Genomic DNA, 57,671 nt, shown 5'->3' with positions numbered 1-57,671 from the left:
AAAATCCTGGGTAATGGCGTTGTTGCGGCCCTTCTCAAAATCTTCAAGGCTCACTGTTTTAGGTAGTTCGCCTTCTTTGTGGGTAACCACCACCTGCTGCTTTTCGGCAACCGAATGGTTAAAGTAATGTGCCAGAAATTCCTGCTTGTACTTTTCGGGTATCTTAGTCATTTTACTGTCAAAGTAAATAAGGTCGGGCGAATAGTTGTCTATCAGCTCTTTAAGTTCGCCAAGCCAGTTTTGGTAAAATTTCTCTTTCGGGATGTTACCATACATAACGCTAAGCAACGGATCGTTAGACGATGTTGCCATTTTAGGGTTGTATGGGAAGTACGAAATATCATCGCCCCACTTATCGGGGTTGTCTTTGTTTATTTGCAGGTTACGGTCTTTATGGAACGACGTTACCAGCTTTAACCCACGCCCGTGTATGGCTTTGCTTAGTTCGCCCACCAAGTCGCGGTGCGGCCCCATAGCCATACTGTTCCAGGGGTTTATCTTACTATCCCAGTTGCTCCAGCCGTCGTGGTGCTCTGCCACTACGCCGCCAAATTTAGCGCCGGCCTTTACAAACAGGTCGGCCCAGGCATTGGCATCAAAATTCTCGGCCTTAAACATGGGCACAAAATCGTGGTAGCCAAATTTATCCAGCGGCCCGTAGGTTGCCACCTGGTGCTTGTTCTCGTCAGACCCTTCCACGTGCATGTTGCGCGGGTACCAGTCGTTAGCATAGGCCGGAACCGACAGCACGCCCCAGTGGGCATAAATACCAAACTTGGCATCTTTAAACCACTCGGCAGTTTCATCATATTGCGCTAACGATTGCCACGTAGGTTCGTAGTGGCGTTGTGCCGGTACATCTTTATGCGATGCACAACCCGTTAAAGCCATAGCCGCAAGTAAGGGGAGTATGTTTTTTTTCATATCGTATTTACAGCTCCTTAGGAGCGCCATATTTATAGTAAATAAGGTTGTTTTTTTTGATAGAGCTCCGGAGGAGCGGCATATTAAAATCTGGATGATAGTAATATTCATGCCGCTCTTCCGGAGCTCAGGTAAATGTTTTATAGGCACTGTGCCAGTTTCGGCTACAACCTATTTAATAGTAACTGTAACTTCCTGTGTAATATTTCTTGAAGAGTTACCCAGTTTAAACGTGTATTTACCTGGCTCTACCACCCATTTTTTAGAAGCTACTTCGTAGTAAGCAAGCTCTTTAACCGGTACAGTAATAGTAACTGTTTCGGTATTGCCTGCTTTTACAAGCACTTTATTAAAGCCTTTAAGCTCTTTAGCGGCACGTGTAACTTTAGAATCTGCTTTGGCAGAATATAGCTGCACCACCTCTTTACCATCGGCTTTACCGGTATTTTTAACGTCTACTGTAACTTTAATGGTATCATAGGTACCGTATGATGCTTTATCGGCCTTAGCCTCAGAGAATGCGAATTTAGTGTACGATAAACCGTAACCAAATGGATATAGCGGCTCCACATTTTTAGTATCAAACCAACGGTAGCCTACTAATAAGCCTTCTTTATACTCCTCTGTAGCACCACCGGGGAAACTGTTGGTAGCATGTGCAGGCGAATCAGCAATTTTTTTAGGCATTGTCCAAGGCAGTTTACCCGATGGGTTTACTTTACCAAGAAGTATATCGGCCAGGGCGTTACCACCTTCAGATCCGTTATACCAGCTCCAAACAATTGTTGAGTTTTGTTTTTCGATGTTATTGATGTCGAACGGAGAACCCGCTACAAATACAACAATAGTTTTAGGGTTAGCAGCCTTAACAGCTGTTATAAGGGCTTCCTGGCCAAACGGCAGGCTCATGTCTATACGGTCAGACGCTTCTGTCTCATAGTTACGGTTAGCACCTACAAACAATATGGCAATGTCTGATTTTTTAGCAGCAGCAACCGCCTCGGCAACCATTTTAGGGTCAAGGTCGTTTACGGTTTCTTTAGCTTCCTGGGTTACTTCGCCAAATTTCATTTCCTTTTTAGGTTTGAATTCTGTTTTGTAACCTTCGGCATAATTAATAGTAACCGATTTAGGAAGTTTAGCCGTAAGTGCTTCAAGAGGGGTAACCTCGCGCTTGGTTTTTACACCGGCACCAAAACCACCCTGTGCATGTTTAGCCGTGGCATTTGCACCAATAACAGCTACACTTTTAAGCGCATCTGCATTTAGCGGAAGCAAATTCTCGTTGTTTTTTAATAGTACAACCGACTCTGATGCAATATTATAAGCATCTTTAAAGTGCGCCTCTGTAGCAATGCTGCCTTTAGCACGGTCTGTAGCAGTACCCATTGCTTTAAGGTTAAAATACAGTTTAAGCATCCTTTTAACGTGCTTGTCTACTTCAGCTTCGGTAACCGTACCGGCTTTTACCTCGGCTAAAAGTGGTTTTGCGAAGTAAAACTCATCAAACGATGGTTTGTTAGTACCCATCTCAAGGTCGGTACCGGCCTCAAGGGCTTTTTTAGTACTGTGTACCGCATCCCAGTCAGAAATTACGATACCTTTAAAACCCCACTCATCTCTAAGAATGTCCTGCAGCATGTATTTGTTTTCGCACAGGTAATCGCCACGAAATTTGTTGTAAGCACCCATAACGCTATATGCTTTGGCTTTAGTTACAGCAGCCTCAAAAGCAGGCAGGTAAATTTCGCGAAGCGTACGCTCATCAATCTGTACATCTACAGTACCACGGTTAGTTTCCTGGTTGTTGGCAGCATAGTGCTTAATACACGCAGCCACATCCTGATCCTGAACACCTACTACGTAAGGTACAATAAGGGTTTTGTTAAGGAATGGGTCTTCGGTCATGTACTCATACGTACGGCCACCAAGGGGAGTACGGATAATATTAAACGCCGGTGCTAACAAAATGTCTTTACCACGGGCACGGGCTTCTTCGCCTATAGATTTACCAAAAGTACTTGCCATCTCCGGGCTCCATGTAGCCGAAAGGCCTGCACCGGCAGGGTAGTACGTAGCAAAGTCGTCGGTACGGCCGGCAGGTGCCCAGCTCATACGCTCAATCTCTTCACGCACACCAAGCGGGCCGTCGGCCATGTGTGCTTCCGGAATGCCAAGGCGTTCTACGCCCTCGTTAGTAAACATGCTGTAACCGTGCAGCATGCCAATTTTTTCTTCAAGGGTCATTTTGCTCACGATCTCGTCGATCTTCGCATCAAACTCATCGCTTAGCTCTTTACCTTGGTAAGCAGCGGTTTCACCGTTTTTAGCAGTGTCGTTAATCACAGTCTCTTCCTTACATGCAGTGGCCAGCAGGAGCATGGCAATAGCCGAAAGGCATACAATCTTATTCTTCATAAATATTTTGGGTTAATTTATATTAATGTTCTTTTTTAGGATGATGGCGTTTGAGGCGCCACCGGCCTGTAATTCGATACTGCCTTTTTCGAGTTCGAATTTCTGGGATTTAACGTTCCAGTACTCCAGGTCTTTTGCCCGAAGGGTTAGCGCTACCGTTTTGGTTTCGCCGGCTTTCAGGGCCACCCTTTTAAAGGCTTTAAGCTCTTTTTCGGGACGTTCTACTTTAGAGTTGGTGTGCTTTACATAAAGCTGAACCACCTCTTCGCCATCGCGGCTGCCGGTATTGGTTACCGTTACGTTTACGGTAAGGCTGCCATCTTTAGATAACGATGGTTTGTTGGTCTCTAATGTTTTATAGGCAAAAGTAGTGTAGCTTAAGCCATAGCCAAAGGCATACAACGGCGTGCCTTTAAAATACATATAGGTACGGCCATTGCGAATGTTGTAGTCTAAAAACGGAGGCAGATCGGTAATATCTTTAACCCATGTTTGGGTTAGCCTGCCTGCGGGGTTGTAATCGCCAAAAAGCACATCGGCCAGGGCATTGCCGGTTTCCTGGCTGTTCTGGGTCATGTGTACAATGGCGGGCACATGCTCCTGCGTCCAGTTAATAGCATACGGAAAGCTGCTTATTAAAACCGCAACCGTATTAGGGTTGGCCTGGTAGGCGACTTTAATTAAATCTTCGTGCTCTGATGTTATCGACTGCCGGTCTACGGCCTCTTTGCCGTTGCTTGGCACGGGGCAGTCTGCCCAACCGGCATCGCACCACGGGTGGTTGCCCACAAGTACAATAACCAGGTCGGCATTTTTAGCAAGCATTGCCGCTTTACCGTCTATGTTATTAAGTGAATACGTAATCTCGATATTCTCGCCTGCTTTGGCTTTAATACCGGCAAGCGGGGTAACGGTGTAGGGTGGGGTGCCACTGTACCAGTCCAGCAATACTTCGTCGGCTCGGGGGCCGATAACCGCAATGCGCTTTACCCTGGTGCGATCTATGGGCAGCAGGTTCTTGGCCGGGTCGTTCTTTAAAAGCACGATCGACTTTTGAGTAGCCTCCAGCGCCAGTTTTTTATGCGATTCAGATAACCATGGGTCGGTAGCATCGGTAGCAGTGCCAATAGCAGCGTAGGGGTTGCCCTCAGCCGGGTCAAGCATGCCGAGTTGTATCATAACGCGGTAATCGCCACGCAACACATCGTCAATATCTTTTTCTTTAAGGTAGCCGTTGGCAACGGCACCGTAAACACCATCTATATAATCGTCTAAAAACTGGTTGATGCCCGCTTTAACCGCTGCGGCAGCCCCAAGGTATTTATCGGCATAATATTTATGGTCGGACAGCAATAGTTTGAACGCCCCACCATCGGTACAGATGATGCCGTTCTGGCCCCATTCTTTAACCGTAATGTCTTTAAGCATGGGGTGCACCATTGCCGGTACGCCGTTTACTTTGTTGTACGCCGCCATGTAGGCACGGCTTCCGCCCTCAACAACGCCCATATGGAAAGGCACCGAATAATATTCCCTCCACAAACGCTCATCAAAATCGGATGATGTGTACGTACGGCCATCTTCGTTACTGTTGGCTAAAAAGTGTTTCATTAACGCGGCTGTTTGCCAGTAATTGGGGTTATCACCCTGAAGCCCTTTTACAAAAGCCACTGTAAGCGTGCCGTTAAAAAAGGCATCTTCGCCATAGCTTTCTTCGGTACGGCCCCAACGGGGGTCGCGAGCCAAATCGGCATTTGGGGCACGTACTACCAGTCCGCCACGGTTGTAGTGCTGGTAGGCATAACGTGTTTCTAACGCCTCAACACCGGCAACTTTCTTAAGCATTTCGGTATCCCACATTTCGCCAAGGCCATACGCCTGCGGAAAAGTTGTGGTAGGCAGCGGTGTTTTATTTTTGCCACCCCATTCTCCGGGGCCGCCAAGTGCCAGGCCGTGAAGCCCTTCTACATGACTGGTGCCTTTTACACCAAGCCTTGGTACCGATGGGTTGGTGCTTAGCGCCGCTATTTTTTCATCAAGCGTCATCAGCGACAGTAAATTATCAATACGCTTTTCGGTGTCCAGCTTAGGGTTCTGAAAAGGGTATTTTTGCTGCGATACAGCGGGTAATGCAAATAATAATAGTAGATATAGTGCAAATTTGCCCATACAATTGTTTTGATGCTGATTATTAAGGTTTATTATAAAACCGGGACTTTGAAAGTGCACAAAGCCCCGGTTAATAAGTAACTAACCCAAATAATTAACTTATTTTATCCATTCTGTTTTAAATGTAGTTTTTGTGCCAAGCGGGTTTTGGCTTACCTCAAAGGCAGTGCCTTTTTTAGCGGTGGTTACCGTTTGTACGGTATCGCCGCCCGGTAAAAATACCTTGCCTATAGCAGTGGCAGTACCCTCTGCAGCATATACCTTAAGGGTAAGCTTGCTCCAGTCCATATCCTGTGTTGATTGTGCCAGTTGTATGTGGGGTATAACCGCACCGTTTTTAACCAGTACTACAATAGGTATGTCTCCGGCTTTAATTTTGTGCCATCCGCCCTGGTATACCTGTTTGGTCTGGTAGTCTATCCATTGGCCCGGTGGCAGGTAAACGTCTCTCTCGGTAACTTCTTCCAATAGCGGGGCAACCAAAATATCCGACCCAAAAAGGTACTGGTTGTCTATTAACCACGACCCCGGATCGTTGGGGAACTCTACAAACAATGCACGCATCATCGGCAGGCCTTTTTCTGAACTATCTTTAGCCTGTGCGTAGATATATGGCATAAGCTCGTAACGCATGTTATCGGCGTTCCTGTAGCCTTTTAAAAAGTCTTCGCTATATAACCACGGCTCCCTTGGCGGCTCGCCGTGGCTGCGCACGTGCGATGTTAGCATGCCAAACGGTGTCCACCTCCTGTATAAATTTTCCGGCGACTTGGTAGCAAAACCACCCAAATCGTGGCTCCAGAAACTAAACCCGGATAACCCTAACGATAAACCACCACGAAGTGTAGCAGCTATAGCGCCGTTGTTGGTTTCGGCGTCGCCACCCCAATGTAACGGGTAACGCTGGCTGCCGGCCCAGGTGCTACGCGCCCAGATAAGGGTATAGCCTTTTTCTTTTTGTGTAATTTCAGCTACAGCCTTATTATAACGCAATGGGTAAAGGTTGTGCTCGTAAAAACCGGTACGGCCCGAGTGGTAAAGGCCATCGGCTGGGGCGGCTTCGCCAAAGTCTACTTTAAACACGCCAACCCCCTGGTCGAACAAATGCTTTAGTTTTGCCTGATACCATTTAACGGCTTCCGGATTAGAGAAATCCAGTACGGCATCCTCATACGGCAGGTTGCCTTTTTTATCTTTTACGGCAAGGCCCTGGCTTACAATTTCGTTAAACAGGGTGTTTTTTGGCGTAAAATACGGCAGCTGCCAAAGGCATACGTTAAAGCCGTCTTTTTTCATGTCGGCCATCATCTTAACGGGATCGTCAAAACGTTTAGAGGCAAATTGGTAGTTGTTTCTCCAATCTACATCAAACCAGCCGGTATCAAAGTGAATAACATCGCTTGGTATTTTATATTTACGAAGGTTTTTGGCTACTTCGCGGCCTTCTTTTTCAGAAAAATAAGTAATACGGCTCATCCATAAACCAAAAGACCATAGTGGCGGCATTGCTGCTTTACCGGTCAAATCGGTATACTCATCTAATATATCTTTCGGCTCGCCGATAAAAATAAACAGGTCGGCCACATCATCGCCCAGCATCATTTTGTTGGCGGTGGTGTAGTATTTACCAAAGTCTACCGTAATAGGGGCAGAGGTATGCATAAACACACCATAGCCACGGCTGCTCATGTAAAACGGAATAGGCTTGTACATGGTCTCATTCTGTACGCCATTGGCATCATCGGTATACAAAACCATTTTTTGCCCACGCTTGTTAAAGTTGGTGAACGATTCTCCGCAGCCAAATATCTTTTCATCAGGCTCCAGGCTAAATACCGGTGCCATACTTGTAGAATAATCGCTGTTGCGGCGCACATAAGCAAACGGAAGCGTAGGGGTATAAGTGTTTTGCAAATCGTCGTTATGCAGTGTAGAGGTAAGCAGTTTGCCTGCTGCATCGTACACTTTTACGTGCCACGGCTTAGCAATAATCTCTACTTTACCATATTTGCTTGTGTAAACATGGCCTGTAGCTGTTTTGGCATACTTCCAGCTTTCCGGATGGTTGGGCGCCGTGCCGTTAACCAGCATAAGCGATTCTTCAGCCTGGCCAAACTGCGGGCGCGAGCTCATTTTTATCCTTACCGTACGGTCTGACACAAACTTGATCTCGAATGGCTGAACGGGTGCTGCCTCATATTCCGTTGCCGGAAATTCGTTGGGCACCGCCACGTCCGGCTTCATCATCATGTTATTAAAGGCCTGGCGTGTTTTATAATTATAGCGAATGTATTTAACGGTTCCTTTTCCGGTGGCAGGGTCAAAAGAGGCCAGCTCATCGGCAAAATAAAAGGTGTTTAAATAATTTTCAAAATCTTTGCTTACATCAATAGGGGCATTCAATACGTCGGCATTCTGGATCTGTGCCGAGGCCACACCGCTAAAAAGCAGCAGGGCAGGCAGTGCCAAAAGACATTTTAAACTGTTATTCTTATTCATGTTTACTACTGTTGGTTTGGTTATTGGTTTAAGGATGGCGGGTTAGGCCATCCTTTTTTGTAAACAGGTATTATTTTGATGTTGTAATGCTAACCGTAGCCTTTTTTAGGCCGGCAGCGCTAGCGGTTAGCTCAAGGTTATCGGCTTTATCGCCTGCCTGAACAATTACAAGGCATTTGCCGCTAAGGGCTGTGTGCTTATTGCCTTTGTATGACTCGTGGCTAACCGGGTCGCCACTGCAAACACCTACAATTTTACCGTTGCCTTTAAGGCTAAACGTAATCTCGTTATTGGCCGTTGCAGCAAACACGCCGTTAGCATCGGTAATGTCTACAGTAATGTAACTAAGGTCGGCGCCATCTGCGGTTATTTTAGCGCGATCGGCAGTTGCTTTTAGCGCAGCAGGAGCACCGGCAGTTTTAACTTCTTTTTCTAAAACAGTTTTGCCGTTTTTACGCGAAATTGCTTTTAGCGTACCCGGCTGATACGGCACCCTCCACATAATGTGCAGGTCGTCTCCCTGTTTGCTTTTTTTGCCTAACGATTTTCCGTTAAGGTAAAGCTCTACTTCGTCGGCATTATTGTAGTATGCCCAAACATCTACATCCTGGCCGGTTTTCCAGTTCCAGTGTGGTAAAATGTGCAGTACATCTTTAGTGGTCCATTCGCTCTGGTACATGTAATATACATCTTTAGGGAAACCCGCAAGGTCTACAATACCAAAGTACGAACTTACCGATGGCCACTCATACGGGGTAGGCTCGCCTATATAATCAAAACCGGTCCATACAAACATACCGGCAAGGTAATCGTGTTTTTTAATTACTTTCCAGGTAGCTTCGTGGGTTGATCCCCAGGGCGCCTGGATCTGGTCGTACGCCGAAACAGTGTTGCCCGGGTTACCATCGTGGAAAGGGATATCCCAACGTTTTGGCCACATTTTTACGGTATCCGACTTTGCATCATAATAACCACGGGTGGCTAATGCCGATGTAGTCTCGGTAGCTATAAAGGCTGTTTTTGGGAAGTTGATCTTGTGTTTAGCATACGTTTGGTGCGCATAATTGTAACCAATAATATCTAACGCGCCCGATGCTGCCAGTGCATTTGGTTTATCGGCTGTGTTTACAAACTGTATGTTAGCCTCTGTAGGATTTACCGCTATTGGCGGATTCATGGCCGCAGTTACGGGGCGGGTAGGGTCGATAGATTTTACAATAGCCGAAAGCTCTTTGCCTATGGCTGCGCCCTGCTCGTTCCATTGTTCGGGTATTTCGTTACCAATGCTCCACATAAACACACTTGGGTGGTTACGATCTCTAAACAGTTGGTCTTTAAGGTCGGTTACGTGCCATTTATCCCAGTCGTTGCTGTAGTCAAACGGTGTTTTTTGTTGTTTCCACATATCGTAAGCCTCATCCATAACAATAAAGCCCATTTTATCGCAAAGGTCTAAAAGCTCTGGCGCAGGTGGGTTGTGCGATGTACGGATACCGTTAACACCCATATCTTTCATTATCTGAAGCTCGCGCTCCATAGCACGGGTGTTAAAAGCCGAACCAAGCGGACCCAAATCGTGGTGAAGGCAAACGCCTTTTATCTTAACCTGTTTACCGTTTAGGATAAAACCTTTATTAAGATCGAAGGTAAACGTCCTGATGCCAAAAGGGGTAGCGTAGGTATCCAGTACTTCGTCATCGGCTTTAACCTCGGTAACGGCGGTGTATAGTTCAGGGTGTTCTATATCCCATAAAACAGGGTTATCTATAGTAGCTTCCTGTTGCAGGGTTTGTTCGGCATTCGCCGATAATTTTACCTCTTTAGAAACCTCGGTAACTTTACTGTCGCCTTTAAAGATGGTAGTGGTAATGGTGGCTGCTTTTTCGGCAGCATATTCGTTTTTAAGTATTGTTTGCAGTTTAATGGTTGCTTTGCCGTTAGCAACAACGGGGGTGGTTATGTACGTACCCTCGGCAGCTACGTGTACCTTGCCGGTGGTTTCCATCCATACGTTACGGTAAATTCCTGAACCGGAATACCAACGTGAGTTAGGCTGTTTAGAATTGTCTGCCTTTACAATTATTTCGTTTTGTTTATCGCCGTAGTTAAGATAAGGGGTTAGGTTGTACCTAAAGCCTATGTAACCGTTAGGGCGTTTGCCAAGATAATGGCCGTTAATCCAAACCTGGCTGTTGCGGTATACACCATCAAACACAACCGAGGTAATTTTAGTACTGTCTTCTGCCTTTACAGTAAATGTTTTTTTATACCAGCCAAGGCCACCGGTAAGCGATCCTCCGCCATATCCGGCAGGGCTCTTTTCATCAAAAGCACCTTCTATGCTCCAGTCGTGCGGCAGGTTAAGCGCGCGCCATTGGGTAGTGGTGGTAATAGTATCGTTATCTGTTGGGGTATTTAAATGAAATTGCCAGCCGGTATTAAAGGCCACTTTTCTATCAGATACCGCTTTGTTATCGCTGCTGCTGCAGGCTGCAATGGTTAGTAGCCCAAGTACCGCGAAAGATTTAATAATTGTGTTGGTGTACGTTTTAATCATTGGTTTGTTTTAAAAAAGCCGGTAAACTATGTAATAGCTTACCGGCATTTATATGCTTATTCTTTTGGTTTAAAGTGGAAAACGATTTGGCACGGGCCATCGGCAGGGTTTCTTGCCTGATCGCGCACTACCGAAAGGCGTAGCGAAGAATCTGATAACTCTACAACCTGTAAGCTCGACCAGTTGCTAACATCCGGATAGTAGTCGCCACCAAAAAGCATTTCTACACCGCCGTTAAGCATCATGGTATGTTTTGCTATATCGTAGCTAAAGTTTGCTGCTTTGGTAGTCTGGTCGTTAGTGTTAAGAGCAGTTTGTGTAACGCTAATGTTATATCCACCATCAAGGTCAAAAGTCATTTCTCCCCAGTTTTTGTTTGGCATTACCCACTCGTTACCTGCATAATCAGGAAACCAGTTCCAGTAATCGGCACCTGCCGGATTGTAAGGATAATCAAACCCTGCCCATCCAATAGGGCTGGCCATATCTAACACCCATGTTTTACCTTCAACACCATTAGTTAGCATATCCCACTCAGGAGCGCTAAAGTATTCGGCATTGTTCTCTGCAATAACTACCGGCCTTGAAGCCGCTACTACTGCACCACCGCGTGTGTAAGCTGTAAAATCTACACTATACGTACCTGCAAATGGAAAAATAGTAACCACCTGTTGCTGGTTGCTGTGGCCTAACTCGTTACCGGCAGCATCTTTATAACTCCAGTACGGTATAATATCGGGCGTGGCGTTGGTCATAGTAACCTCGTTACCAACGTTTGTAACCGATATGTTTATTTCAGAGGGATCCAACGTAATTGCAGGAAGGCTCTCACGGTCTTCTTGTGGCTCGCAGGAAAACATCAATCCCAGCACCATTGCGGCAGCGAGCATTTTAGTCATAATCTGTTTCATAATCACTCAATTTTTATATTTATATTACCAACCCGGGTTTTGGGTAATGGCACCATTAGAAAGCAATATTTGCGATTGTGGCAGTGGCAACCAGCCCTGCGTTTCTGTCCTGAAGTTTTGTATAAATTCTCCACCCATATCAGTAGCGTCTATAGCTGCTTTAGTAGTGTTCATGTCTTGTCTTATAAGGTCAAAATAACGTTGTCCTTCAAGGGCAAGCTCAAATCTGCGCTCTGCCATAATGTTCTCTTTTGTAACTGCTACACTGTGTGTATCATCGCCAAAAGCACGTGCACGAACCCTGTCTAAAGATGTTTGGGCAAGGCCTGCGTTGCTATCCATATTAAGTTCGGCAGCCATTAGTAAAACATCTGCAAAACGAATTACAGGATAATCTTCGTAGTTATCGATCTGGAAATCGCCACCGCCGCCTGCAACTACATCGGCTATTGGGCAGAATTTTTTCCAGGCATAACCTGTGTACTGGCGCTGGCCACGTGTATCGGCATCAAAAGCAAGGTTTTCTCCTGCAAAATCAATAATAGTTGCATCTCTGCGCGTATCGCCCGGTGCGTATGCTCCAAAAAGTGCCGGTGTTACCGGTGCGCCACCCCAACCCTGGTTGTATGGGCCTATGTTACCGCCCCTTATGGCTATGTTAACCTGAAAACGGTTACCCTCGTTTAAATTCCAGTTAGCGTTACCAGAGCTGTTGTAACGAATTGCAAATACATTTTCGGTATTGCCTTCGCCAGCGTAAGGAACTGCTTCAGATACAGATGCCGCTACCCAAAGGCTGGCAAAGTTATCTACAAGCGCGTGGCCACTGTTATTAACTACATCATTAATATAATCTGTAGCCTGAGTTTTAGATATTACACCTGCAAGATCTGGCTTGTTGTAATAATCAGTGTAAAATAAAAAGGCTTTAGCAGCATATGCTTCGGCAGCCCATTTAGTTACACGGCCATAGTTATTGTTGTTTGGCTGAGAATAGTTTTCGCTGCCAAGGTTTTCTATAGCAAATTTAAAATCGTTTGCTATAAGCGCATACGTAACATCGGCAGAAGCACGAGGCGACTCGTATTCGCCCTCTGTAAGCGTGTGGTCTAACGGAACGATATCTCCAAATACCCTTGCAAGTTCAAAATGAAAATGCGCCCTTAAAAAACGGGCTTCGGCCTCGTAACGAGCCCTTAGTGCAGTATCTGCACCCCATTCTACATTATCAAGGTGTTCTAACAAAACGTTAGCCCTGTAAATACCAATGTAGCATGTTTGCCAAACCGGGTTGTTCATTTCTTTATTAAAGATAAACTGAAAACGGTCCCAGTCTAACGATTCGGTATTATCTGCCGTACCAAAACCACCATAACAGTTGTCTGATGCAATTTCGGTACTCATTAAAAATCCGCCGTAACCTTCGCGCTGCAATACATCATAAACGGCTATAAGGCCTTTGTAAGCATCAGCTGGTGTTTGGTAAAAGTTGTCTTCTACCTGTTGCGTATAAGGTGTATTGCTAATAAAATCTTCTGAACAGGAGGATAATATAAGCAACGACGAAATACTAAGTAGTTTAATAAAATTTTTCATTTTTAGCATTTTTTAGAAATTAGCACTAAGTCCTATCATGTATGTTCTTGGTTGTGGGTAAAAGCCCACATCTATACCTCTTGCCCAAGTTTGGTTGGTGTTACCAAAACCAACTTCGGGGTCAAGGCCTTTGTAATCTGTAAAGGTAAACAAGTTGTTTGCCGATCCATAGATCCTGAACTGAGAGAAACTGTCGCCCAAAAATTTAGTAAGCTTAGCAAGGTCGCAACCAATGGTTACTGTTTTAATCCTGAAGAAGCCTGCATCCTGAAGGAAAAGGTCTGAGAATTTAGTGTAGTTACCATTATCTGTAGTACCGTATGTTACCCTTGGGGTAGTGTTAGAGCTGCCTTCGGTAGTCCAACGGTCAAAAACATCGGTAGTATAGTTGTTAAACGGCCTTCCGTAATCGCGAACTCCATAAGCAACCTGGTTACCGGCAACACCATAAGTGAAGACAGAAAAATCAAATGCTTTGTAGTTTAACTGTAGGCTGAAACCATAATAGTAATCAGGGTTTGGATCTCCAATTTCTGTTTTATCATCTGCATTAATACGGCCATCTCCGTTTAAGTCTACAAACTTAACATCGCCCGGCTGAGCGCTTGGCTGTATAGGTGTACCATTTTGAGAGTATGCAGCAACTTCGGCAGTGTTTTGGAAAATACCATCGGTTTTTAAACCGTAGAAGTAACCAATTGGGTGACCTTCCTGTACACGGTTAATCTCGTCGATACCTTGGAAAAGCAGGTTGGCATCGCCATAAATAATACCGTTTTGGTTGGCAATACGGGTAACCTCATTTTTGTTTTTAGAAAGGTTTGCATTAACCGTTAAATGCCAGTCATCGCTAAGTTTAGCGTTGTAGCCAAGGCCAATTTCAAAACCTTTGTTAGTAACGTCTCCACCGTTGATAAAAGGAGCCTGGGCACCTGCAATTTCCGGTACAGAAGCCTGTACTAACCAGTCTTTAGTTTGTTTGTCGTAGTAATCTACCGTAAGGGTAAGGTTTCTAAACAATGTAGCATCAAAACCAATGTTTAACTGCTCAGATGTTTCCCATTTAAGGTTAGGGTTACTAAGGGCATCAGGGCTTGAACCTACCTGTAATGGCAGCTCATTAGTACCTGTACCAAAGTGGTAGTTTTTATCGTAAGAGCTAATGGTGCTCATGTAAGCAAACTGTCTTGAAAACTGGTCGTTACCATTTTGTCCCCAGCTACCACGTATCTTTAATGACGATACAGCTGATTCTTCTGGGAAGAAACCTTCCTGGTCTACGTTCCAACCGGCAGAAAATGCAGGGAAGTAAGCATATTTGTTGTTAGGGCCAAATTCAGACGATCCGTCTCTCCTGATTGTAGCTGTAAACAGGTATTTGTTATCATAATCATACAGCATCCTACCAAAATACGATTGTATGTTGTATGGAGTCCTGCCACCGCTTACTGTGTTTTGTGTTCTGTCTGTAGCAGTGTCAAGGTATGCGTGTTTAAAATCATCAAAGATAAGGTTTCTACCTGTAGCACTTTGGTATTCTAAGTTACGCTCGCGGGCAGATGTACCTACAAGTACGTCGATATTATGTTTGCCTAAAGAGGTCTTGTATTGTAGAGTATTATCCCATATCCATGAAAAGTTTTGGTTAGAGCTTTGTGTAACCGATGATACTGTGTTATAAGTTACCGATGACAGTTCGTAAATTGGCACAAAAGAACGGTAGCTGCTATCGCTAATGTCTATACCAAACGATGTCCTGAAGGTAAAGTTTCTTGCAAAAGTAAGCTCTGCAAAAATGTTACCTACATAACGGTTTATTTTGTTCTCGTTAAAGTTAGTGTAGTACAAAGCACCTAATGGGTTAGCAATATCAGCACTAATGTCTGATCTTCCATAATCACCATTTTCGTCGTAAGTAGCATAGTTAGGTGGTGCATTAAGGAAACTCCTTATAGAGTTAACATAAATACCATCATCTGCCACACCTGTACTTTTTATTTTAGCGTAAGAAAAATTCTGACCCACTTTTAGGCGGTCTTTAATTACGTTAAAAGTTGTATTGGCTGTAAACGTAATACGATCGTAAGAAGACTGGTTGGTTTGCCCACCAATAAGGCCATCCTGACCGTAGTATGATAAGCCTGTGCTGTAAGTAGCCTTGCTATCGCCACCGTTAATTAATAACGAGTGGTTTTGTTTCATGGCACCATCATTAAACAACTCATCCTGCCAGTTGTTGTTTGGGGCACTGTCTATTTGCTGCTGTGTATAAAGTGGTGCTAAACCAGAGTTTACACGGGCCTCGTTCATAATAGTACCATACTGCTGTGCATTTAAAAGGTCTAACCTTTTATAAGCTTCCTGGAAACCTGTGTAGCTGTTTAAAGACACATTCATTTTACCATCGGCACCTTTTTTAGTAGTAACAAGTACTACACCGTTTGCGGCACGAGCCCCGTAAATAGACGCTGCTGCAGCATCTTTAAGTACGTCGATCCTTTCAATGCTCGATGGGTCAAGGTAACCAATACCGTTGTCTACAACAACACCATCTACAACATATAGTGGTGTGCTGTTACCTGCGGTACCTACACCACGAATGTTTACCGTCATGGCAGCACCGGGCTGGCCAGAGGTAGACGTAATAGATACACCCGAAGACTGGCCCTGAAGCGCGCTTGTAGCATCTATACTGTTGGTTTGCTGTAAGTCTTTACCGCTTACTACTGTTGTAGCAGCCGTAGACACCTTTCTTTTTTGGGTACCGTAACCTACAACAACTATCTCGTTAAGTTCTGAGGCGCTGGATACCAGGGTAATGTTAATGGCAGTCTGGCCATTGGCAGCAACTTCTTGTGTGGCATAGCCCACAAAACTAAATACTAATGTAGCGTTTGGGTTTACGCTAATAGAGTAGTTTCCGTCAATATCGGCGCTAACGCCGTTAGTAGTACCTTTTTCAATGATATTTACCCCCGGTAAACCAAGGCCGTCTTCGGCTGCAATAATTTTTCCGGTAATGGTTTGCTGTTGGGCAAATGCCGGCAGGGCCAGCAGGGCAAATACAAATGACAAGCAAAAGGTAAGCACTTTTGGCGGAATACAAATTTTACTTTTCATAATTGTTAGAGTGTTTGGTTAGAGTTCGTTTTGTTAGTAAATCTCCTAATAAGCATTGGCAATAATTTGTTCAAAAAGTTCTTGTTGGCCGCTTTTAGGTAAAGGTTCTCCATTCTGACGGGCAATAGCATTAAGGTCTTGTAAAGTGAGCTCTCCTTTTTCGAACCCGGCGCCTTTGCCGCTGTCAAATGATGCGTAGCGCTCTGTGCGCAGCTGCATATAGTTTGTATTCTTTAAAATATGTTCAGCGCTAATAAGGCCACGTGCAAACGTATCCATACCGCTAATGTGGGCAATAAATTTATCGTCAAGGTCTACAGAGTTTCTGCGCACTTTAGCATCAAAGTTTACACCGCCGCCCTGTAAGCCGCCATTTTTAAGCAACACAAGCATGGCCTGTGTAGTCTCGTAAATGTCTATCGGAAACTGGTCTGTATCCCAGCCGTTCTGGTAGTCGCCACGGTTGGCATCAATACTGCCCAGCAAGCCTGCGTTGGCAGCAACCTGTAGTTCGTGCTCAAAAGTATGGCCCGCCAGTGTAGCGTGGTTAACCTCTATATTAAGTTTAAAATCGTTCTGTAAGCCGTATTTGTTAATAAAACCAATGCAGGTAGCAGCATCAAAATCGTACTGGTGTTTCATTGGTTCCATTGGCTTAGGCTCTAATAAAAAAGCACCTTTAAAGCCCTGGCTGCGTGCGTAGTCTCTACAAATGGTAAGAAACTGTGCCATGTGATCCTGCTCGCGTTGCATATCGGTATTAAGAAGGCTCATGTAACCTTCGCGGCCACCCCAAAAAACGTAATTTTCGCCACCCAATGCAATAGTAGCATCAATAGCAATTTTAGCCTGTGCACCGGCGTAAGCCACAACATCAAAATTTGGGTTGGTAGCGGCACCATTCATGTAACGTGGGTTACTGAATAAGTTACTTGTACCCCAAAGCAGTTTAATGCCCGATTCTTTCTGCTTTTCTTTAGCATATTCTACCATTGCCTGTATGCGGTCTTCAAACTCGGCCAATGTAGGAGCCTCGTCTACTAAATCAACATCATGAAAGCAATAGTACGGTATGCCCAGTTTTTCCATAAACTCAAAACCGGCATCCATTTTATCTTTAGCGCGGGCAACAGCGTTATCTTTACTATTCCAGGCATGCGTCTCAGTACCCGGGCCAAAAGGGTCGCCACCTGTATTGCACAGTGTATGCCAGTATGCCATGGCAAATTTAAAATGGTCTTTAAGCGATTTACCCGCTACAACACGGTTCTCGTCATACCATTTAAACGCCATTGGATTCTGGCTGTCGCGGCCTTCGAATTTTATTTTGTCTACAGCCTTAAAGTAAGCTTGTTTTGTTGTACTCATGTTGTTTATTTTCAATTGTAATGTATTCTTTCCAGTTTTGGTAGATGTCGCCATATTGGTTAGACAGAGCAGCGTTAGGCTCTATACGCTCCAGGCATTGCAACTCATCAAACGCTTCGGTTAACGATGCGTAGTACCCAAAGCCATAAGCGGCCCCGCGTGCAGCGCCATCAGCGCCAGATGTGTTGTAAAGCTCTACCGTAGTTTGTGTGGTGTTGGCAAAAATTTCTCTAAACACAGGGCTTAAAAAAAGGTTGGCCTTACCCGCACGCACCACAGTGCCCGATGCGCCTATCTCTTTCATAACATCAAAACCGTAGTTCATGGCAAATACAATACCCTCGCAGGCTGCACGTACCAGCTCCGGCGACTGGTGAATATTAAAGTTTAGGTTCTGGATGCCCGATGATGCAGGCTTATTATTAAAGATGCGCTCTACACCATTACCAAACGGGTAAAAGCGAAGGCCTTTACTGCCCGCTTCGGCTTTAGCAGCTTCGGCATTTAATTTATCGTACGATATAAGTTCGGCACTGCCAACAGACAGTGTACGGCGAATCCATTGGTACAGGCTGCCTGCACCGTTAATGCAAAGCAGTACGCCGTTGGCTTTCTGGGCCTCGGTATTATTAACGTGTAAAAAAGTGTTTACACGGTTGGTAGCATCGTAAGCATCTTTCTCTGTAACGGCATAAATTACGGCCGATGTACCTGCTGTGGTAGCAATTTCGCCCGGTTTAAGCACATTAAGCGATAAGGCATTATTAGGCTGGTCGCCCGCGCGGTAGGTAATTTTAACATCGGCACTTAAGCCAAGTTGTGCAGCAATGGCAGGATCTACCGTGGCCTGTATGCCAAAGCTCGGAACGATCTCTGGTATAATGGCTGCAGGCAGCTCCATAGCATCAAGAACTTCTACAGCAAGGCGGCCGTTAGGGAAATTCCATAACGAAGCCTCAGAAAGGCCCGATGTACTGGTTTGCGCCACGCCCGATAGTTTGGCGGCAATAAAATCGCCGGGAAGCATCATGTATTTAGCCTTAGCAAAAACCTCTGGCTCGTTATCTTTAACCCATTTAATTTTAGATGCGGTAAAGTTACCCGGGCTGCCTAAAATCATCGACTGGCTGTTGGCATGGCCAAGGGCATTGTAAGCAGCATCGCCAATTTGGGCAGCGCGGCTATCGCACCATATAATAGAGGGGCGTACCGGCTCCATGTTTTCGTCTACCAGCACAAGGCCGTGCATTTGGTAGGCAATACCAATACCGGCTATTTTTTTTAGGTCTACATTATGTTTAGCCCCTAAAGCTTTAATACCGGTTTGCACATACTGCCACCATGCAGATGGGTCCTGTTCTGCCCAGTCAAACTTTAAGGCCACAATATCCATCTCAAAATCGGGCACGCTTACGGCTGCAACGGTTGTACCCTTTGCAGCATCAAGTACCGAAAGTTTTATAGAGGAGCTTCCTAAATCTATTCCTAAAAAATACATAAGCTGTAATTATAAATTTTAATAAATCCTTTAGAATCGTGGCAAATTTACTACAACGTTTTTTAATATGGTTAATATGACCACAAGTATATGACATATTTTTTATATCAACAAAAAATTAAAGCTATAATTTTATTATTCGTATAAATAAGCGGTATTTATATGATATATTAAAATTATATGCCCGTATTATAAATTTGTTGATTTTGCCCGAATTTACTGGGCTTTGAAAAGATTTATGATTTGGAGATTTATATGTTAAAATCTTCTAAAAAAAATGAAGAAAATGTAATGCCAACTATTTCGATAAAGTCGATAAGATTATTGCCTCTTTTTGAAGCGATAATTTAATTTGCCATCATTGAATCTGATGGCGAAGATAGCCAAAATTTTTGCATCAATATTCGAGAAGAAAAAAGATACACACATAATAATATAATCTTACTACGAAAGTCACAAAGCTATACATATTCGACAATCGCAACGACTACAGAGGTGCAGCTTTGTTTCTTCGGGGTAATTATCTTTATTATGTAAATCAATAACAGTTTGTTAACCATAGCGTTACATCTAAATAATTTTACTGGTCGTAATTTGTATAAAACATTTGATATGAAATTCTTCAGCTTCAAATTTCTCGCATCCTTCAGAGAATGGCTTTTTTTAAGGGCCATGCAGTCTACTTTCCTTCATTAATTGTTTTAGATATTAGAAAACACAGGAGGACGTATTGCTGAATGGATATACTACATAACTCAGGGTTAAGCAGGGCACAATTTGGTGATGATTTTGAGTGGGGTGTTTCTACCGCCGCTTTCCAGATTGAGGGCTCGCACGATGCAGATGGAAAAGGACTGTCTATCTGGGATGTTTTTACAGCCCGAAAAGGCAAGATAAAAGGTGCCCACCATGCCCGTACCGCCTGCGATTTTTACAACACCTATACTACCGACATTGATTTACTGCGCGAACTGAAGATTCCCAATTTCAGGTTTTCGTTCAGTTGGTCGCGGCTGTTGCCTAATGGCACCGGTGTCGTTAACCAGGCCGGTATAGACTACTACAACAAACTTATAGATTACATGCTACAATGCGGCATAGAGCCCTGGGTAACACTTTACCATTGGGATTTGCCCCATGCCCTGGAGCTTAAAGGCGGGTGGACCAACCGCGATTGCATTACCTGGTTTACGGAGTATGCCGAATTGTGCGCCCACCATTTTGGCGACAGGGTAAAAAACTGGATGGTTATTAACGAGCCATCGGTATTTACGGGGGCGGGCTACTTTTTGGGTATCCATGCGCCGGGCAGGAGAGGGCTATCCAACTACGGCAAGGCATTGCACTACGTTACCCTGGCTACAGGGGCAGGGGGCAGGGTACTGCGCCGCCTGTTGCCTGATGCCAATATTGGTACTACCTTTTCGTGCACGCATATAGAGCCGGCGTCAAACAGCGTTCGCGATGTTGCTGCTGCAAAACGGGTAGATACGCTGCTTAACCGCACTTTTATAGAACCTATTCTTGGTTTGGGCTACCCTGTAGCCGATTTGCCCGTGCTTAAAAACCTAAGCAAATACATGCAGCCCGGCGATATAGAGGGCATGGCATTCGATTTTGACTTTATTGGCCTGCAATGCTACACGCGCGAGGTGGTAAAGGCTTCCTTCTTTACACCTTATGTGGGTGCTAAGCTTATTCCTGCCATAAAACGTAAGGTGCCGTTTACCGAGATGGGCTGGGAGGTGTACCCAGAGACCATGTACCATATCCTTAAAAAATTCAGTGCCTACAAAGGCATCAAAAAAATAATTATTACCGAAAATGGTGCTGCCTTTCCAGACACGGTTGTTAACGGAGCCGTTAACGATGTGCATCGCACAAAATACATTCAGGATAATTTGCACCAACTTGTAAAAGCAAAAAATGAAGGTGTAAAAGTAGACGGCTATTTTGTGTGGAGCCTTACCGACAATTTTGAATGGGCCGAAGGCTACCACCCAAGGTTTGGGTTGATTTATGTTGATTTCGAAATCCAAAAGCGAATTATTAAACAATCCGGACACTGGTTTCGTGATTTTTTATCAGAAAATAAAGACAATAAAAATGAAGATTCTTTACGCTATACAGGGCACCGGTAACGGGCATTTAAGCCGGGCCATAGATATAATTCCGTGCCTGCAAAAGCACGGTGAGGTAGATATTTTGGTTAGCGGCACCCAGGGCGACCTGCAATTGCCGTTTCCGGTTAAGTATAAAGTAAAGGGGCTGAGCTTTATTTTTGGTAAGAGCGGCGGCGTAGACCTCTGGAAAACAGTAACTAAGTCGCATATACGCAAGCTTATAAAAAGCATCCGCCAGCTACCGGTAGAAGATTACGACCTTGTGGTTAACGATTTTGAGCCGGTATCTGCCTGGGCCTGTTACTTTAAAGATAAGCCGTGTATTGCATTGAGCCACCAAAGTGCGGTGTTAAACAAGCAGTTCCCTAAACCGGACGTGGTAGATAAAATGGGATTGCTCATCTTAAAAAACTATGCCCCAGCCGATTATAAGTACGGGTTTCACTTTAAAGGCAATAACGATACTATTTTTACGCCCGTAATCAGGCAGCAGGTGCGCAACCACGAAATTACTAACGAAGGCCACTACACGGTGTATCTGCCATCTTACGATGATAAAACCCTGATAAGCAGGCTGTCTGAATATAAAGATATTAAGTGGGATGTGTTTTCTAAGCACAACACTAAAGCTGTTGTAAAGAAAAACATAACCATACAACCCATTAATAATGCTATGTTTACGGCCAGTATGGCATCATCCAGCGGGGTGCTGTGCGGGGCCGGCTTCGAAACCCCTGCCGAGGCGCTTTACCTGGGTAAAAAGCTGTTGGTCATCCCTATGAAAAACCAGTACGAACAGCAGCTCAATGCCGCGGCCTTACAGGCTATGGGCGTGCCGGTTATTAAAAGCCTCAAGCCAAAATACGAACCTGTTATAGCCAACTGGCTGCAAAACGGAACACCCATACCGGTTGATTATAAAGATGTTACCCAACAAATTATAGACCGCATTGTTTTAGAGCATACCGTGGTGCCATTGTTGATATAGTTTATTTGACGCAGGCAATTGCATTTTTACGTAAATTCGGGTTTTAGGTTTATACGCTGTAACCCCTTGTTTTAAATGCAATTGCAATGCAATACTATGATTAAAAAACTACTTTTATGCCTGTTTTTAGTGTGTTGCAGCCAATCTTTTGCCCAGCAAAAAGAGGGGCAGGCACTTATAGATTCGCTGGAGCAGCAACTGTATAAAATTAAGCAGGATGCCGTTGGCGTAAACACCTTAAACAGCCTTAGTTATGTTTACAATAGGGTAGACCCCATAAAGGGAATGCACTATGGTAAAAAGGCTATTGCCCTCTCTCAGCAAATTAATTGGAGTAAAGGCCTGTGTGAAGCGTACCGATGCTACGGTATAAATGTTTCGCAAACCTCTGATTTTAAGGCTGCTTTGCAGTATTATCAAAAGGCTTTAAAAATCGCCATCCAGTTAAAAGATAAGGATTTGCAAAGCAAGATCTACAAAAATATTGGTTTGGCTAATATAGCGTCCGGGCGGTATCCCGAAGGGTTAAAATACAGCTCGTTAGCATTAAAACTTAGCGAAGAGCTTAATAATCAAAACGATATTGCCGCTAATTTATCTAATATTGGTATTGTTTATTTTGACCTTCGCAACTATAAAAAGGCAATTTATTATTACCAGAGGGCGAGGCAAATTAATGAAAAGAACAACAATAAAACCTATCTAATTAGCAACTTAGGTAATTTGGGCAATATTTATAAAGGTGTATCAGATTTTCCTAAAGCGCTACAATACTATACCAGCGCACTTAAACTGGCGGTTGAAGTAGGCGACAAGAGTTCTGAATGCCTGTTTAGATCGAACGTAGGGCATGCGCTGCTGGGCATTAAAAAGTACGGCCAGGCTATGGTTTATTTTAATGAGGCACTACAAATTGCAAGAGAGATAGATATGCAAAATATGATATCGTATAATCTTGGGAATAAGGGTGAAGCGTATCTTGAAATGGCAAAGACTGCCAGTCCGCCAGATGGAGATAAACTGGCAATGGCATCAGGGTACCTTAAGGAAGCAATAGTGATTAATACTGAAATAAACGATTGGGAACGTTTACATAAGGATTTGCTGTGCCTGGCTGAAATAGAGCAGCTTCAGGGGCATTTTGAGCAATCGTTGCTAAATTTAAAACAGGCTGATGTTTACAGAGATTCTATTTATAATTATGATAACAAGCAAACCATTAAAAACCTGGAAGACCAGCGTACTATAGAGCTTAAAGAAAAGCAGTTACAGCTTAACAGGCTTACGCTTCAGAACAAAGAAAGGCAAAAATGGTACTATATTTCGGGTATATCATTCCTGCTTATTTTGGGGGGACTTATTTTTAAACAGAGCCAGAATCGTAAAAAAACCAACAGTAAATTACAGCTTTTAAACGAAGAGCTGGATCAGGCCAATAAGATCAAAACAAGGTTTTTTAGTATATTAAACCATGATTTGCGCGGCCCCGTTGCCAGCCTGGTTAATTTTTTGCACCTGCAAAAAGAAGCTCCTGATATGCTAACCGAAGAGAACAGGAAACGTCTTGAAAATAAAACCATTAACAGCACAGAAAATTTGCTTCAGTCGATGGAAGACCTCCTGTTATGGAGCAAAGGACAGATGGAGAATTTTAGTCCGCAGATAAAGCCGGTGGCGGTTGGCTATTTGTTTAACGATTTAAAAAAGCATTTTTATGGTACCGAGGGCATAACTTTTATTTTTGATGATGCTGAGCACATTACCATAAATACCGACGAGAATTATTTTAAAACCATAATGCGCAACCTTACCGGCAATGCTATAAAAGTGTTAGTTAATACCAATATGCCAACAATTGCCTGGAAGGCATGGCAGGACGGTGGTAAGGTGTTTTTATCACTTACAGATAATGGGCCCGGTGGCAGCATTGATGCCTTTAAAGCACTGTATGATGAAAAGGAAGTGGTAGGAATAAAAACCGGGCTGGGATTGCACCTTATTCGCGATCTTGCCAAAGCAATTGATTGCAAAATAACAGTAGAATCTCAGCCCGGCAAAACAACTTTTGTTATTGTTCTAAATAATTAGCACGTTATGCTAACCGTAATTTTTTTACGGTAACATTCTCTTCAATGTAAGCTAATACTTTCTTTTTAGTTTTGTAGGCCATCAGGTACATTTTGCCTAATAGCTTGTTATTTATGGTTTCAATATTTTTGGCCGTATCCGTAGTCGATTCATTAAGCTGGAGATATTCCTGAGAAAGTTCATTAAGGTCTTTACGTAGTTGAGGCCTGATCTCGCTTATACTTAGCATTAGCTTTTTAAGCGATTGTTGACTTTCTACGGTAGATTTTGGTAACACACTAAGCTTAATTCTGTATAATTCCAGTGCGTAAAATTTGTAGTTTTTAATCATTTTTTCTCTATTTAACAGGAAGATACGTCTGATTATAGGGTTTAGTTTTCTTTTACAGGTAATTAACTGTTTATTAACTAAATATTTATCAAAAATTTGTTTTAAAGTTAAAATATAGAAAATTAATTAACATATACGTGTTTATTAGTTAATTCGTGATTAAAGTATTATTCTAATTCTAATTACGTAATATTACAATATAAAGGCCAACAACGTTATTAATTTACCGTATAAAGATTCGGCAATAAATTAGGTTTACTGCCCAAAACAATATAAATTTTTAGTATTTTCGCCGCTGATACTTAGATATGTTGCAGCTACCAGAATCAGAATTTATCCTTAAAAAGCTAACCGATGAATTAGCTCCGCATTTGCATTATCATAGTGTTGCCCATACCATTGATGTATTTAAAACAGCGGAGTATCTTGCTGAAAAAGAAAATATAGATGTTGCCGATACCAAACTATTGCTAATAGCGGCTTTGTATCACGACAGTGGTTATCTGCACCAAAGCGTTGGGCATGAAAGCGTATCCTGCAAAATTGCGTCAGATGTTTTACCTACCTTTGGCTATAACCCCGATGAGGTCGAAAAAATAAAGACAATAATCAAGGCTACACAGCTGCCTCAAAACCCGGGTTCTAAGCTTGAAAAGATTATATGTGATGCCGATCTGGACTACCTGGGCCGTGATGATTTTTTTGAAACAGGATACAAACTGTACCTCGAAATGCTTGCCGAAGGGCGCATAGCCAACGAAGAAGATTGGAATCGGCTACAGGTAGATTTTTTAAGGCAGCACCGCTATTTTACAACTACTGCGCAACAGTTAAGAAACAAAAAGAAAGACCAAAACCTAACCATACTACTATCTAAACTATTACCTTAATGAAAGAACTATACGCCAAACATACTATTGTTGATGTGCTTTACGCAGCAGCCGGCATTTTATTTTGCGGCTTTGCATTAAAGGGGTTTTTAATACCCAACCATTTTTTTGATGGCGGTATTACAGGTATATCGCTATTGCTGCACGAGCTTTACCACTGGAATATTGGCTATGTAATTGTATTGGCCAATGTGCCTTTAATAATTATGGCGGCTTTTCAGGTAAACAAGGGCTTTGCCTTAAAAACATTTCTTGCCATAGCGGGGCTGGCGTTGTGCCTGCTGTTTATACCGTATCCGCAAATAACATCAGATAAGCTACTTGTATCTATTTTTGGCGGCGCTTTTATGGGTATAGGCATTGGGCTTGCCATGCGTGGCGGCTTTGCTTTAGATGGCGTAGAGGTACTGGCCCTTTACACCGGCAAGCGTGTTAGTTTTACCATTAGCGAAATTATACTGGGCATTAATATTATAGTGTTTTTAGTGGCTGCGGTAAAGCTTGGCCTGCCTACAGCATTATATTCAATACTAACCTATTACAGCGCATCGAGGACTATTAACTTTGTGGTAGAGGGTATAGAAGAATTTACCGGTGTAACCATAATATCCGGCCAAAGCGAAATTATTAAAGAAGAGCTTGTTATGAAACTGGGTAGGGGTATAACCATTTACAAAGGCGAAAGGGGCTTTTTAAAAGATAGTTTTAATGTAAGCCAGCCCTGCGATATTGTTTTTACGGTAGTTACCCGCCTGGAGCTTAGGCGCCTTAAAAATATTGTGCACGAGCTGGATCCTAAAGCTTTTGTGTTTACAAACGTAATTAAAGAAACTGCCGGTGGGGTACTAAGCCGAAAAGTAAGGCATTAATATGCCTTACTCTACAACCTCGTAAGCAACAACAGGTACTGCTTTATTTTTTAGGGTAAACTCGCCCACATGGTTGCAATTAAACGATTCTTTTGCTTTGTGGTAGGTTTCTTCGGTAATTAATATCTGGCCTGCCTTAGCAACGCCCTGTAGCCTTTGTGCAAGGTTTACGGCATCGCCAATTACAGTATAATCCAGTCGCCTTAACGAGGCCGACCCAATATTGCCCGATACCATTTCGCCGGAATTGATGCCTATAGATATTTGTGGCTTAAATCTTGTATCGCCTTCAACAATTTCGGGAGCATTTTCCAATTGCTGGCGTATGGCCAGTGCGGCATCTATAGCCCTGTCTAAATGAAAATCGCCCCTGAATACTGCCATAACAGCATCTCCCATAAATTTATCAACATGGCCGTTCTGTTCAATAATCTCGGTAACTATCTTATCAAATAAGCCATTTAATAACGTAACAACCGTGTTTGCCGGAATCTTTTCTGTAATAGAAGTAAATCCGCATACATCTACAAACATAACGGTAGCATTAAGCATTTCGTTTTTCAAAAGGCTGGCTTCAAACTCTTTATGCGCCATAAAGTTCAGCACATTTTCATCCACATACATCTTAAGAATATTATTTTCTTTAATAGCCCTAAGTGTTTCCTGTAGCTGGTGCACATGCAGCACTGTTTTTTCTATGGTTAGGTCAAGGTCATCAAAATCTACGGGCTTGCATACAAAATCAAAAGCGCCCTTGTTCATGGCCAGCCTAATGTTTTGCATATCGCCATAAGCCGACACCACAACCGCCTTAAGCGTAGGGTTAGCATCGGCAAGGCGGGTAAGCAGGGTAAGCCCATCCATAACCGGCATGTTAATATCACTAAGAACAAGATCTAAATCCGGGTGCTCTTTAATTTTATGCAGGGCGTCTTCGCCGTTTTGGGCAAACACAAATTCGTATATATTTTCCCTTATCTTTTTGCGGAACTTTTGCTTTACCAGTATTTCTAAATCCGGTTCATCATCAACTACCAATATTTTAGACATTGTCTGTAAGGTGTTTAAGTTTATCTTTTAATAAAGTAAAATCAAGCGGCTTGGTTAAAAAGTCGTTTGCGCCATTCTCCATAGCCTGCCTGTGGTTTTCATCGTCGCCATAAGCGGTAATCATCATTACCACGGGTGGCGGTGCGCTGTATTCGTGCCTTATTTTAGAAAGCAGCTCTATACCACTCATGCCCGGCATATTAATGTCAGACAAAATAAGTACAACTTCCGAATGATTTTCAGCTAAATAGTTAAGGGCGCCCTCTCCGGAGAATTTAAATTCGAAGGATAATTCGCCGCTTTTAATTTCTTTTCTAAACCGCTGAAGAAAAAGGGGCTGTACATCGGCTTCATCATCTACTACTAATATTTTCATCTGTACTGCTGTTGCTAAAATAGGTTAAAAATTCAGTTTTAAGGTTGCTAAAATAACAATTAAATTAATTGAAATTAAGCTGGCATTGCTCAATATACTGCCTTATTTGTTTAGGGGTAACGTAATTTTAAATTCAGAAAATTCGCCCTCTACCGTATTAATATCAATAGTGCCGCCATGTGCCTTAACCACAATATCATAACTTAAAGACAGGCCTAATCCGGTACCTTCGCCTGTAGGCTTGGTGGTAAAAAAGGGCTGTAAAATTTTATCTTTAATGGCAGCGGGTATACCGGTACCGTTGTCTTTTACTAAAATCTCTAAATTAGAACCGTTTAGCAGTGTAGTTAATTGTACTACAGGCTTGTAATCAGAGCCTGCTGTTTTTTGCTTTTGCTGCGTGGCGTAAAAAGCATTGGTAAACAGGTTAAGCAGTACGCGGCCAACATCCTGCGCCAGTATATTAGCTTTAGGCAGGTTTTCTCCAAAATGAGTTACGAGGTCGGCGTTAAACGATTTGTCTTTGGCGCGTAGGCCGTGGTAGGCCAGGCGCAGGTATTCGTCAGACAGCGTATTAATATCGGTAGGCTCTTTATGCCCTGTAGAGGCGCGGCTGTGTTGCAGCATTCCCTTAACAATACCATCGGCGCGGCGGCCGTGGTGGGCTATTTTTTCAAGGTTTAGTTTAATATCGCCGGCAATGGCTTTTACCTCTTCGGTATCGCCTTTGTCCAGTTCTTCTTCCATTTCCTCCAATAGCTCTATACTTACATCGCTAAAGTTGTTTACAAAGTTTAGCGGGTTTTGTATCTCGTGGGCAATACCGGCGGTAAGCTCTCCTAACGATGCCATTTTTTCTGACTGTATAAGCTGTGCCTGGGTTTGTTTTAAGTCGGCTATAGACAGGGTGAGTTCGGCAGTACGCTCTTCCACAAGCTTTTCAAGCTCTTCTTTCTGGGCTGCAATAAGGCGGTTGCGCTCTTCTTCTTTTTCCAGCGCTACACGGGCATTGGCTATTTGCAGCGATTTAAAGCGGGCAAACATTCCCCACGACAGCACCAGTATGGTCCACATACCAAAGCTGGTAACCACCCATTCAGAATCTATAAAGGCAGAAATTATAGGGCTCACTAAAAAGGGTACGGCTGCTATTACAAAAAGGCCCGCCTCTTTGTCTTTTTTTCGCAATAGCGATATAATTAAGATAATAGCGGCCACTATAAAAACAATACCGCACAACGATGTTAAACCGGTAATTACAAAAAAGGTAATTATCCAGCCGTTCTGGAAGGCCACGTAAAGTGTAGTACCAACCACGCCTATAAATACCGTGAAGTAAACCAAAAATTTATCCCACCCCGGAAAGTGCACGTTTATTCTGAAGAAGAAACGCACGGTATGCACTAACATTATTATAAAGGCAATAACAACAACAGCCACAAATACAGAGTAGGTATCTCTATGTTCGCTAAACAGTAATGATGAAAATGTTTCTTTTGCTACAAGCAGTGCAGATGATAACAGCAAAAAAGAATACACCAGGTACACCCTTTCGCGGTTTACGTAATAAAAAAACAGGTTAAAAATTACAGCGAACATTATAAAGCCAAAAAAACCGAAAGCTATAACATCGTCTTCCTTATAAGTCTGGTTGTTTACAAAATTTTTCTCTACAATTTTTAGGTAATTACCTACCACCGGTGGCGATATTCCCTCCAGCATGGTAACATCATCATGATGCACATATATTTTTACCTCTTCGCCGGGTGCAAGGGTGTATTTTATTTGATTAAGGTCTTTTATACCGTCGCGCTTGCTCCACGGCACTTTTTCTCCACTTAAAAAATGCTGCCACTTATTGTTTTTACTAATGTAAATATGCTCCCTGTCTCTTGTTGTAGTAAAGGTTATAATTTGCGATGTTGGTGCATCATTTTTTAACCCGAAACGGATCCATACCTGCGATTTTTCGTTCGAGAATGAAACCGATTTGATAGGTTTTTTGAATTTTTTTGAGTACTCGGGTTTTGTAACCTCTTGTATGGTAAGATGCTTACGCCCTGTGTTTATAAATTCCCAATTTTCATCGGGTACATCGTGGTAAGTAACAGTATCTGTCTTTACTACATACGATTGTGGCCACTCGCTATCCTGCGCCAGTGCCGAAAAGCTGATTAACAGTAGTAAATAAAGTAAATGTTTTTTCATAATTATGTGGTTGTGGTATGGTGTACGGCCTAAATGGTATCAGAAAAAATTCTCGTTAAATTTATAATAAAAAATGAAAGTAGGCATGGTATGATAATCAGAAATGCATTAAGGATGCTTTTTTTGATACAATAATTAATTCTGGATGGGATAATTAATGCCAAAACTGTAGAAAGTGTGGAATGTGTAGAACTTCTCTACACTTATTTCTAACATAAATTTTGGCTAAAATGCTGATTATTAATAGTTTTTTGGTTGTGGTATAGTGGTTGGTAAGTGTTTAGTGGCTAAAGCCCTCGTTTTGAATATACAATACTTAACGTAGTAGAGCCTAATCAGTAAAATACACGCCTTGTTATGGAATTAAAAACAATTACACCAAACCAACTTTACACTCCCGCGAGTACTACTGCCGGAGAACGTTTACACCAGACCAAAAAAACTAAAAATTCTGCTATTAACCTGCCCGGTTTAGCTGTACTGTTAGGTACTTTTATACTGCTTGTAGGAGCTGCTTTCTTAGTTTACGAATTACAACCCGAGTTCGACCAGCTGCACCAGGAGCGTATGAATTCTACATGGGGTTTTATCCTGATAGTGGTTGCCACTACCTTGCTTATAATTAAAGGCAGTTTCTTTTTATACAACTTGTACCTGTACATAAAATACAAACCGGTAAAATCGGTTGCCGATGAGCAATTGCCAACTGTTACGGTTATTGTGCCGGCTTATAACGAAGGTAAACTTGTTTGGGATACGCTAATGAGCCTTGCGGCAAGTAAATATCCGGTAAGCAAATTAGAGATACTTGCCATTGACGATGGTAGTAAAGATGATACCTGGTATTGGATGCAACAGGCTAAAGAAAAGTTAGGCGACAGGTTGTCTATTTTTCAGCAGCCCGAAAATAAAGGTAAACGCCATGCATTGTACCGTGGCTTTAACTTAGGTACAGGCGAAGTGTTTGTTACCGTTGACAGCGACTCTGTTGTTAAAACCGACACGCTTAGAAACCTTGTTAGCCCGTTAGTTACTAACCAGAATTGTGGTGCTGTTGCGGGTAACGTAAGGGTACTAAACAATAAAAGGAGCATAATACCTAAAATGCTAAATGTTAGCTTTGTATTAAGCTTTGAATTTATACGTTCGGCAGAAAGCAGCCTTGGCTCTGTACTTTGTACACCGGGCGCACTGGCAGCCTACCGCAGGTCGGCCGTTTTTGAATGCCTTCCGGAATGGATAAATCAGACGTTTATGGGGCAGCCGTCCGACATTGGCGAAGACCGCGCTATGACTAACATGATTATGAAACAAGGGTATCACATTCTTTTTCAAAGAAATGCCTATGTGCTTACTAATGTGCCCGAAAAATACAAAGGCCTATACAAAATGTTTATACGCTGGGGCCGTAGCAATGTGCGGGAGAATTTAATGATGGCTAAGTTTGTATTTAAAGAATTTAGGGAAGAATCTAAAATAGGTACACGATTACTGTTCTTAAACCAGTTCTTTTCCATCATAATGGCATACCCTTTTATACTGCTAATGTTCTTTTTTATAGCAACTTATCCATTGCTGTTTTTAAGTTCTACCCTTGTGGGTATATTGGTAATGTCGAGTTTTCCGGTATTCTTTTACGCTAAGCGATACAGCCTTGCCGAATCGTTTTACGCTTATTCGTACAGTATTTTATATACGTTCGGTTTGTTCTGGATTACCCCGTATGCTATTGCCACCGCCAGCAAAAGAGGCTGGCTTACCAGAGACCTGGTAGTTAAAAAAGTGAGTTAGTTATTATATTATAATTTTCAAATGATCGGCTGCCCTAAATAGGCGGCCGATTTCTATTTACACCCTTAGCGAACCACGAAACCCCCTGGCAGCATAGTAAGACGATGCACCATTATGGTATACAAATACATGGTTGTAACGGTAATCAGCAAATAGGGCACCACCCAATTTTCTAATTTCGGGAGGGGTTTTTATCCAGCTTGATGTTTTTAGATCGAATTTACCCAGTGTTTGCAACTGGCGGTATTGCTCCTCGGTTAAAATTTCAATACCCATTGATGCAGCCATATCAAGAGCACTATCTACGGGTTTATTCTCTTTCCTCGAATCTAAAGCCTCGCGGTCGTAGCAAAGGCTACGGCGCTCTTTAGGGCTTTCGGTAGCGCAATCATAAAAAATGTATTCGCCGGTAGCGGCATCATGGGCAACAACATCGGGTTCTCCGCCGCTTAATTCCATCTCGTTAAGGCTCCAAAGTTTACTGTTATCAGCCTCCAGGCGCGCCTGTATGGCATCCCAATCAAGGCCTTTATGGCGGTTCATATTCTTTTCAAACCGGATTTGAAGTATTTTAAGAAGTTCGTCGCGCTCATTTAATGATAGCTCTTTTTTACTCATGTTTTAGGTTTTTGGTTATCGTAAAGTTATAACTATTAAATAAATAGAGTGCAGCCAAAATTATTAAAACATAAAAAAAGCTGTCACTTATGTGGTGACAGCTTTTTGCATTAGTGTACTATTGGAGGCGTTATAGTTACGATTTAATAAATTCTAAAATGTCTTTATTAATGGTTTCAGCTTCGGTAGTTGGCATTCCGTGGGGGAAACCCGGGTACGAGATAAGCTTGCCGTTTTGTAACAGTTTAGCAGCTTTTGGAGCTTGGTTGTAAGGCACTATCTGGTCGTCTTCGCCATGCAACACAAGCACCGGGATTGCTACGCTTTTAAGGTCTTCGGTAAAGTCAGACTCAGAGAACGCTTTTATACCTTCGTAATGTGCCAGTACAGAGCCCATCATTGCCTGGCGCCACCAGTTGTGTTTAATGCCCTCGGCAACTTTGGTGCCTTCGCGGTTCCATCCGTAAAACGGTATCGGGAAATCATAAAAATATTCTGCCCTGTTAAAGCCTGTACCCTGACGTATTTCGTCAAAAACCGATATTGGTACGCCCTCAGGGTTGCTGTCATTTTTAACCATTATAGGTGTAACGGCGCTAATAAGCACTGCCTTAGCCACACGGTCTTTACCGTATTTTGCAATGTACCTTATAGCTTCGCCACCACCGGTTGAGTGGCCAATGTGTATGGCATCTTTTAAATCTAATGCTGCTGTTAACTCTGCAACATCGGCCGCGTAGTTTTCCATCGTGTTGCCTTCGCTACTTTGTCCTGATCGGCCGTGCCCACGGCGATCATGTGCTATAACCCTGTAGCCCTGTTTAAGGAAAAACATCATTTGTGTATCCCAGTCATCAGCTGATAAAGGCCATCCGTGATGAAAAACAATTGGTTGTCCTGTTCCCCAGTCTTTGTAATAAATCTCAGTTCCGTCTTTTACTGTAATCGTGCTCATGTCATGTTGTTATTTGTTGTTAATAATTTTGGATATATTTTTCATGGTGGTTAATAACAAATCTAAAACCAAATTTTAAAAATCTGTTAATCAGAGGTTTAAAATTTTGTAACTATTTAAATATTTACGATATAGCGTTATTTTAACCTTAAATTACGCTATATCGTGCTCATGCTATTAAAAATGTGAAGAAAAATTATATTTTTTTTAATGTGCTGATACTTTTACCGATACCTGTAATTACTGCTAAATTTATACTAAGGCCTGCCGCATTACAAACATTCTCTTTATTTTTACGCCCGTGGATTACTATCCCTAACACTTAAAACTATTTTATGGCATCAGGTTTTTTTGCAATTTTAGATGATATAGCAGCATTAATGGATGATGTGGCCGTAGCCAGTAAAATTGCTACCCGCAAAACAGCCGGTATTTTAGGAGACGACCTTGCCGTTAATGCCGAAAAAGCTACCGGATTTTTAGCATCGAGAGAACTGCCTGTGCTTTGGGCCATAACCAAAGGTTCGCTTTTAAATAAGCTTATAATACTGCCGGTTGTGTTTTTGCTGAACTATTTTTTTCCGGTTGCCATTACCTACATTTTAATTTTAGGCGGATTTTACCTGGCGTATGAAGGTGTAGAGAAAATTGTGGAATACGTTTTTCATCGATCGCATAAAGAAGATACTGCTACGGCAGCAGCAGAAGTAGTTGAACAACCTGCGGACGACGAAAAAGCAAAAGTAAAATCGGCAATTACTACTGATTTTATACTATCGGTTGAGATTGTAATTATTGCTTTAGGCACAGTACTGGATAAAAGTTTAACAACACAAATTTTAACTGTTACTGTTGTAGCCCTGTTGGCAACAATAGGTGTTTACGGCCTGGTTGCCCTTATTGTACGAATGGACGACGCCGGTTATAAACTGATTGACCGCAGCAAAAACTCAGGATTTTTATCAAAACTGGGGCAGCTTTTGGTAAACCTGTTGCCATGGATAATCAAGATGCTGGCTGTTGTAGGCACCATTGCCCTGCTATTGGTATCAGGCGGAATATTTATTCACAACGTAGAGTACCTACACCATTTTCTTCCGGAGGTTCCATCTATTATAAAAGAATTTGCTTTAGGATTGGTTGCCGGCCTTTTGGCTGTTGTTGTTATAACAGGGGTTAAAAAAATTGTAGGCTTGTTTAAGCCGAAATCTGTAAATACGCACTAATACTACAACATTATAAAATACGAAAGCCCTGCAATTGCAGGGCTTTCGGCATTTAAATATATTTGGTTTGCCTTAGTCTATGTGGTAAATCTGGGCAATTTCGTTATTTATTTTTTCAAAATCAATGGCAAGGTCTACTAAAGTACCGCTGTGTATATCGAATATCCACCCATGTACTGTAAGGCCACGCTCTCTAACCGCGCGCTGCACCTCAGCCGTTTTAATAACGTTAATGCACTGCTCCTGTACATTAAGCTCTACCAGCCTGTTGTAGCGTTTATTATCATCTTCTATAGCGGCCAGTTCGTTATGATGAATACGGTATACATCTCTAATATTACGCAGCCAAGGGTTAAGTATACCAAGGTCGGCCTGCTCCATTGCAGCTTTAATACCGCCACAATTGTAATGGCCGCAAACCACAACGTGGTTTACTTTAAGGTGTGCCACAGCATAGTTGATGACTGACATTACGTTAAGGTCTGTATTAGGCACCATGTTGGCAATATTACGGTGCACAAAAGCCTCTCCGGGTTGTATGCCCATAAGCTCTTCGGCAGTTACACGGCTATCAGAACAACCAATGTATAAAATTTCCGGAGCCTGACCTTCGGCCAGTTTCGTAAAATAATCTTGATTAGTGCTAACCTGGCGTTTAATCCACTCTTCGTTGTTTTTAAAAACGTCTTTTATGTTCATTATAGGGGTATTTTAAAAATTGGTGGTATAAAAATAACACTTTTTAGCGAATAGGCATAACGCTATAAGACAGCTTTAACGGGCAGGCAGGGGTTGAGGTTAAAATTTCGGAGTTATATTTTTGTTCCAAAGCGTAGTGGCATAATCCCTAAAAACTTTAGGAGCCTGCTTAAGTGCTTCATCAAAAGTATATTGGCCGCCCTCGTATTCTGTTTCGCCCACGCGCATTTTGTTAGAGCCGCGCATGGCATATTTTTTAGTGCCTTCGTAAAGTATTACCTTCATAGTTGACGGACTTGGGTCGCCGTGGCAGCCCGTAATGTACGTCAGCCATACTTCGGCTTTGCCGTTCTTATCGAGGTCGGTTACTGCAAAAGTGTTTTTTACAAAGTTAGCCTCTATATCCACAGGGCATTCGGTAGTAAAGTCGTACACTTTCCATTGTTGCGTCCAGTTGCCATCTTGTAAAATGTAGCAATACGCAAACAATTCGGCATCCCTGTAAGATCCATCGGTTTCGGTTTTACTTGGATATTCTCCCGTTTGCGATGTAATTACAATGGTTTCGCCAAAACTATCAGTATATTTAACTGCATTAACTATAGTGCCGGTATAGGTTATCGATTTTGGTATAGCAGCTTTATCCAGCGGTGTTATTTTAATTTGCGCAAAGCACGAAAACGAGCACAACAGGATGATAAATAGGATATGTTTTATATTAATCATAAGATTTGATTGAGATAGTAGCACTGCAAATTTTGGGTCAATATTTTACTACAATATTCTTATTCCAAAGCTTAGTGGCGTAGTCTTTAAAAACCTTAGGTGCGTTTTTTAAAGCTTCATCAAAAGTATAGCTGCCGCCATAAGGTTTTATATTTGGAAGCACAATTTTGCTTTCTCCCCTTACAGCATATTTTTTGCCATTTTCGTACATTATAATTTTTAGAGTTAGTGGACTCACATCACTTGTACATGTTAATTTGTACATTACCCATATTTCGGCTTTGCCGTTCTTATCAAGGTCGGTTACTGCAAAAGTGTTTTCTATAAAATCTACGTAAATGTCATACATACACTCCTTTTCAAAGTCGTGTATTTTCCATTGTATTTTCCAAACTTTATCTTTTAACACATACTGATAAACAAATAATTCTCCTTCTTTATAAGAATTTCCGTCGGCGGCATTAATTGTTTTTATACCCGTTTGCGATGTAATAACAATGGTCTCTCCAAAACTATCAGTATACTTAACTGCATTAACTATAGTGCCGGTATAGGTTATCGATTTTGGTATTGATGCCTTATCCAGCGGTGTTGTTTTAATCTGCGCAAAGCAAGAAAATGAACTCAGCAGGATGATAAAGAGTATATGTTTTATATTAATCATAATCTATTCGAAACCTTTAATAAGCACATCTAAAATTTGGATGGCGGCATCGCTGATTTTGGTGCCGGGACCAAAAACAGCCACAGCGCCGGCATCAAAAAGATATTGGTAATCCTGAGCCGGTATAACCCCGCCCACAATAACCATAATATCTTCGCGGCCATACTTTTTAAGCTCTTCTATAACCTGCGGTACAAGCGTTTTATGCCCTGCTGCCAATGATGATACGCCGAGTATGTGCACATCGTTTTCTACAGCCTGTTTGGCGGCTTCTGCTGGTGTTTGAAAGAGCGGGCCAATATCTACATCAAAACCTACATCGGCGTAGCCTGTAGCCACTACTTTAGCGCCACGGTCGTGCCCATCCTGACCCATCTTGGCTATCATGATACGTGGTCGGCGGCCTTCGAGCTTTGCAAAGTCGTTAGCCAGTTGCTTTGCCTTTGCAAAACTTTCGTCGTCTTTAATTTCTTTACTGTACACTCCGCTAAACGATTTAATTTGTGCTTTGTACCTGCCGTAAACTGTTTCCAGCGCATCGCTAATTTCGCCCAGGGTTGCCCTGTGGCGTGCGGCCTCTATGGCCAGTTCCAGTAAATTACCCGTGCCCAGTTTTGCGGCAGCGGTTAAATGCTCAAGGCTCTCTTGCACCTTGCCGCTGTCGCGGGATGCCTTTATAATTGCCAGTTGCTCTAACTGCTGGCGGCGCACCATCTGGTTATCTACATCGAGTATATGCAGCGGATCTTCTTTTAAAAGGCGGTATTTGTTAACCCCCACAATAACGTCCTGTCCGCTGTCTATACGTGCCTGTTTGCGCGCAGCGGCTTCTTCTATACGCAGTTTGGGTATGCCGGCCTCTATGGCTTTGGTCATACCGCCAAGCTCTTCTACCTCTTCTATAAGCGCCCATGCCTTTTGGGCAATCTCGTTGGTAAGGCTCTCTACATAATAGCTGCCACCCCAGGGGTCTACCGTTTTGGTTATTTTGGTTTCTTCCTGTAAAAATATCTGGGTGTTGCGTGCAATACGCGCCGAAAAATCGGTGGGCAGGGCAATGGCCTCGTCTAACGCATTGGTGTGCAACGATTGTGTTCCGCCAAAGGCCGCCGCTGCCGCCTCTATACAGGTACGTGCCACATTATTAAACGGGTCCTGCTCTGTAAGGCTCCAACCGCTGGTTTGGCAGTGTGTGCGCAATGCGAGCGATTTATCGTCTTTGGGGCTAAATTGTTTAAGCAGTTTGGCCCACAGCATGCGCCCGGCACGCATTTTGGCAATTTCCATAAAATGGTTCATACCAATGGCCCAGAAAAACGACAGACGCGGTGCAAATTCATCGATCTTCATACCAGCAGCAAGGCCGGTGCGAATGTAATCCAGTCCGTCTGCCAGGGTATAAGCCAGCTCAATATCGGCAGTAGCACCGGCTTCCTGCATGTGGTAGCCCGAGATACTTATGGAGTTGAATTTGGGCATTTTCCTGCTGCTGTATTCAAAAATATCAGCAATAATTTTCATGGATGGGGCAGGAGGGTAGATGTAGGTATTGCGCACCATAAACTCCTTTAAAATATCGTTCTGAATGGTGCCCGAAAGCAGTTCTGGCTTAACGCCCTGCTCTTCGGCAGCCACTATGTAAAATGCCATAATGGGCAGCACCGCACCATTCATAGTCATCGAAACCGACATCTCATCCAACGGTATCTGATCGAAAAGCACCTTCATATCCTCTACGCTGTCTATGGCCACACCGGCTTTGCCAACATCGCCTACCACGCGTTCGTGATCGCTGTCATAACCCCTATGGGTAGCGAGGTCAAATGCCACCGAGAGCCCTTTTTGGCCCGCAGCCAGGTTGCGCCTGTAAAAAGCATTGCTTTCCTGCGCGGTAGAAAATCCCGCATACTGGCGCACCGTCCAAGGGCGGCGTACGTACATAGTAGCATACGGCCCGCGAAGGTTGGGTGCAAAACCGGCACCAAAATCCAGATGTTCCAGGTTTTCGGTATCCGCTTCTGTATAGGTTTCTTTAAGCGTAATGCCCTCGGCAGTAACAAAGGGTTCCTGCTCCGGGTTTTGGGCAATGGTTTGCGGGTTAGCAGCCGTAAGCTTAATATGTTGGAGGTTTTTTCTAATCATGATACCTGTATAAAACAGTTATTCTTTTATAAATTTAGTGCTTTTTCCGTTAATGGAAAGCAGGTACATGCCTTGTGGCAGTAAAGAAACATTGATAGAGTTTTTGCTCATTTGCCCCTGCACAACAGTTCTGCCCATTAAGTCTGAAATATAAAATGGAGCATTGTCTATACCTGTTATATTCAGGATATCTTTTGCAGGGTTAGGATATAGTGCCTGTTTTGATGCATTAAAACTGGGAGTTGAAAGGGCAGGGATAGTTAATTTTGCCAGGAATATATCAACCATCGTGTCGGCACTATAAGTTTGCTCTCCAAATCGTGCATCGAGATACCTGCCCGATGCATATAATGAATTGGTTGCCTGATTTACTGTCATGTGCGATTCAAAATGGCCCTCGCCACCTATCTGTTCAGCAAATAAATAATTGCCATCGGTATCCATTTTGGTAACGTAACCATTAGTGCCGCCTTCGTTTGTTAGCGTTGTTTCGCCAAACACTACTTGTTCTGACCAAAAGTTACCCAACAAATAAACAGCTCCATCGCTGCCGGTCTTTACATTGTTAAAACTATCATAAGCACCCGAAGATTTAGCCCACAGCACATTGCCGTTGTTGTTATATTTTACAACAAACCCTTCCTGTGCGTGAGTGGAGGTTAGTACAACATCGCCAAATGCCAATGATGGATAATTAAAATAACCGGCTGTATAAATATTATTATTGGCATCTATTGCCAAACTGTTGCAAAAAATATCCTGAGTGCCACCGCCATGCGACTGCACCCATAACAAATTACCATCGGTACTGTATTTAACTAAAAAGGTAAGACTGGTGGCATTACCTCCCAATACTGTTCCGTCAAATGATATGCTTGCCGATCCGGCATGGCTTCCTGCCATATACACGTTGCCAGAGCTATCGCAAACCAGTTTGCGCCATCCCTGGTAACCGTTATTAAGAACAGTCTTAACCCACAATATGTTTCCGTTATTATCGTATTTTGCAATAAAAGTGTCAGATTCACCCTGTATTGGTACACTCAGGTTACCAAATATGCCGGTAACGCCATTCATCTGCCCGCATACATACAAATTTCCGGTTGGGTCAATGGCAATATCATAAGCACGTACAAAACGGTTAATGTTTTCAAATTCATTTTCGGTATTACCTATTACACCAATGTGTTTAGCCCATTGCGCGATACCGTTATTATCTAATTTTGAAATAAATGAATTAAGGGCAAGGTTGTCTTCTACATTGTTAAATATAAATCCCTGATGATTATAAGTTCCCATAAATTCGCCGGTTGAATAAAGATTTCCGGAAGGATCTGAAACCAGTGATGCTGTAGCTATCATATCAGTCGCATCTGTATCTTGTATCCATGTTATACTTCCGGCGCTATCAAATTTTACAAGAAAATTTCTGCCAATCCAGGAAGCACCCGTAAAGGTTTGGTCTCCAAAAGTTATGCTTGGATGGGTTGAGGTACAATTCATATAAACATTGCCCCCGGCATCGCTTATAATTGTCGATGTAGCTGCGTAACTGCCAACCTGGGTACTTTCTACCGCCTGGGCAGAGAACACCCAATTCCACTCCTGCGCGGTTGCCGAATTGTAAATGCCAAGAATTGCTAAGCATAATAGTGTAATTTTCTTCATGTATTTATAGGGGTTTTTCTTCATTTTCCAATCGTTCCTGTTCCATTTTTTCGGCCAGCCTTTTGGGTATAATTGGGCTGACAATGGTTCGCCTCGGGTTTACTTTTACGAATGGAAAGAGCTCCAGGTCGTGGCTCATCCTGTCGGCTTTGTTGGGGTATTTGTTGGTGCCCAGTAAAACTTCTCTGCCGCTGTCAAACAGTTCCTGCTCTTTATTGGCACTTTCCTGTATTTTACGCTGAATGGTATTTTCTTTAAGCTGTGCCAAAAAGCCGCCGTTAGCTTCTATATCTTTAAAAAGGGCAAGGGCTTTATCGGCCAGTTGCTGGGTAAGCTCTTCTATGTAATACGACCCATCTGCCGGGTTATTAACTTTATCAAAATAACTTTCGTGCTTTAAAACAAGCAGCTGGTTGCGGGCAATACGGTCGCCAAACTCGTTGCTTTTATGATAAAGGGCATCATACGGAAGATTAATAACAGCATTAGCACCACCCAGTATGGCACTCATACATTCGGTAGTGGTGCGCAGCATGTTTACATTATAATCATACAGTGTTTTGTTGCGCCTTGTGGGCAGGGCAAGAATATGGCAGTCGTGCTCGTGGCCATACTCTTTAGCTATAATGCTAAATAATAGTTTAATGGCGCGCAGTTTGGCAATTTCAAAAAAGTAATTGGTGCCCACGGCAACCTGTAGCACAATAGGTTGGTGCAGGGTGGCTATGCGGTTAAAATATTCGTTAGTGTGGGCAAGGGTATAGGCAATTTGCTGTACAATATTGGCCCCTGCATTTTGATACAAAGTAGCATCTACGCTTAAAAAGCTAAGGTTGGTGCATGCGATTGAGATGGTATTTAGCGCATCTAAATTATCGGAGCCGTTGTACCAGTTGCCCTCTCTGGCAAGGTAGCCAACAGGGTCTAACTGAACATAAAATTGTGCCCCTGTTTTTTTAGCAATGGCATCGAGCTGTTTTACGAAATCGATTGAAATGAATTCTAAATGAAAGTAAACCGGAGTGGCCGCATCAATACCTGCTAAAAGCTTTTCTACATCGGTACCTTCAGTACTAATGGTAAACCTAATAGCTTCGGCACCACGTTTAAGGGTGCTAACGGCACGTGCAGCACTTTTATCTACATCGTGTACAAAAATATCCTGGCAAATAACAAATTCAGAAGCTTGTGTGTTTACAACAAGGCCGTCTTTAGCCTCGTCTATATGATAAAAAGGTTTAACCTTAATACCTTCGGGGCTTTCCCAAACCAAAGCCTCATTATAATCAGCGCCTTTAAGCTCAAATTGTATTTGCTGTTTCCAGAGTTTAGAAGATACAGGGCCAAATTCGTCAAAAAGATTCTCGCTCATACAGTGGTGTTTATAAAGCTGTGGTATCTTCTACCTCAGTGTTTTCTTCTTCAAATTCAATGATATAAATATCTTCGTTATCGCGTTTCATATAATACTTTTCGCGGGCATATTTCTCGGTCTGGTCGGCATTTTTAAGCTGTTTAATGCTCGTGCTGTCCTTCTTGATTTCCTGAATGTAATACTCCTTATTGTCTTCAAGCTCATCAATTTCCTGATCCAGTACCTTATGCTCAAAGTACGAATAATTATCCAGGAAAAACATCCAGACTATTACAAAAATAATAACAAGCACATAGCGGTTGCTTAAAAAATTAAGAACTGGGTAGCGCGACATTATTTTGCGAAGTTTCATAGTATTAAATTACAGGTGCAAAGTAATGGATTTTTTAAATTATATAGCAGTGTTTAAAGTACAAACAGCACAAAGTTTTAAACACGAGTGCAACAACTGCTTACTGCGACTGCATACTGTAAACTTATAATATCTTTTGATTAATTACCGCCCTTACCACATCTATAGCCACGGTATTGTATCGGTCGTTAGGTATAATAATATCGGCAAAGGCCTTGGTGGGTTCTATAAACTGCTCGTGCATGGGTTTAAGGGTAGTCTGGTAGCGGTTTAGCACCTCCCGCATATCGCGGCCACGTTCGGCAATATCGCGCTTTAAACGGCGTATAAGTCGCTCGTCTGAGTCGGCGTGCACATAAATTTTAATATCAAAAAGGTCGCGTAGTTGTGCATCGGCAAGTATAAGTATACCTTCCACTATCATTACTTTGCACGGGTGGGTAGTTATTGTATCGTTAGTGCGGTTGTGGGTAACAAACGAATACACCGGCTGCGGTATAGCATTGCCGGCCCTGAGCTCTTTAAGGTGCGTTACCATAAGCTCAAAGTCTATGGCGCGCGGGTGGTCGAAGTTTATCTTGGCACGCTCGTCGTAACTAAGGTGGCTGGTTTCGCGATAATAATGATCCTGCGATATAATGCCGACTTCCGTTTGCGGAATCTCGTTCATTATTTGTTGTACCACGGTAGTTTTACCGCTACCGGTGCCACCGGCAATTCCTATTATAAGCATTTAGTTTGTTTTAGTTAAGCAAAAATAGCAATTATGCCGGGTTGGGAGGGATGATTATATGCCCGGTTTTTCTTTTTTGTTAAGGTCCTGCACCAAACTGTAGCAAAAATAAGATAGGATTAAGGCACCGGCAGCTATGCAGGCCCACATAATCCAGGGGCTGTTGCCGCCATTAATGCCCTTTGGCCTTGCCGAAAGCACCACTGCCTTAGCTAAAACCGCTTTAGGAATAGAATCGGAAACCCGGTCTTTAAAATTCTTAATATCATAATCAGGCTCAGATAGTTTAGGATTGCCTGCCAGTACTGTATAGTTTTCTCCAGCCTTAAAATAGCCAATAAGGTTTACAGGCGCCTGGTATACTTTTACCAATGCTATGTCCAGTGGTTCATTGTCTTTATTTTCTACTTCAATAACAATTTTATCTTCGGTAAGGCTTAAATTTTCGAGATCATTTTTCGAAGCAGAATTTAGGTCGAACGCGTAAGCCTCTTCCATATAGGTTATTGTTTTTTTTCTTTTACTTCTTACCCGTGGCACCAATAGGGTGGCATTACGCTGATAGAAAGCGGGCCCTTTAATGGCAAACGCAATTTTATTTACCGTAACCGGATTATTAAAACTAATGGTTATGCGGGTTCTTTTTTCTAAGATCAGCTGGGTAATTTTTACGTGAGTATTGGCAACTTCCTGCAGTTGGGCAGTGGTTTGGCTACCGGTAACCTTACCGGCTGCAAGTATATTTACCGGCAATGTTTTTTTATCGTTAAAGCTAATTTTTATGTACCTGTAAGCATTAACCGGCATAGACAGGGTTTTGTAAACAAGGGTATCAGTATGGCTATAAAGGTCGCCCAGCATTTGGTTGTTTACCAATCCAAACCACTGATTATTATTATAACTGCCACTAATGCTATAGGTTTTAGAGGCATCGGTATTGGCTATGGCAAGGGTAACCTGATCCCACTTTGTATCGGGTGTATTTTTAATGATTACCTGAGAGCTGGTATCGGTAACTACGTTTTTAGATACAATTTCGTATTCTTTAAAATTGTATTTAGAAATGCTTTTATTGGCGTTTTGTAAAAAATAAGGTACCTCTTTGCCTTTGCTGTCTTTTATGCGGATACCGTTAAGGTTAGCATCGGCGCACGCCCTAAAATCTGGCGGGAGCACAACAGCATGCAGTCCGTCTTTTTTTATTCCGGATAGTTTGGCCGATACCGTAAACTCCTGCGCAAAGCCGTAACAGCTAACCAATAGCAGTAAAAGAAATTTAAATAGTTTCATTGTCGGCATTTTTTTGGTTAGCACTATCGTTTGTAAGTTTATCCTGTATAACCAGTAATTTTAGCTTTTGGTATACAAAAGATATTACTAAAATTAATACACCCAGTAATATAAAGGCAATTATTTTTCCGGTTTCGGAAGCATTCCTAATATCGTAAACAAAAAGTTTTACAATGGTGAGTCCCAATAAAACCAAGGCAGTAATACGGATGTTTTTAAGCTGTTTTTTAATACCTGTAAGCAGCAGGCCGCAGGCTAAAAGGCCCCATAAAACCGGGAAACCTGTTTTAATAACCTGGTTGCGCATTACGTTTATATTATCCATATCGGCTACGGTTACATACGTGCCTACAATGGGTTGCGGATTAAGGCTGATAACCAGCCAGTGCAGCATCAGTTCAGAGCTTGTTAGGTAAACCAGCAGGAAAACCCCAACCCAGGGTAGCAAGCCGTTGCCTGTAAGCTGCGCTGTAATTTTGTCTCGGTTAATCTTGTATAGCAATATAACTGTATATGCCACAGCTGCCAGCAACACAAAATGCAGCCAATACGCAAATTTTGAGGCTATTTGAGATAGTAAATATTCTTCTACTTCATAATACGCAAGTTGCGAAAACAACAGTATGAATGTTACGATATTGATGATGCCTAAAACCGAACCAAATGCCTGAGTTTTGGCATCTTTACCTTTGCAATATAATTGTATAAATAAAATACTAAATACCAAATGGTACAGCAGTATAAGCGAATAAACCGCATAACTACTCTCCAGGTAATATTCCGCCTGATAGTTAAGTTCCAGCACACCTGCTACGTATGCTAACAGTATAGTAACCACCTGCGCAAATGCGCTGTACTTTTTTGTGTTAAACACTATGCCGTAAATGGTGTAGTTCTCGATGTCCTTTTTAAGTAGGAATACAACGCCTATGCACGATCCTACAGCAAATAGCCCGGTTAAAAATGCCGGGTTAATAACCGCGGTTAAAAGTACACTGCCGTTGTACAGTTTTGCCCAGTCCATTATAAGGCTGATTAGCATAAGTGCATGCACGATAACCGACCCGAACCTGAAATTCTGGATCTTAGATTTTTGTGCCAGCCACATTAGCAATATGGCTTCGGCGGCCCAGAAAAGGGTAATGTAGTTGCCCTCAAACTGTATGGGAATGGTTAGCGTTACAAAGGTTAGCGTAAGGCCAATAAGTATGTAGATAATTTTTTGGTCCATGGCCAGTTTTTTGTACAGCAGCCAGGCAAAACAAAAGTTGAATAAACCCAATAGCAACGTAAACAACCCTTGGTATTGTGGCAGTATCATATTCAGTACAAACATGCCCGACCCGTAAAACAAAAATGTATTGCTTACTAATATGGTAAGTTCCATATTGGTAAAAGCCGACCTGTTGCGGATATTGTTAATAATATTCATAACAATAAATATCAGGTAAAACACAAAACCAAATACTAAGGCGCCGGTGTAGGGTGGGTGTATAGTGCTATCTATATCAAACAGCCAGGCACCGTAAAGCAGTACGGTAAAAGCATACGCCATAGCATTTATAAGTGCCCATTTTTTATAGTAGGCAATAGACAGTATGCCCACATTTAATATAGCAATATAGGTAAACAGCACCACATAGTTACCACTGCCCGTGCTTACCATAAAAGGGGCTGCAAACCCACCAATTAATGATAGGACTGCGAGTTCCATACGGTTATAGTTAACCGATATAAACGCACTAAAGCCTGTAATAACCACCATAATAATAAAGGCTACCGTTTGGCTAAACAGGCCATAATCATGAAAGGCCACCGTAATGGTAAAGTAAAATATTGATATGGCGCCCGCCACAAGTACAGAGCTGAATGCCTTGTAGTTAATACGCAGCTTATGGGCTACCAGCATTACAATACCGCCGGCAAGAATGCCAATGCCCACACGGGCCGGCTCGTTTATCCAGTCTTTATCTATGGCGAATTTTACAAAGTAGCTTATGCCCAGTACCAGTATAAGTATCCCAATCTTGTTGATCAGGTTCTCGCCAATAAACTTCTCAAGGTCGGGGTTTTGTTCTTTAAAGTTTTCCCACCACGATTTTTGAGGGGGTAATGGAATTCTTGGCTGCGGTGCCGTGTCCGGTGCCTGTATAGAGGCAACGCGGGGCAGGGGTTCGGCGGGTTTGGGTATTTTAACCTCCGGTGCTGCTGGCATTGGTACACCAGGCCTGTCGGGTACCGGAACGCCTGGTGTTGCAGGTGTAACTGGATTAACCGGCTGTACCGGTTTTGGTGGAGCGGCCGGTGCGGGTGCAACGGGTGATGTTGTGGGTGATGTTGTGGGTGATTTATCGGCGTTTTCAGCCAGTTTTTTGTAGTGGTCGAGTTTTAGATTTACTTCAAAAAAACTGTCCTGGAGGCGGTCAATTTTTTTTGATAGCTTATTAATGGAAATTATAAAGGCAACAATAAGCACAATTAGTAATACTATTTCCATGGCTAAACGTTAGGTTTATTGTAAATATACTATAATTTATAAAATATCCTACAGAATAGGGAGTTACAATTGGCAGGCATAAAATACCTTCATAAAAAAGTAAATAACTTATATTTGAAACAAAATTGTAAAACAGGCGGGCGCTTTTTGCGTTATGCTTTAAAATAGTTGCTATGAAAAAATTGTTTGTATCTGTAATTTGTTTTTTTGGTGTTACTACTGCTTTTGCGCAGACCGATGTTATTTACAACGTTTACCAGCGCAGTTTTTTTGATAGCGATGCAAACAATAATGGCGACCTCGAAGGGGTTCGCCAAAAACTGGATTACTTACAGGGTTTGGGGGTTACCACCATTCAGCTTGCGCCGATATACCAGGCCGATCTTAAAAAATCTACCAATGCTACTGCATTTGAAAAGGTAGCGCCAGAATATGGCAATTTTGTAAACTACCGCAATTTAGCGCAAGAGCTGCACCGCCGTGGTATGAGGCTGTATCAGGAAATAGAACTGGACTATCTGCAAATTATAGCGGGGCAGGATAAGAATCCTAAAATAAAAGAGAGCGTTGTAAAGGTGCTAAAATATTGGGCCGACCCTAACAGCGATGGCAAGTTTTACGATGGTACCGATGGTTTTGTAATTGCTAATATGAGTGATAAGCCTGAAGGTACATTAAAAAACGTAAGCCTGTTAAAAGACTTTTGGGCTCCGATAATTGCCGAGCTGAAAAAAGTAAACCCCGCGCTACACATTATTGCCGAGCCCGATAATAAAAATTCAGCGGGCAGTCAGTATTATAAGGCTGGTGCCGATAAGGTGGTTGCCGTTAAGCTGCAAAATGCAATAGCATCTCTCAATAAAAAAAGTATTGTGGCTGCTGCCGATAGTACTTTTAATTACCTGCCGGAAGGCAAGCTACCCATTGTATTTATAGAAAATACCACTACTAAACTTTTTGCTAATGATAATTCAAACATTAATAGATTAAAGGCTGGTGCCGCACTTAACCTTTTAATAGGGGGGATACCTTCTGTTTACTACGGTCAGGAACTTGGTATGAAAGGAGACACGGCCTTACCTGAAGCCTACGAGTGGTTTGCAGCCGATTCCGGTAAAGGTTTGGCGCTATGGTATAAAGATTCGCCTTTATGGGATAACCGTACAGCCAAGGCTAATGATGGGATATCTTTAGAAGAGGAACAAAAAGACGCCAACTCGCTTTGGAATTTTTACAGGACCCTGTTTAAAATTAAAGCGACCGAAGATGCTGTTACAGGCATCTATAAAAATTTAGCTAATAATAACGATGCTGTTTTTTCTTTTACAAGAACATCAGATAAAGGATCAGTGCTGGTTGTGATAAACCTTTCGGCAGATAAGCATCAGGTATTGTTTGATAATGATGGTGTAACCAGGCTGGATGTATTAAAACTGCTTGCCGGCCAGCCAGATGTTAAATTTGCAAGGGGTAGCCGCTCTATTGCGCTGCCACCTTATGCAGTGCAGGTTTGGAAAATACTGCGCTAACAAATATTTTAATTTTAAGAATCGTTTAAAACAAGCTTGGCTCCCAAAGGAGCCAAGCTATATATTGTGTAGTGTTATTGCCGTGAGGTAGGAGACTCGTTTGTTCCACTCATCTGTAAGGTTAAATTTATTAGAGGGTATACGCCAAATTTTGGTTTCGTAAATGCACTTGCCAAATTTTTCCAACTCTTTAGAAGTTGCAAAATCTTTAAGTTTTTCCAACCCCCTCATAGCCACAATAGCAAAGTCGGGTTTCAGGTTTAAATTTTGAACCGATTCCATTATTTCTGTAATGCTTTTTCGCTGCTGTGTAGGTGCTCCTGACACCACAAGCACATTTTTTTTTCTAACGGTAATAACATAAGTACCATCGTTAGCTTCCGATAAAGATGGAACTTTTTCCAGTGATACCTTGCCTGATTCAGAGAAATACACTTTCCTGATCACGTCGGGTTTTAACCTTCTGCAAACCTCATGAATTGTCTCTGCTTTTCCGGAACTTCTGGCACCTTTTACAATTATATACTTCATAAGTAACAGTAATTAATATATTAATAATTGATTCAGTTTTGTAAGAACTATATCAAAGTAGTAGATGAAAAATAATCAGTTTTTTGGCTGTTTATTTATTTTTTGATTAAAAATTCCCTATCAAATTTATAAAATAGTTAACAAAGTTCCTTACGGTTTTCCGTAAAAAGTAGTTAAACATTTGTTAAATATAAAAATCTACATACTAAAATTTAAGCGTATTTCAATTTATATTAGTCCCATATCTTTAGTAATAGCTACAAGGTGTATAGTGTTGTTGGCTTTAAAATAGGCTTTAAGCTTATTAAGCCTTTTTTCTATGCTACTGGTGCTCGATGTTTTTTTGTGCTGTATCCTGAAAATCTCGCTAATTTCAGACTGTGTCATGCCAATAGAAAGGCACCGTAACAGCTCAATATCATCATCATCTATCTCTATAGAAAACTCTTTTATAGAGCCGGCAAGTTGTGGCGATATAAACACTTCTGCTGTGTGGTATATTAAATCTATAGCCTCAATTAGCTGCGTAATGCTGTCGCGGCCTTTGGCTACAAAACCATTAATTTTATAAGTATCAAAAAGCAGTTTAACCTTGTGTGGCTTATCATCTACAGAATAGGCTATAATTTTAAGCCTTGGCTGTTCTTTTTTAATTAACCCTATAAGTTCTTCTCCGGTTGTAATTTTTGTTTCCCGGTGGGTTTCCTGAAAAGAGAGGTCGGTAATAACAAGGTCAAACGGCTGTTTTTCAAAAATGGCCTTTTTAACCTTTAACAGCGCTTCATCGCAGTACTTGGTGCTGCGTACTTCGGCATCAAAATTTCTTTGCAATAAGGCTGTAACGCCATAGCTAATGCTATCTATATCTTCTACAAGTAATATCTTTCTAAACATATGGTGTGTAGGCCGGGTAAGTTAATGTAAGGTGAAATCCTGCCCTTGGCTTGGTATCAAAAATAACACTGCCATCGATAGAATCCATACGGTTTTCCACATTTTGCAGTCCATTTTTAAAAATAATTTTTTCGGTACGCAAACCCTTCCCGTTGTCTGAGTATGTAATTTGTATTTTTTTCTTTTCTTCTTTAAAATCTACCAGTACTACGGTGGCTTCGCTGTGCTTTGTCATGTTGGTCATAAGCTCCTGTAAAACACGGTGTGTAGCTATTTTTTTGGCAACAGACAGCTTTTCCCAGTCTACCTTATCAATGCCTTTAATAATCACGTTTACGGTATCGGTGCTGTAGCAGTTTAGCATAAGTTTTAATTGCACGGCATAGCGCAAGCCGGTATCTATATCGTTACTTTCTCTGGAAATATTTCGGGTTCTCAGGTAAATATCGTCTAATTGCGATATAAGCCTGTCTTTTTTAGCGCCCGAAACCACCTCTTCGTTAGCAACAAACAGTATGGTGCCGTAGATTTCGTTGGCAATTTCGTCGTGCACTTTGCGAGATATGCGTGTCTCGGCAGAGTAGGCCTCAAACACCTTTTCTTTACGGTGCTTTTGGCGAACCTGGAAAAATAAAAATATAGACGTAAAGATGCTAAAGGCAAGCCCCAGCAAGAGTATTTTATTATAGTCTTTGCTTATTTCCAACAGGGCCTCACTTCGGCTTGTAGGTACTGTTGTAGCAGTATCCGGTAATAAACTATTGCTGTAGCTGTTTATGCAGGCCAACAATATTAAAATGGTAACAAATATGTATCTTTTTCTTATCATCATAGTCTGGTAAAAAAAATGCATTGCTATTATAATAGTAGTGGAAAAATATCCGGTTAGTAATAATAGCTTACTTAGTGTTACTTAAATGTTTTGGTTAACAGGTAAGTAGTATGCTTGCATTATTTTTATACTTGTCCTGATAAGCAAAACGTATGCCATATACGTATACTAAAGATACGTAAAATATTAATAATCAGCAATGTGTTGCAAAATATCGATTAACTGCAGGTTTACTGCATTATTTAAGAAATAAATATTTTGCAACACAAAGCTTAGTTATAATTTAATCAAATTCAGAAGTGTAGAATAACTTTACACTTGGGTATTTAGACTGTGTCATTTGTATAGAAAATTCAGAATCGGCTAAAAATACCAACTGGCCAAACTTGTCTTTTGCCATAAATTTTTGCTTAATACGCTTAAACTCGGCAAACTCTTCGTTCTTTGGGTCATCGGGTTTAACCCAGCAGGCTTTATACGCCGGGAAAAGCTCGTACGAACATTTTGCGCCATATTCGTGTTCCAGCCTGTACTGTATAACTTCGTACTGCAGGGCACCCACGGTACCAATAACCTTACGGTTGTTCATCTCCAGGGTAAATAGCTGTGCAACACCCTCGTCCATAAGCTGGTCTACACCTTTTTCAAGCTGCTTAGCCTTCATTGGGTCGGCATTGTTAATGTACCTAAAATGCTCCGGAGAAAAACTTGGTATGCCTTTAAAGCTCATTTGCTCGCCCTCTGTAAGGGTATCGCCAATTTTAAAGTTACCGGTATCGTGCAGGCCAACAATATCGCCGGGGTAAGAAATATCTACAATCTCTTTTTTCTCGGCAAAAAAGGCATTGGGGCTGCTGAATTTAAGGTTTTTGTTGTGACGCACGTGCAAATACGGCTTGTTACGCTCAAACGTGCCCGAAACTACTTTTATAAATGCAAGGCGGTCGCGGTGCTTAGGGTCCATGTTGGCGTGTATTTTAAACACAAAGCCAGAGAATTTAGTTTCATCCGGCTTAACGTTGCGGGTGTCGCTGTCTTTTGGCCTTGGCGATGGTGCAATTTGTATAAAGCAGTCTAACAGCTCGCGCACCCCAAAGTTATTTAATGCCGAACCAAAGAATACAGGTTGCAAATGGCCATCTAAATACTCCTGGCGGTTAAAGGCCGGGTATACCTCGTCTATAAGTTCCAGCTCTTCGCGCAGCCTTGTAGCCGGTTTTGGCCCTATAATGCTGTCCAGTTCCGGGTTATTGATATCGCTAAAAGCAATAGTCTCTTCTATATCTTTACGGCTGTCTCCGCTAAAAAGATTAATGTTCTTTTCCCAGATGTTATAAATACCCTGAAAATCGTAACCCATACCTATCGGGAAGCTTAGGGGGGTAACCCTAAGGCCAAGCTTTTGCTCCACCTCATCCATAAGGTCGAAAGCATCTTTACCCTCACGGTCCATTTTATTAATAAACACGATCATGGGTATGCTGCGCATGCGGCACACCTCAACCAGTTTTTCGGTTTGCTCCTCAACACCCTTGGCAACGTCTATAACCACAATAACGCTGTCTACAGCGGTAAGGGTCCTAAAGGTGTCCTCGGCAAAATCTTTGTGGCCGGGTGTATCCAGGATGTTTATTTTTTTGTCTTTATAATTAAACGCAAGCACAGAGGTAGCAACAGATATACCCCTTTGGCGCTCAATTTCCATAAAGTCGCTGGTTGCACCTTTTTTAATTTTATTACTCTTAACGGCACCGGCCTCTTGTATGGCACCACCAAAAAGCAATAGCTTTTCTGTAAGGGTAGTCTTACCAGCATCGGGGTGGGATATAATACCAAAAGTGCGCCTTCTTTCTATCTCTTCTATAAAACTCATCTCTCTATAACAGTTGTTTACATTGTAGCACAAAAATAGCTTTTCTGCGCTATTTAATAAGTGAATACGTATTTAATTTTCATCGATAAAAACGTGCATTTTGTCGATTGAATTATGAATATGATAATTACGCAAACGGTTTCTTAAAACAATTCCTAATTTAATCCTTAATTATTGGTAATTGTTGAATTAAACTTAGATTATATGGCTTTAAAAACTACTCTTAAAAAATTCAAAATTCTCACCTTACTCACTATTATGCTGCTACTTACATCTCAAAACGATGTAAATGCGCAAACGAGAATTTACGCTTCTTCGGTTATTGCCGAAGACCACATTGCCGCCGCCTTCCCTTCGGGCAATGCAATCGACCAAAATTTAGCCACCCGTGCCCGCATTAACGCAAGTGCAGGGGTTATATTAGGAGAAGCCCCGTATACCGGGCATTTAGAGCTGCAATTTACAGATCTTATACCTGCAGAAACCACCACGTATGTAAAGCTCAATGCCGAGCAGCAATTTCTATCGGCCCTTTTGGGAGGTAGTTTGGGTGGCCTGCTAAACGACCTTTTAGGCAACCTTTTAATAGGCAACCAGAACTTTACCGTTCAGGCAAAAAATGGTGCTACGGTAGTTTTAACCGGAGACACTGCCACTGCCAGCGACTTTGCCGGAGACCGGCTTAGGGTGGTTGTAGATGCTACCGGTAATTATTTTTTAGCTATAACTCCGGCATCAGCTTACAGGAGTATCAGGCTGACTAACAGGGTAAATGCTGTTATATCGTTATCGGCCAATACACGCTGGTTAGATGTTTTTGAGGCTTTTTATGTTTCGGCACCTGCCAACTGCGGTAATGCGGCATTTACATCGTTTAGCGGCACGGGCATAAGCCTTGACCTGCTACAATTAGGTACTGCCGGTGTACTAAACCCGCAAAATGCCATAGATACCGATGCTACTAACTTTTCTACACTTAGCCTTGGGCTTTTAGGGGTAGGGTCGTCTGTAGAGCAAACGGTTTATTTTGAAGGCCCATCTGCCGCAACAGACCAGTTTATGGTACGCATACGGCTGGCACAAACGTTACTCGACTTAAATGTGGTTAATGATATACGGGTAATATCGTACCTGGGTGCCGATGAGGTTTCTAACCAGAGCCTTGCCACCTTACTATCGTTAAATCTGCTCAACCTGCAGGGCAATGCCATAACCAACATACCCGTTTCGCCGGGCGAACCTGTAGACAGGATAACCGTTCGGTTCTTTTCATTAGTAGGCGCATCGGTATCTCAAAACTTATACTTTTATGGGGCATTGCGCACACCGGCACTTCCTGTTATAGATCCGGCTTCTGTAAATGCGGTGGTGTGTAGCGGTGCTACGGCATCGTTAACAGCAACCACAGGCGCAGGTAACGAGCTGCGCTGGTACACCACCCCAACAGGTGGCACAGCTACAACAGTAGCATCGGGCAGCCCGTTTGTAACACCTGCCATTACTGCAAATACAACTTTTTATGTGGCTGCGGCCAAAATTGGCTGTCCGGAAGAATCTGCCCGTGTAGCCGTAAATGTTACTATAGATGTTGTGGCACCGCCAACAACATTAAACACCACACAACAGTTTTGCTCTTTTACTTTGCCAACGCTTGCCAACCTCCAGGTGAATGAGGCAGGCGTTGTTTTTTATGATGCTGCAACCGGCGGTAACCTTTTACCGCTAACTACAGCCTTAACAAACGGCACAGTATATTATGCAGCAGCAGTAAACCCGGTTACCACCTGCCAGAGTACTACAAGGCTTGCCATAACGGTAAACCTTAACACACTGTGCGCAGTAACATTAAACTTAAAAGTACTGTTACAGGGTCCGTTATTTGGCGTAAGCGATGGCCTAATGCGCGACGATTTGCGCACTATGGGCAACATACCGCTAAACCAGCCCTACAGTGCTGCGCTTAATGCACGCTTTACCCACGTGGGCGGTGGCGGAACCGAAGTTACCACCCAGGCCGTTTTAAATGCCAATGCCGGTACAGGCAATGCCATTGTAGACTGGGTTTTTATAGAGATAAGGAGCCAGGCCAACATACAAACGGTTATAAGAACCGTATCGGCGCTTGTGCAAAGGGATGGCGATATTGTGGCTGCCGATGGCGGTGCACTCAACGTACCCGGATTACCGGCATCTTTTTATGTAGCTATAAAACACAGAAACCACTTTGGCGCACTTGCCACAGATGTACAGGCAGTAACAGCAGGTGCTGTAGCGGTAGATTTTACCACCCTTGCTAATGATGATCTATTCTCGTTACCGGGCTACAGCGGGCAGGAAGCTATGGCTACCGTAAACGGTGTAAGGGCTTTATACACAGGTAATGCCAATTTTGATACCCAGGTAAAATATGATGGCGCCGCCAACGACAGGCAAACCGCTGCCGGCCAGGTACTGTCTTTCCCCGATAATACTGCGCAGATACTTAACTATGCCAATACAACCGGATATTTTTCCGGAGATGTAAACATGGATGGTAAAGTGCTGTACGATGGTGCCAATAACGACAGGCAGCTGATATTAAATATCATACTAACCTATCCGTTAAATCAAAATACGCTCATTAATTATAACGGTATGTTCGAGCAGATACCCCAATAAAATGCAATCGTAAAAATTCATTTTATTTTCTCAATCCTATTTAATTATATACTTAGTTGCGTATGAAAAACTTTATACTCAGGATACTGTTATTTACGGCACTCATGTCGGCACAATACCTGTATCCGCAGCAAATCGACCTTACATTAAAATATATAACCGCTACCAATACCTACGAGGTATATGCCAGGCCAACCTTTACCCAAAACAATTTTTTTGTTGCGGGCGGTACCCAGGTATCATTAGTAGTGCCGGCATCGGTGCCTAATGCAGCCCTCTCTATAGTAACGGTAAACGGCGGCCCGTGGTTTGATAACTCACAGGTAAATGCCCCATCTTCAGATGCGGCACACGATTTTCATAGTATAGCCTCTAACGGCTCTAATATGAATTTAACTGCCAATACAGAGCTGCTGCTGTTCCGTTTTATACTGTCGGGCACCTGTGTGCCGGGCGTAAGGCTGTTTAACAACGGTACAGATCCGCAGTCTACCGCACCCGGTATGAGTGGTGCCGATTTTAATAACTATGTGGGCAATGCCTTTAATGTGCAGGACTACTACGGCACTAACTATAACAATGCCGGTACTACCTGCGGTGTTATAGATAATGATGGCGATGGTGTTGCCGAGGGCCCTGACCCCGATGATAACAACCCGTGTGTGCCCAACCCAAACTTTGCCACCTGCGACCAGGATAATGACGGGCTTACCAATGCCGATGAAGGTGCAATTGGTACTAACCCCACCAATCCTGATACCGATGGCGATGGGATAAACGATGGTACGGAGGTTACCAACGGCAGCGACCCCCTGAACCCGTGCGACCCCAACCCAACCCCCGGAATTTGCGACACTGATAATGATGGCGACGGCGTTCCTGCCGATACCGATCCCGATGATAACAATCCCTGCATACCTAATGCTACCGCAGGCCTTTGCGATCAGGATAACGACGGGCTGACCAATACCCAGGAGGCAACTTTGGGTACAGACCCTACTAATCCGGATACCGATGGCGATGGAATAAACGATGGTACAGAAGTTACTAACGGCAGCAACCCGCTGGATGCGTGCAGCCCTAACGTAAACTTTCCTGCCTGTGACCAGGATGGCGATGGCCTTACCAACGCACAGGAGGGAACGCAGGGTACCGACCCTACTAACCCCGACACCGATGGCGATGGTATTAATGATGGTGCCGAAGTTACCAATGGCAGCGACCCGCTAAACCCATGCGACCCTAACCCTGCGGCCGGCCCGTGCGACCAGGATAACGACGGTTTAGATAATACCGAGGAGGCTGCTATTGGCACCAACCCAACCAACCCGGACAGCGATGGCGATGGCATTAACGATGGTACAGAGGTTACTAACGGCACCAACCCGTTAAACCCGTGCGACCCTAATCCGTCTAACCCGGCGTGTACGGTAAATCCGCAAATAAACTTTAATGTAACCTTTAACCCGGCTACGTGTACGTATGAGGTGTACGCGCTTCCTAACTTTACCGATACAGGCTTTTTTGTTTCGGGCGGAAGCCAGGTTTCTATAGCGTTACCTGCCGTAATAGCCAATGTTCCGCTGGTAATAACCACGGTAAATGGCGGTATCTGGACGGATAATTCTCAGATATATGGCCCGGCGGCGTCTCCGGCCAACGATTTTCATGCCGTAACCACTAACGGTTCTACACTCAACTTTACGGCAGGCGAGGAGCTGTTGCTCTTTACATTCGTGCTGCCCAACAGCCAGTGTTGTGCCGAAGGCATCAGGTTGTTTAACAATGATACCGATCCGCAATCGGGCGATGCCGGTATGAGTGGCGGCGACTTTAATAATTATTTTGCCGATGTTTTTGTGCTGGATAATTATTATAACGATAACTACGACAATAACGGCACGGTATGCGACCTATGCCTTATAAACCCGTTACCAACCGCTACAACCGCCGATGCCAGCCAGGAGTTTTGTGCTATAGATGCGCCAACCCTTGCCGATATTCAGGTAAACGAGCCAAGTGTGCGTTTTTATGCAGCAGCAACAGGCGGTACAGCCCTTGCAGCTACAACGCCTTTGGTAACCGGCACTACCTATTATGTGGTGGTATACGATGAGGTTACCGATTGCGAAAGCGCCACACGCCTGGCAATAGCCGTAATTATAAACGATGCGCCAACGCCAACCACGCTGGATACAACCCAGGATTTCTGCCTTTCAGACAGCCCAACACTGGCCGACCTGCAAGTAAACGAAACTGGTGTTGTATTTTATGATGCAGCAACTGGTGGCGCGTTACTGCCGGCAACCACAGCCCTTATAAATGGCACAACCTATTATGTAGGCGTTATAGATGCCGTAACCAGCTGTTCAAGTTCGGTGCGACTTGCCATAACCGTAACAGTAGGCAACGCTGCTACACCAACTACTACTGATGCTACACAGGATTTCTGTCTTGCTGACGCTCCAACAGTAGCGGATCTTCAGGTTAATGAAATGGGAGTTACTTTCTATACCACTGCAACGGGAGGAACTGCCATTGCTCCGACTACCGCACTTGTAGATGGCGCAACTTACTATGCTTCACAAATAGTAGGTACTTGCGAAAGCGCAACCCGCCTTGCCATAACCGTAAC

At 42.8% G+C, this 57,671-nt stretch carries 40 protein-coding genes (1 of these 40 running past the window's edge); 10 read left to right on the top strand and 30 right to left on the bottom strand.

What is annotated here, in order from left to right; translation table 11 throughout:
- From G509_RS0102515 to G509_RS0102470, 10 genes are all read right to left on the bottom strand, one after another.
- A protein-coding gene (locus G509_RS0102515; RefSeq protein WP_026990086.1) for an alpha-L-fucosidase crosses the window boundary here: on the bottom strand, nucleotides 1-924 show its 5' portion. 567 nt of this gene lie to the left of the window's left edge; the window shows 924 of its 1,491 coding nt (coding positions 1-924); its start codon is at nucleotides 922-924; its stop codon lies beyond the left edge, outside the window.
- A gap of 171 nt (nucleotides 925-1,095) precedes the next feature.
- A complete protein-coding gene (locus tag G509_RS0102510; RefSeq protein WP_026990085.1) occupies nucleotides 1,096-3,342 on the bottom strand; it encodes a glycoside hydrolase family 3 C-terminal domain-containing protein in 2,247 nt (748 codons plus the stop codon).
- 12 nt (nucleotides 3,343-3,354) lie between these two features.
- A complete protein-coding gene (locus G509_RS0102505; RefSeq protein ID WP_026990084.1) occupies nucleotides 3,355-5,511 on the bottom strand; it encodes a glycoside hydrolase family 3 C-terminal domain-containing protein in 2,157 nt (718 codons plus the stop codon).
- 99 nt (nucleotides 5,512-5,610) lie between these two features.
- Nucleotides 5,611-8,010: a glycoside hydrolase family 31 protein gene (locus G509_RS0102500; protein ID WP_035738401.1), complete on the bottom strand. Its 2,400-nt coding sequence runs from the start codon at nucleotides 8,008-8,010 to the stop codon at nucleotides 5,611-5,613.
- A gap of 70 nt (nucleotides 8,011-8,080) precedes the next feature.
- Nucleotides 8,081-10,567 carry a glycoside hydrolase family 2 TIM barrel-domain containing protein gene (locus tag G509_RS0102495; RefSeq protein WP_026990082.1) on the bottom strand — a complete coding sequence of 829 codons (2,487 nt, stop codon included), beginning with the start codon at nucleotides 10,565-10,567 and terminating at the stop codon, nucleotides 8,081-8,083.
- Between the two features lie 56 nt (nucleotides 10,568-10,623).
- Nucleotides 10,624-11,478, bottom strand: coding sequence for a hypothetical protein (locus tag G509_RS0102490; protein ID WP_026990081.1), 855 nt, complete (start codon nucleotides 11,476-11,478; stop codon nucleotides 10,624-10,626).
- Nucleotides 11,479-11,502: 24 nt separating this feature from the next.
- On the bottom strand, nucleotides 11,503-13,074 hold the full coding sequence (locus G509_RS0102485; protein ID WP_026990080.1) for a RagB/SusD family nutrient uptake outer membrane protein: 1,572 nt from the start codon (nucleotides 13,072-13,074) through the stop codon (nucleotides 11,503-11,505).
- Between the two features lie 12 nt (nucleotides 13,075-13,086).
- Nucleotides 13,087-16,194, bottom strand: a complete 3,108-nt coding sequence (locus G509_RS0102480) for a SusC/RagA family TonB-linked outer membrane protein (protein ID WP_026990079.1) — start codon at nucleotides 16,192-16,194, stop codon at nucleotides 13,087-13,089.
- Nucleotides 16,195-16,239: 45 nt separating this feature from the next.
- A complete protein-coding gene (xylA, locus tag G509_RS0102475; protein ID WP_026990078.1) occupies nucleotides 16,240-17,562 on the bottom strand; it encodes a xylose isomerase in 1,323 nt (440 codons plus the stop codon).
- A complete protein-coding gene (locus G509_RS0102470; protein ID WP_026990077.1) occupies nucleotides 17,534-19,060 on the bottom strand; it encodes a xylulokinase in 1,527 nt (508 codons plus the stop codon). The genes xylA and G509_RS0102470 overlap by 29 nt, the downstream gene beginning before the upstream one ends.
- A 737-nt stretch (nucleotides 19,061-19,797) precedes the next feature.
- Between G509_RS0102470 and G509_RS21345 the strand changes: the two genes are divergently transcribed.
- The 3 genes from G509_RS21345 (at nucleotide 19,798) to G509_RS0102455 (ending at nucleotide 24,259) form a co-directional block, all read left to right on the top strand.
- Complete coding sequence (locus G509_RS21345; RefSeq protein WP_051199912.1) at nucleotides 19,798-21,201, top strand: GH1 family beta-glucosidase; 1,404 nt, start codon at nucleotides 19,798-19,800, stop codon at nucleotides 21,199-21,201.
- Entirely contained in the window at nucleotides 21,167-22,171 is a 1,005-nt protein-coding gene (locus tag G509_RS0102460; protein ID WP_026990076.1) for a glycosyltransferase family protein, read from the top strand. Before G509_RS21345 ends, G509_RS0102460 begins: the two co-directional genes overlap by 35 nt.
- A gap of 96 nt (nucleotides 22,172-22,267) precedes the next feature.
- Nucleotides 22,268-24,259, top strand: coding sequence for a tetratricopeptide repeat-containing sensor histidine kinase (locus G509_RS0102455; RefSeq protein ID WP_026990075.1), 1,992 nt, complete (start codon nucleotides 22,268-22,270; stop codon nucleotides 24,257-24,259).
- Between the two features lie 4 nt (nucleotides 24,260-24,263).
- On the opposite strand, the gene G509_RS0102450 is transcribed toward G509_RS0102455, so the two are convergent.
- On the bottom strand, nucleotides 24,264-24,590 hold the full coding sequence (locus G509_RS0102450; RefSeq protein WP_026990074.1) for a hypothetical protein: 327 nt from the start codon (nucleotides 24,588-24,590) through the stop codon (nucleotides 24,264-24,266).
- A gap of 308 nt (nucleotides 24,591-24,898) precedes the next feature.
- Between G509_RS0102450 and G509_RS0102445 the strand changes: the two genes are divergently transcribed.
- Both G509_RS0102445 and G509_RS0102440 read left to right on the top strand, forming a co-directional pair.
- Nucleotides 24,899-25,480 carry an HD domain-containing protein gene (locus tag G509_RS0102445; protein WP_026990073.1) on the top strand — a complete coding sequence of 194 codons (582 nt, stop codon included), beginning with the start codon at nucleotides 24,899-24,901 and terminating at the stop codon, nucleotides 25,478-25,480.
- Nucleotides 25,480-26,349: a YitT family protein gene (locus G509_RS0102440; RefSeq protein ID WP_026990072.1), complete on the top strand. Its 870-nt coding sequence runs from the start codon at nucleotides 25,480-25,482 to the stop codon at nucleotides 26,347-26,349. The genes G509_RS0102445 and G509_RS0102440 overlap by 1 nt, the downstream gene beginning before the upstream one ends.
- 6 nt (nucleotides 26,350-26,355) lie before the next feature.
- On the opposite strand, the gene G509_RS0102435 is transcribed toward G509_RS0102440, so the two are convergent.
- From G509_RS0102435 to G509_RS22715, 3 genes are all read right to left on the bottom strand, one after another.
- Nucleotides 26,356-27,399 (bottom strand): response regulator, encoded by a 1,044-nt coding sequence (locus G509_RS0102435; protein WP_026990071.1) that lies wholly within the window; start codon nucleotides 27,397-27,399, stop codon nucleotides 26,356-26,358.
- Nucleotides 27,392-27,775: a response regulator gene (locus tag G509_RS0102430; RefSeq protein WP_026990070.1), complete on the bottom strand. Its 384-nt coding sequence runs from the start codon at nucleotides 27,773-27,775 to the stop codon at nucleotides 27,392-27,394. The genes G509_RS0102435 and G509_RS0102430 overlap by 8 nt, the downstream gene beginning before the upstream one ends.
- Nucleotides 27,776-27,877: 102 nt before the next feature.
- Nucleotides 27,878-29,983, bottom strand: a complete 2,106-nt coding sequence (locus G509_RS22715) for a sensor histidine kinase (protein ID WP_051199910.1) — start codon at nucleotides 29,981-29,983, stop codon at nucleotides 27,878-27,880.
- 357 nt (nucleotides 29,984-30,340) lie between these two features.
- Here G509_RS22715 and G509_RS21335 point away from each other — a divergent pair, with 357 nt between their 5' ends.
- Nucleotides 30,341-31,774 (top strand): glycosyltransferase family 2 protein, encoded by a 1,434-nt coding sequence (locus G509_RS21335; protein WP_035738398.1) that lies wholly within the window; start codon nucleotides 30,341-30,343, stop codon nucleotides 31,772-31,774.
- A 57-nt stretch (nucleotides 31,775-31,831) separates the two neighbouring features.
- On the opposite strand, the gene G509_RS0102415 is transcribed toward G509_RS21335, so the two are convergent.
- On the bottom strand, nucleotides 31,832-32,392 hold the full coding sequence (locus G509_RS0102415; RefSeq protein ID WP_026990069.1) for a DUF4256 domain-containing protein: 561 nt from the start codon (nucleotides 32,390-32,392) through the stop codon (nucleotides 31,832-31,834).
- 136 nt (nucleotides 32,393-32,528) lie between these two features.
- Nucleotides 32,529-33,347: an alpha/beta fold hydrolase gene (locus tag G509_RS0102410; RefSeq protein WP_026990068.1), complete on the bottom strand. Its 819-nt coding sequence runs from the start codon at nucleotides 33,345-33,347 to the stop codon at nucleotides 32,529-32,531.
- Nucleotides 33,348-33,682: 335 nt separating this feature from the next.
- On the opposite strand from G509_RS0102410, the gene G509_RS0102405 reads away from it, so the two are divergent.
- Nucleotides 33,683-34,573, top strand: a complete 891-nt coding sequence (locus G509_RS0102405; RefSeq protein WP_026990067.1) for a DUF808 domain-containing protein — start codon at nucleotides 33,683-33,685, stop codon at nucleotides 34,571-34,573.
- 72 nt (nucleotides 34,574-34,645) lie between these two features.
- On the opposite strand, the gene G509_RS0102400 is transcribed toward G509_RS0102405, so the two are convergent.
- The 10 genes from G509_RS0102400 to G509_RS0102350 all read right to left on the bottom strand — a co-directional run bounded on the left by G509_RS0102400 (nucleotide 34,646) and on the right by G509_RS0102350 (nucleotide 46,719).
- Nucleotides 34,646-35,272 carry a carbonic anhydrase gene (locus tag G509_RS0102400; RefSeq protein ID WP_026990066.1) on the bottom strand — a complete coding sequence of 209 codons (627 nt, stop codon included), beginning with the start codon at nucleotides 35,270-35,272 and terminating at the stop codon, nucleotides 34,646-34,648.
- Nucleotides 35,273-35,371: 99 nt separating this feature from the next.
- A complete protein-coding gene (locus tag G509_RS0102395) occupies nucleotides 35,372-35,998 on the bottom strand; it encodes a M949_RS01915 family surface polysaccharide biosynthesis protein (protein ID WP_242604894.1) in 627 nt (208 codons plus the stop codon).
- 37 nt (nucleotides 35,999-36,035) lie between these two features.
- Nucleotides 36,036-36,662 (bottom strand): M949_RS01915 family surface polysaccharide biosynthesis protein, encoded by a 627-nt coding sequence (locus G509_RS0102390; RefSeq protein WP_035738396.1) that lies wholly within the window; start codon nucleotides 36,660-36,662, stop codon nucleotides 36,036-36,038.
- A 3-nt stretch (nucleotides 36,663-36,665) separates the two neighbouring features.
- Nucleotides 36,666-38,804, bottom strand: coding sequence for a methylmalonyl-CoA mutase (gene scpA, locus G509_RS0102385; protein WP_026990063.1), 2,139 nt, complete (start codon nucleotides 38,802-38,804; stop codon nucleotides 36,666-36,668).
- Between the two features lie 18 nt (nucleotides 38,805-38,822).
- Entirely contained in the window at nucleotides 38,823-40,472 is a 1,650-nt protein-coding gene (locus G509_RS0102380; RefSeq protein WP_161627161.1) for a T9SS type A sorting domain-containing protein, read from the bottom strand.
- A gap of 4 nt (nucleotides 40,473-40,476) precedes the next feature.
- Nucleotides 40,477-41,844: a methylmalonyl-CoA mutase subunit beta gene (locus G509_RS0102375; protein ID WP_026990061.1), complete on the bottom strand. Its 1,368-nt coding sequence runs from the start codon at nucleotides 41,842-41,844 to the stop codon at nucleotides 40,477-40,479.
- Between the two features lie 10 nt (nucleotides 41,845-41,854).
- Complete coding sequence (locus G509_RS0102370; protein WP_051199908.1) at nucleotides 41,855-42,199, bottom strand: FtsB family cell division protein; 345 nt, start codon at nucleotides 42,197-42,199, stop codon at nucleotides 41,855-41,857.
- Between the two features lie 124 nt (nucleotides 42,200-42,323).
- Complete coding sequence (udk, locus tag G509_RS0102360; RefSeq protein WP_026990059.1) at nucleotides 42,324-42,932, bottom strand: uridine kinase; 609 nt, start codon at nucleotides 42,930-42,932, stop codon at nucleotides 42,324-42,326.
- A 54-nt stretch (nucleotides 42,933-42,986) separates the two neighbouring features.
- On the bottom strand, nucleotides 42,987-44,222 hold the full coding sequence (locus tag G509_RS0102355) for a discoidin/SUN/FTP domain-containing protein (protein ID WP_026990058.1): 1,236 nt from the start codon (nucleotides 44,220-44,222) through the stop codon (nucleotides 42,987-42,989).
- Nucleotides 44,209-46,719, bottom strand: coding sequence for a DUF2339 domain-containing protein (locus tag G509_RS0102350; protein ID WP_026990057.1), 2,511 nt, complete (start codon nucleotides 46,717-46,719; stop codon nucleotides 44,209-44,211). Before G509_RS0102350 ends, G509_RS0102355 begins: the two co-directional genes overlap by 14 nt.
- A 173-nt stretch (nucleotides 46,720-46,892) precedes the next feature.
- Between G509_RS0102350 and G509_RS0102345 the strand changes: the two genes are divergently transcribed.
- The gene (locus tag G509_RS0102345) at nucleotides 46,893-48,248 is read left to right on the top strand and encodes an alpha-amylase family glycosyl hydrolase (protein WP_026990056.1); all 1,356 of its coding nucleotides are present in this window, start codon (nucleotides 46,893-46,895) and stop codon (nucleotides 48,246-48,248) included.
- Between the two features lie 57 nt (nucleotides 48,249-48,305).
- On the opposite strand, the gene G509_RS0102340 is transcribed toward G509_RS0102345, so the two are convergent.
- The 4 genes from G509_RS0102340 to G509_RS0102325 form a co-directional block, all read right to left on the bottom strand.
- Complete coding sequence (locus tag G509_RS0102340; protein ID WP_131450773.1) at nucleotides 48,306-48,779, bottom strand: hypothetical protein; 474 nt, start codon at nucleotides 48,777-48,779, stop codon at nucleotides 48,306-48,308.
- A gap of 228 nt (nucleotides 48,780-49,007) precedes the next feature.
- Nucleotides 49,008-49,673 carry a DNA-binding response regulator gene (locus G509_RS0102335; RefSeq protein WP_026990054.1) on the bottom strand — a complete coding sequence of 222 codons (666 nt, stop codon included), beginning with the start codon at nucleotides 49,671-49,673 and terminating at the stop codon, nucleotides 49,008-49,010.
- Nucleotides 49,666-50,505 carry a sensor histidine kinase gene (locus G509_RS21330; protein ID WP_131450772.1) on the bottom strand — a complete coding sequence of 280 codons (840 nt, stop codon included), beginning with the start codon at nucleotides 50,503-50,505 and terminating at the stop codon, nucleotides 49,666-49,668. Before G509_RS21330 ends, G509_RS0102335 begins: the two co-directional genes overlap by 8 nt.
- Nucleotides 50,506-50,788: 283 nt before the next feature.
- Nucleotides 50,789-52,378 (bottom strand): peptide chain release factor 3, encoded by a 1,590-nt coding sequence (locus G509_RS0102325; protein ID WP_026990053.1) that lies wholly within the window; start codon nucleotides 52,376-52,378, stop codon nucleotides 50,789-50,791.
- A gap of 258 nt (nucleotides 52,379-52,636) precedes the next feature.
- Here G509_RS0102325 and G509_RS22710 point away from each other — a divergent pair, with 258 nt between their 5' ends.
- Nucleotides 52,637-55,036: an immunoglobulin domain-containing protein gene (locus G509_RS22710; protein WP_131450771.1), complete on the top strand. Its 2,400-nt coding sequence runs from the start codon at nucleotides 52,637-52,639 to the stop codon at nucleotides 55,034-55,036.
- A gap of 62 nt (nucleotides 55,037-55,098) precedes the next feature.
- Nucleotides 55,099-57,671, top strand: a 2,573-nt coding sequence (locus G509_RS22705; RefSeq protein ID WP_483299124.1) for an immunoglobulin domain-containing protein, incomplete at its 3' end; no start/stop codon positions are given.

It is taken from the genome of Flavobacterium subsaxonicum WB 4.1-42 = DSM 21790, from assembly GCF_000422725.1.
Classification (GTDB): Bacteria; Bacteroidota; Bacteroidia; order Flavobacteriales; family Flavobacteriaceae; genus Flavobacterium; species Flavobacterium subsaxonicum.
Note: the sequence above shows the minus strand (reverse complement) of the source record. Positions and strands in the feature narration are given on the sequence as shown.

Coding starts and splice junctions, on each gene's coding strand:
- G509_RS0102370 (WP_051199908.1), bottom strand. CDS start 42,199: ATGAAACTTCGCAAAATAATGTCGCGCTACCCAGTTCTTAATTTTTTA.
- G509_RS0102430 (WP_026990070.1), bottom strand. CDS start 27,775: ATGAAAATATTAGTAGTAGATGATGAAGCCGATGTACAGCCCCTTTTT.
- G509_RS0102410 (WP_026990068.1), bottom strand. CDS start 33,347: ATGAGCACGATTACAGTAAAAGACGGAACTGAGATTTATTACAAAGAC.
- G509_RS0102485 (WP_026990080.1), bottom strand. CDS start 13,074: ATGAAAAATTTTATTAAACTACTTAGTATTTCGTCGTTGCTTATATTA.
- G509_RS0102340 (WP_131450773.1), bottom strand. CDS start 48,779: ATGAAGTATATAATTGTAAAAGGTGCCAGAAGTTCCGGAAAAGCAGAG.
- G509_RS0102400 (WP_026990066.1), bottom strand. CDS start 35,272: ATGAACATAAAAGACGTTTTTAAAAACAACGAAGAGTGGATTAAACGC.
- G509_RS21345 (WP_051199912.1), top strand. CDS start 19,798: ATGGATATACTACATAACTCAGGGTTAAGCAGGGCACAATTTGGTGAT.
- G509_RS0102375 (WP_026990061.1), bottom strand. CDS start 41,844: ATGAGCGAGAATCTTTTTGACGAATTTGGCCCTGTATCTTCTAAACTC.
- G509_RS0102435 (WP_026990071.1), bottom strand. CDS start 27,399: ATGTCTAAAATATTGGTAGTTGATGATGAACCGGATTTAGAAATACTG.
- G509_RS0102325 (WP_026990053.1), bottom strand. CDS start 52,378: ATGAGTTTTATAGAAGAGATAGAAAGAAGGCGCACTTTTGGTATTATA.
- G509_RS0102505 (WP_026990084.1), bottom strand. CDS start 5,511: ATGGGCAAATTTGCACTATATCTACTATTATTATTTGCATTACCCGCT.
- G509_RS0102460 (WP_026990076.1), top strand. CDS start 21,167: ATGAAGATTCTTTACGCTATACAGGGCACCGGTAACGGGCATTTAAGC.
- udk (WP_026990059.1), bottom strand. CDS start 42,932: ATGCTTATAATAGGAATTGCCGGTGGCACCGGTAGCGGTAAAACTACC.
- G509_RS0102380 (WP_161627161.1), bottom strand. CDS start 40,472: ATGAAGAAAATTACACTATTATGCTTAGCAATTCTTGGCATTTACAAT.
- G509_RS0102470 (WP_026990077.1), bottom strand. CDS start 19,060: ATGTATTTTTTAGGAATAGATTTAGGAAGCTCCTCTATAAAACTTTCG.
- G509_RS0102480 (WP_026990079.1), bottom strand. CDS start 16,194: ATGAAAAGTAAAATTTGTATTCCGCCAAAAGTGCTTACCTTTTGCTTG.
- G509_RS22715 (WP_051199910.1), bottom strand. CDS start 29,983: ATGAAAAAACATTTACTTTATTTACTACTGTTAATCAGCTTTTCGGCA.
- G509_RS0102500 (WP_035738401.1), bottom strand. CDS start 8,010: ATGAATAAGAATAACAGTTTAAAATGTCTTTTGGCACTGCCTGCCCTG.
- G509_RS0102390 (WP_035738396.1), bottom strand. CDS start 36,662: ATGATTAATATAAAACATATACTCTTTATCATCCTGCTGAGTTCATTT.
- G509_RS0102350 (WP_026990057.1), bottom strand. CDS start 46,719: ATGGAAATAGTATTACTAATTGTGCTTATTGTTGCCTTTATAATTTCC.
- G509_RS21335 (WP_035738398.1), top strand. CDS start 30,341: ATGGAATTAAAAACAATTACACCAAACCAACTTTACACTCCCGCGAGT.
- scpA (WP_026990063.1), bottom strand. CDS start 38,804: ATGATTAGAAAAAACCTCCAACATATTAAGCTTACGGCTGCTAACCCG.
- xylA (WP_026990078.1), bottom strand. CDS start 17,562: ATGAGTACAACAAAACAAGCTTACTTTAAGGCTGTAGACAAAATAAAA.
- G509_RS0102345 (WP_026990056.1), top strand. CDS start 46,893: ATGAAAAAATTGTTTGTATCTGTAATTTGTTTTTTTGGTGTTACTACT.
- G509_RS22710 (WP_131450771.1), top strand. CDS start 52,637: ATGCTGCTACTTACATCTCAAAACGATGTAAATGCGCAAACGAGAATT.
- G509_RS0102510 (WP_026990085.1), bottom strand. CDS start 3,342: ATGAAGAATAAGATTGTATGCCTTTCGGCTATTGCCATGCTCCTGCTG.
- G509_RS0102455 (WP_026990075.1), top strand. CDS start 22,268: ATGATTAAAAAACTACTTTTATGCCTGTTTTTAGTGTGTTGCAGCCAA.
- G509_RS0102395 (WP_242604894.1), bottom strand. CDS start 35,998: ATGATTAATATAAAACATATCCTATTTATCATCCTGTTGTGCTCGTTT.
- G509_RS0102415 (WP_026990069.1), bottom strand. CDS start 32,392: ATGAGTAAAAAAGAGCTATCATTAAATGAGCGCGACGAACTTCTTAAA.
- G509_RS0102445 (WP_026990073.1), top strand. CDS start 24,899: ATGTTGCAGCTACCAGAATCAGAATTTATCCTTAAAAAGCTAACCGAT.
- G509_RS0102495 (WP_026990082.1), bottom strand. CDS start 10,567: ATGATTAAAACGTACACCAACACAATTATTAAATCTTTCGCGGTACTT.
- G509_RS0102335 (WP_026990054.1), bottom strand. CDS start 49,673: ATGTTTAGAAAGATATTACTTGTAGAAGATATAGATAGCATTAGCTAT.
- G509_RS0102450 (WP_026990074.1), bottom strand. CDS start 24,590: ATGATTAAAAACTACAAATTTTACGCACTGGAATTATACAGAATTAAG.
- G509_RS0102440 (WP_026990072.1), top strand. CDS start 25,480: ATGAAAGAACTATACGCCAAACATACTATTGTTGATGTGCTTTACGCA.
- G509_RS21330 (WP_131450772.1), bottom strand. CDS start 50,505: ATGATGATAAGAAAAAGATACATATTTGTTACCATTTTAATATTGTTG.
- G509_RS0102405 (WP_026990067.1), top strand. CDS start 33,683: ATGGCATCAGGTTTTTTTGCAATTTTAGATGATATAGCAGCATTAATG.
- G509_RS0102355 (WP_026990058.1), bottom strand. CDS start 44,222: ATGAAACTATTTAAATTTCTTTTACTGCTATTGGTTAGCTGTTACGGC.
- G509_RS0102490 (WP_026990081.1), bottom strand. CDS start 11,478: ATGAAACAGATTATGACTAAAATGCTCGCTGCCGCAATGGTGCTGGGA.